This is a genomic window from Chitinophagales bacterium, from assembly GCA_017303415.1.
Taxonomy (GTDB): domain Bacteria; phylum Bacteroidota; class Bacteroidia; order Chitinophagales; family Chitinophagaceae; genus SpSt-398.
Window position 1 is genome coordinate 2,537,542 of sequence record JAFLBJ010000001.1, and the last position, 57,671, is coordinate 2,595,212.

Annotated in this window: 45 protein-coding genes (2 of these 45 only partly in view); 27 read left to right on the forward strand and 18 right to left on the reverse strand. The window is 46.5% G+C overall.

The window, feature by feature from the left end; all coding sequences use genetic code 11:
• Positions 1-1,398, reverse strand: partial view of an LPS-assembly protein LptD gene (locus J0M30_10960; protein MBN8668013.1) — the 5' portion only. The gene continues 1,386 nt to the left of window position 1, outside the view; the window shows 1,398 of its 2,784 coding nt (coding positions 1-1,398); the start codon lies at positions 1,396-1,398; its stop codon lies off the left edge, out of view.
• 114 nt (positions 1,399-1,512) lie between these two features.
• Between J0M30_10960 and J0M30_10965 the strand changes: the two genes are divergently transcribed.
• From J0M30_10965 to J0M30_11000, 8 genes are all read left to right on the forward strand, one after another.
• Positions 1,513-2,496 (forward strand): N-acetylmuramoyl-L-alanine amidase, encoded by a 984-nt coding sequence (locus J0M30_10965; protein MBN8668014.1) that lies wholly within the window; start codon positions 1,513-1,515, stop codon positions 2,494-2,496.
• 70 nt (positions 2,497-2,566) lie between these two features.
• A complete protein-coding gene (locus J0M30_10970; protein MBN8668015.1) occupies positions 2,567-3,559 on the forward strand; it encodes an MCE family protein in 993 nt (330 codons plus the stop codon).
• Positions 3,559-5,277 carry an OstA family protein gene (locus J0M30_10975; GenBank protein MBN8668016.1) on the forward strand — a complete coding sequence of 573 codons (1,719 nt, stop codon included), beginning with the start codon at positions 3,559-3,561 and terminating at the stop codon, positions 5,275-5,277. The genes J0M30_10970 and J0M30_10975 overlap by 1 nt, the downstream gene beginning before the upstream one ends.
• A gap of 65 nt (positions 5,278-5,342) precedes the next feature.
• Positions 5,343-5,804 carry a hypothetical protein gene (locus J0M30_10980; GenBank protein MBN8668017.1) on the forward strand — a complete coding sequence of 154 codons (462 nt, stop codon included), beginning with the start codon at positions 5,343-5,345 and terminating at the stop codon, positions 5,802-5,804.
• Between the two features lie 156 nt (positions 5,805-5,960).
• A complete protein-coding gene (locus J0M30_10985; GenBank protein ID MBN8668018.1) occupies positions 5,961-6,710 on the forward strand; it encodes a DeoR/GlpR transcriptional regulator in 750 nt (249 codons plus the stop codon).
• A 26-nt stretch (positions 6,711-6,736) separates the two neighbouring features.
• Positions 6,737-9,853 (forward strand): SusC/RagA family TonB-linked outer membrane protein, encoded by a 3,117-nt coding sequence (locus J0M30_10990; GenBank protein MBN8668019.1) that lies wholly within the window; start codon positions 6,737-6,739, stop codon positions 9,851-9,853.
• A 19-nt stretch (positions 9,854-9,872) separates the two neighbouring features.
• A complete protein-coding gene (locus tag J0M30_10995; GenBank protein MBN8668020.1) occupies positions 9,873-11,498 on the forward strand; it encodes a SusD/RagB family nutrient-binding outer membrane lipoprotein in 1,626 nt (541 codons plus the stop codon).
• A gap of 18 nt (positions 11,499-11,516) precedes the next feature.
• Complete coding sequence (locus J0M30_11000) at positions 11,517-12,254, forward strand: DUF4397 domain-containing protein (protein ID MBN8668021.1); 738 nt, start codon at positions 11,517-11,519, stop codon at positions 12,252-12,254.
• Between the two features lie 162 nt (positions 12,255-12,416).
• Here J0M30_11000 and J0M30_11005 read toward each other — a convergent pair whose 3' ends face one another.
• Positions 12,417-13,808 (reverse strand): spore maturation protein, encoded by a 1,392-nt coding sequence (locus J0M30_11005; GenBank protein MBN8668022.1) that lies wholly within the window; start codon positions 13,806-13,808, stop codon positions 12,417-12,419.
• Between the two features lie 218 nt (positions 13,809-14,026).
• Between J0M30_11005 and J0M30_11010 the strand changes: the two genes are divergently transcribed.
• Positions 14,027-15,241 carry a rhodanese-like domain-containing protein gene (locus tag J0M30_11010; GenBank protein MBN8668023.1) on the forward strand — a complete coding sequence of 405 codons (1,215 nt, stop codon included), beginning with the start codon at positions 14,027-14,029 and terminating at the stop codon, positions 15,239-15,241.
• A 100-nt stretch (positions 15,242-15,341) separates the two neighbouring features.
• Complete coding sequence (gene ychF, locus J0M30_11015) at positions 15,342-16,439, forward strand: redox-regulated ATPase YchF (protein ID MBN8668024.1); 1,098 nt, start codon at positions 15,342-15,344, stop codon at positions 16,437-16,439.
• Here the strand turns inward: ychF and J0M30_11020 are convergent, their stop codons facing one another.
• From J0M30_11020 to J0M30_11055, 8 genes are all read right to left on the reverse strand, one after another.
• Positions 16,440-19,889, reverse strand: coding sequence for a hypothetical protein (locus J0M30_11020; GenBank protein MBN8668025.1), 3,450 nt, complete (start codon positions 19,887-19,889; stop codon positions 16,440-16,442). It lies immediately after the preceding gene.
• Between the two features lie 214 nt (positions 19,890-20,103).
• Positions 20,104-22,263, reverse strand: a complete 2,160-nt coding sequence (locus J0M30_11025; GenBank protein MBN8668026.1) for a S9 family peptidase — start codon at positions 22,261-22,263, stop codon at positions 20,104-20,106.
• 122 nt (positions 22,264-22,385) lie between these two features.
• Positions 22,386-23,132 (reverse strand): succinate dehydrogenase/fumarate reductase iron-sulfur subunit, encoded by a 747-nt coding sequence (locus tag J0M30_11030; GenBank protein ID MBN8668027.1) that lies wholly within the window; start codon positions 23,130-23,132, stop codon positions 22,386-22,388.
• 82 nt (positions 23,133-23,214) lie between these two features.
• Positions 23,215-25,188, reverse strand: a complete 1,974-nt coding sequence (locus J0M30_11035) for a fumarate reductase/succinate dehydrogenase flavoprotein subunit (GenBank protein ID MBN8668028.1) — start codon at positions 25,186-25,188, stop codon at positions 23,215-23,217.
• A gap of 45 nt (positions 25,189-25,233) precedes the next feature.
• Positions 25,234-25,953, reverse strand: coding sequence for a succinate dehydrogenase cytochrome b subunit (locus J0M30_11040; protein MBN8668029.1), 720 nt, complete (start codon positions 25,951-25,953; stop codon positions 25,234-25,236).
• Between the two features lie 91 nt (positions 25,954-26,044).
• Positions 26,045-26,614, reverse strand: coding sequence for a hypothetical protein (locus J0M30_11045; GenBank protein ID MBN8668030.1), 570 nt, complete (start codon positions 26,612-26,614; stop codon positions 26,045-26,047).
• Positions 26,607-27,419 carry an N-acetylmuramic acid 6-phosphate etherase gene (locus J0M30_11050; GenBank protein MBN8668031.1) on the reverse strand — a complete coding sequence of 271 codons (813 nt, stop codon included), beginning with the start codon at positions 27,417-27,419 and terminating at the stop codon, positions 26,607-26,609. Before J0M30_11050 ends, J0M30_11045 begins: the two co-directional genes overlap by 8 nt.
• A 10-nt stretch (positions 27,420-27,429) precedes the next feature.
• On the reverse strand, positions 27,430-28,275 hold the full coding sequence (locus J0M30_11055; protein ID MBN8668032.1) for an N-acetylglucosamine kinase: 846 nt from the start codon (positions 28,273-28,275) through the stop codon (positions 27,430-27,432).
• A 100-nt stretch (positions 28,276-28,375) separates the two neighbouring features.
• Here J0M30_11055 and J0M30_11060 point away from each other — a divergent pair, with 100 nt between their 5' ends.
• Positions 28,376-29,959, forward strand: a complete 1,584-nt coding sequence (locus J0M30_11060; protein MBN8668033.1) for a PDZ domain-containing protein — start codon at positions 28,376-28,378, stop codon at positions 29,957-29,959.
• A gap of 281 nt (positions 29,960-30,240) precedes the next feature.
• Here J0M30_11060 and J0M30_11065 read toward each other — a convergent pair whose 3' ends face one another.
• Entirely contained in the window at positions 30,241-30,600 is a 360-nt protein-coding gene (locus tag J0M30_11065; protein ID MBN8668034.1) for a hypothetical protein, read from the reverse strand.
• A gap of 143 nt (positions 30,601-30,743) precedes the next feature.
• Between J0M30_11065 and J0M30_11070 the strand changes: the two genes are divergently transcribed.
• The 11 genes from J0M30_11070 to J0M30_11120 all read left to right on the forward strand — a co-directional run bounded on the left by J0M30_11070 (position 30,744) and on the right by J0M30_11120 (position 41,310).
• On the forward strand, positions 30,744-31,325 hold the full coding sequence (locus tag J0M30_11070) for an RNA polymerase sigma factor (protein ID MBN8668035.1): 582 nt from the start codon (positions 30,744-30,746) through the stop codon (positions 31,323-31,325).
• A gap of 17 nt (positions 31,326-31,342) precedes the next feature.
• Entirely contained in the window at positions 31,343-31,852 is a 510-nt protein-coding gene (locus tag J0M30_11075) for a hypothetical protein (GenBank protein MBN8668036.1), read from the forward strand.
• 95 nt (positions 31,853-31,947) lie between these two features.
• Positions 31,948-33,306, forward strand: a complete 1,359-nt coding sequence (locus J0M30_11080; protein MBN8668037.1) for a pyridoxal-phosphate dependent enzyme — start codon at positions 31,948-31,950, stop codon at positions 33,304-33,306.
• Positions 33,307-34,023: 717 nt separating this feature from the next.
• Positions 34,024-35,121: a hypothetical protein gene (locus tag J0M30_11085; GenBank protein MBN8668038.1), complete on the forward strand. Its 1,098-nt coding sequence runs from the start codon at positions 34,024-34,026 to the stop codon at positions 35,119-35,121.
• A gap of 41 nt (positions 35,122-35,162) precedes the next feature.
• Positions 35,163-36,230, forward strand: a complete 1,068-nt coding sequence (gene fbaA / locus J0M30_11090) for a class II fructose-bisphosphate aldolase (protein MBN8668039.1) — start codon at positions 35,163-35,165, stop codon at positions 36,228-36,230.
• A 194-nt stretch (positions 36,231-36,424) separates the two neighbouring features.
• Entirely contained in the window at positions 36,425-37,237 is an 813-nt protein-coding gene (locus J0M30_11095; protein ID MBN8668040.1) for a serine acetyltransferase, read from the forward strand.
• Between the two features lie 2 nt (positions 37,238-37,239).
• A complete protein-coding gene (cysM, locus tag J0M30_11100) occupies positions 37,240-38,115 on the forward strand; it encodes a cysteine synthase CysM (GenBank protein ID MBN8668041.1) in 876 nt (291 codons plus the stop codon).
• A 35-nt stretch (positions 38,116-38,150) separates the two neighbouring features.
• Positions 38,151-38,531 (forward strand): hypothetical protein, encoded by a 381-nt coding sequence (locus J0M30_11105; protein MBN8668042.1) that lies wholly within the window; start codon positions 38,151-38,153, stop codon positions 38,529-38,531.
• A 373-nt stretch (positions 38,532-38,904) separates the two neighbouring features.
• A complete protein-coding gene (locus J0M30_11110; protein ID MBN8668043.1) occupies positions 38,905-39,816 on the forward strand; it encodes an acetyl-CoA carboxylase carboxyltransferase subunit beta in 912 nt (303 codons plus the stop codon).
• A 33-nt stretch (positions 39,817-39,849) separates the two neighbouring features.
• A complete protein-coding gene (gene smpB, locus J0M30_11115; protein MBN8668044.1) occupies positions 39,850-40,284 on the forward strand; it encodes an SsrA-binding protein SmpB in 435 nt (144 codons plus the stop codon).
• 54 nt (positions 40,285-40,338) lie between these two features.
• Positions 40,339-41,310, forward strand: coding sequence for a hypothetical protein (locus tag J0M30_11120; protein ID MBN8668045.1), 972 nt, complete (start codon positions 40,339-40,341; stop codon positions 41,308-41,310).
• On the opposite strand, the gene J0M30_11125 is transcribed toward J0M30_11120, so the two are convergent.
• From J0M30_11125 to J0M30_11140, 4 genes are all read right to left on the reverse strand, one after another.
• Positions 41,243-43,750 (reverse strand): DNA gyrase/topoisomerase IV subunit A, encoded by a 2,508-nt coding sequence (locus tag J0M30_11125; GenBank protein MBN8668046.1) that lies wholly within the window; start codon positions 43,748-43,750, stop codon positions 41,243-41,245. The genes J0M30_11120 and J0M30_11125 overlap by 68 nt on opposite strands.
• Positions 43,751-43,892: 142 nt before the next feature.
• Positions 43,893-44,717 carry a DUF1835 domain-containing protein gene (locus J0M30_11130; GenBank protein MBN8668047.1) on the reverse strand — a complete coding sequence of 275 codons (825 nt, stop codon included), beginning with the start codon at positions 44,715-44,717 and terminating at the stop codon, positions 43,893-43,895.
• A gap of 6 nt (positions 44,718-44,723) precedes the next feature.
• Positions 44,724-45,470 (reverse strand): class I SAM-dependent methyltransferase, encoded by a 747-nt coding sequence (locus J0M30_11135; protein MBN8668048.1) that lies wholly within the window; start codon positions 45,468-45,470, stop codon positions 44,724-44,726.
• Between the two features lie 56 nt (positions 45,471-45,526).
• A complete protein-coding gene (locus J0M30_11140; GenBank protein ID MBN8668049.1) occupies positions 45,527-47,419 on the reverse strand; it encodes a type IIA DNA topoisomerase subunit B in 1,893 nt (630 codons plus the stop codon).
• A gap of 210 nt (positions 47,420-47,629) precedes the next feature.
• Here J0M30_11140 and J0M30_11145 point away from each other — a divergent pair, with 210 nt between their 5' ends.
• From J0M30_11145 to J0M30_11165, 5 genes are all read left to right on the forward strand, one after another.
• Positions 47,630-48,421 (forward strand): hypothetical protein, encoded by a 792-nt coding sequence (locus J0M30_11145; protein MBN8668050.1) that lies wholly within the window; start codon positions 47,630-47,632, stop codon positions 48,419-48,421.
• 375 nt (positions 48,422-48,796) lie between these two features.
• On the forward strand, positions 48,797-50,218 hold the full coding sequence (locus J0M30_11150) for a T9SS type A sorting domain-containing protein (GenBank protein ID MBN8668051.1): 1,422 nt from the start codon (positions 48,797-48,799) through the stop codon (positions 50,216-50,218).
• Between the two features lie 238 nt (positions 50,219-50,456).
• On the forward strand, positions 50,457-53,756 hold the full coding sequence (locus J0M30_11155; protein ID MBN8668052.1) for a proprotein convertase P-domain-containing protein: 3,300 nt from the start codon (positions 50,457-50,459) through the stop codon (positions 53,754-53,756).
• 77 nt (positions 53,757-53,833) lie between these two features.
• Complete coding sequence (locus J0M30_11160; GenBank protein MBN8668053.1) at positions 53,834-54,556, forward strand: pyridoxine 5'-phosphate synthase; 723 nt, start codon at positions 53,834-53,836, stop codon at positions 54,554-54,556.
• 36 nt (positions 54,557-54,592) lie between these two features.
• Positions 54,593-55,696 carry a DUF2911 domain-containing protein gene (locus tag J0M30_11165; protein MBN8668054.1) on the forward strand — a complete coding sequence of 368 codons (1,104 nt, stop codon included), beginning with the start codon at positions 54,593-54,595 and terminating at the stop codon, positions 55,694-55,696.
• A gap of 43 nt (positions 55,697-55,739) precedes the next feature.
• On the opposite strand, the gene J0M30_11170 is transcribed toward J0M30_11165, so the two are convergent.
• The 3 genes from J0M30_11170 to hisF form a co-directional block, all read right to left on the reverse strand.
• A complete protein-coding gene (locus J0M30_11170) occupies positions 55,740-56,837 on the reverse strand; it encodes an AhpC/TSA family protein (protein ID MBN8668055.1) in 1,098 nt (365 codons plus the stop codon).
• 8 nt (positions 56,838-56,845) lie between these two features.
• Positions 56,846-57,439, reverse strand: coding sequence for a bifunctional phosphoribosyl-AMP cyclohydrolase/phosphoribosyl-ATP diphosphatase HisIE (locus J0M30_11175; GenBank protein MBN8668056.1), 594 nt, complete (start codon positions 57,437-57,439; stop codon positions 56,846-56,848).
• 90 nt (positions 57,440-57,529) lie between these two features.
• Positions 57,530-57,671, reverse strand: partial view of an imidazole glycerol phosphate synthase subunit HisF gene (hisF, locus tag J0M30_11180; protein MBN8668057.1) — the end only. 650 nt of this gene lie beyond the right edge of the window; 142 of the gene's 792 nt are visible here — the last part of the coding sequence; the start codon falls outside the window, past its right edge; the stop codon is at positions 57,530-57,532.

Sequence of the window (57,671 nt, forward strand, 5' to 3'; positions counted from 1 at the left end):
GAGTTTCTTTTTTTGAAAGGGATAAAGGGTGCTGACCGTAAACCCTACATTGGGAATATTCAGGTTCACCAATCGGGTGCGGCTGTTCTGGTTATGGTTGGCACTCAGTGTCAGGTTATAGGGTTTGCCCGTCCAGGTTTTTGAATAGGCAATGGATGAACTCAATTGGTTCTGCAGGTTCAGATTGGGGCTATAGGCCACATATTGGTTATACTTGGTTGAACCGGCGGACACATTTCCGGAAAAAGTAGTACCCGGTCTGGCCCTTGAATCCACCGCATGATTCCAGGTTACAAAAAAGGTCTTTACCCGGTTGAAATCCGGATCCCCTTTAAAGTTGAATTTCGTATTCTGGTATTTCAAACTAAAGGCACCATTGTAGCGATATCTTTTGCGATAGGTTGGCCGAATATCAAACGACCACCCACCATAGGAATAGAGATTGGTACGTAGGGTGACATCAAAATAATCATTCAGCACCTTGTAATACCCCATCCCTTCCAATCCTAAACCAAATTGGTCATTCACCGTGAACTGGGGAGGAAGGAAGCCAGAATGACGTCCCCGGTTGAGTGGGAAGAAACCAAAAGGCAGATAAATGGGAATGGGCACCCGTTCAAACTCCGGATGAATAGGCCCCGAGATCGCAACTTTGCCTGTTACGAGTTTGATCCTGCTGTAGCGAAACCCAAAATGCGGTTCGTCATAGTTACAGGTTGACAAAACCCCATTGCTTGCATAGATGGTGTCTCCGATCTTTTTGGAGTTGGTTGCCTGGAGAAAAATCTCTTCCTGTTTGGTAAAAGTATTTTTGGTCAGCCCTTTTTGTGTTTTGAGATTGAATTGTATCTGATCACTCTGGAAATCCTGTTCACCCTGAACAAACCGGACCCTTTCCAATATCCGGCCTGCCGAGTCCCGGCTTCCCACGGCTGTTACCAATTGGGTCTCCTGGTCGAGCTCCAGCATGGGAGCTCCCAATTCGATATCCTTGAAATTCGTTTTGGTCTTTCCATAAAGAAATACTTTCCCCGTATCCACAAGTACCACCGCCGAATCCTCCGCCTCGTAATAGATCGGCGCATCAAGCGAATCACGGGATAATTTGTAGGAAATGGTATCGACCCTGGTGACAGTTATCGAATCTGGTTTTCCAGAGGGGACAGTATCCGTTGGAGCAATGGCAGAAATGGCGTTGTTCACAGCTGGTCTGGCCTCTGCGGGCTCTTGTGAAACAGGTACACTGGGAGAGTTGCGCAGGTTTTTTGGGGGTCCTTTTACCGGAATGGTATCCCGGTGTTTTGTTAAAGTGCTGTAAAAATCGCCTGGGCCTGCATAATAAGCGGCAGTTTTCCACGTCTGTGTAAAAAATAATACAGCAGTGAATAGGGCTGTCAAGCAGTAAATTGAACTAATTTTGCGCAGTCGATTCATACGGTAATTGGCAAAAATAAATGTTTAATACCTAAATGATTGTGAAGATTAAACTAACCCTTCCTTAAAAAACGTATGATGAAGAGAAATGTCCCTTTTTTCCTGGCGATACTGATCAGTTCCGCAGCTCTTTATTCCTTTGTAGAGCCCCCCTACCAGAAGAGTGTCAACACCATCATTGTTGACCCTGGTCATGGAGGTTTTGATTCAGGCGCCAAAGGCTCCTATTCCACGGAAGCGCAAATATGCCTGGAAGTGAGTATGAAACTGGGCAAAATGCTTGAAAAAGAGATCCCTGACCTGAAGGTTTTGTTCACCCGTACCACCAATGTTATGGCAGGGAATAAGGCTACAAAAAACGAAGGGCTTCGATACCGGGCCGATTTTGCCAACCAATCAGGCGCCGACCTTTTCATCTCCATCCACTGTAATTCTGCCCCCCGGATAAAACACAGTACACCGATCGGATACAAGTATGTTGGAAAGGGTAAGAAAAGACGGAAGGTCCGTACCTATCGTACGACCTATTCCCCCAATCCCGCGCATGGCACCGAGACCTTTGTATGGGCCGTTGATAAAAATGAGGCGAAACAAGATGCCCTGAAGGCTGAAGACATGTATGGGGAAGATGATTCCACCATTGTGGCCCCCGATGAAAATGACCCGGTGATCCGGGCGCTCCGATTACTTTATGCCAAGAAATTCTTTAAGAACAGCGTTACACTGGCGGATATGGTAGAAAAGGAATTTGTGTCCTCCGGCCGGTTTAGCCGTGGTGTGAAACAAAGAAATGAGGCTGGTATCTGGGTACTTCAGGCTACGGGTATGCCAAGTATATTGGTAGAATGTGGGTTTATGAGCCACAAGGAAGAAGAAGACTATCTCAACAGCGATAAAGGCCAGGAAGAAATCTGTGGCAGCATTACCAATGCAGTGAAGAATTATATCACCTGGCTGGAGAATCATCGCCAAAATGGCAATAATGGGGATGGAGGCACCCCTTCCAGCAAGTCCAAACCTGCTGCCGTAATGCCCAGGAATACGGTAAAAAAAGCAAGTTGACACCTGAAATGGCTGAGTTTTTACTAATTTGCCCCTCGATTAAGGGTTCAAGCCCTTTTAAATCAGGCAAATGAAAATAAGTAACGAATTTAAAGTTGGTATTCTCGTCATAGTCGGCCTTACCCTACTGATCATTGGATTTAACTTTCTGAAAGGGAAGGATGTCTTCAACCGGCAAACGAAACTCTACGCCGTTTTCTCTGACCTGGGTAGCCTTCAAAAATCAAACCCCGTAAAGATCAATGGTCTTGAAGTTGGTACGGTGTATGATTTCAAGGAGATGGACAAGGATCTCAGCGGGATCATCATAACGATCAATATGAACCGGGATGTGAATATCCCAACCAATTCCGTTGCCACCATTGAATCAGAATTACTCGGAACCGGTCTGATATCCATTACCAAAGGCGATGCTACCACCTACCTGAAATCGGGAGATACTTTGCACACCGACAAACAGGCCAGTCTGCTTTCGAGCGTTACAGCCCAGGTGACCCCTACCCTGACCAAAGTGCGCGAGTCGCTTGACTCGGTTAAAATGGTCATGAGTTCGGTGAATAAGATTTTTGATCCCAATACCAAAGGAAATATTCAAGCCATCATCGCCAATCTGATGGTCACTACCGCTTATTTACAAGACCTGCTGAATACCCAAACCGGTGCACTGGCCCAATCGCTGAATAACCTGAATTCGTTTACAGGAAACATGAAGAAGAACAATCAACAGATTGATTCCATCATGATCAATACCGCCAATGCCACCCGAAAATTTGCTGAACTCGATCTGGAAGGAACGCTTTCCACCTTGCAATCCACCCTCGATCAGTTAAAAGGGTCAATGGCCAAACTGGATAGTAAAGAAGGATCGCTGGGTCTGCTGCTTAATGACAAGCAGCTTTATGTGAACCTGAATAATACACTGGTGAGCCTGGAAACCTTGCTTGATGATGTACGTACTCATCCTAAACGGTACGTTAATGTTTCCGTCTTTGGCAAAAAGGATAAAAGCGGCCCCTTATCTTCGCCTACTCCCAAAGACTCTGTTATCATAGAAAAGAACTGATGACCCGAACGTTTACCCTCCTGTTTTTCTTCCTGCTGCTCACAGGGGGATTATTTGCCCAGGTATTACCCAGGACCACTACATTAACCCCTGCCGATACGGTGCGTCTCGTAGAGGTACTGGAAAGCAAAAAACTGGAATTTCTCCGCATCGATTCGATGACCGAATTACAGATCATGGTTGGCAATGTCAAACTCAGACAGGGTAACTCCACTTTCTGGTGCGACAGTTGTGTAAAGAATGAGAAGACAGGCATCTTTGAAGCCTTTGGGAGAGTTCACCTGAATGATAATGATACTACAGATGTTTACTCCGATTACTTGCTCTATAATATCAATACCCGGCTGGCCAACCTGCGAAAGAATGTAAAACTCACGGATGGCAAAGGAGTGCTGACCACCCAGGAACTGGACTATGATGTCAATACCAAGATCGGAACCTATAAGAATGGTGGAAGAGTGGTGAATGACAAAACTGTCGTCACCAGTAAAGAAGGTGTCTATTATTCCGATCTGCGGGATGTATATTTTAAAAAGAATGTAGAACTCAAAAACCCGGAGTTCTATGTCAAGACCGACTCGATTCTCTACAATACCGGCAATGAAACTGCAAGGTTCATTGCCCAGACCTTTATCCGGGATAGTAGTGGCCGGACGATTGATACCCGGGAAGGATATTATAACCTGAAAACAGGTAATGCCGAATTTGGCCGGCGGTCCGTTATCAATGATGGTGACCTGCAGGTGACGGGTGATATGATCTATAATAATGACAGCCTGGGGATAGTTCAGATCGAAGGAAATGGCATTGTCAGGGATACGGCGCAGGGAAGAACGGTCATTGCCAATAAGATCTTTGTGGATAAGAACAAGGACGCTTTTCTGGCCACCCAGAAACCGGTGATGATCATCAAAGAAGATCAGGACTCCATATTCATTACCGCCGATACGCTTTTCTCGGCCCGGCTGACCGATCTGTATGGGAAGGCAAAGAAAGATACCGTAGCGAAAGATTCCTTATCTGCCACGCCATCCGATTCCACCTCGACAACCCTTACTCCTGCTGATTCCCTGACTGCCCCACTCCGTGATACGATAGTGAAATTGGAGCCATTGCAACGCGACAGCCTCCAGGTAAACGATGATAAAGACAGTACCAACCGCTATTTTGAAGCCTTTCGAAATGTGCGGATATTCTCTGATTCCCTTCAGGCGGTTTGCGACAGTATGTTTTATTCCTTTAAAGACTCCACTTTCCGGTTATACGATAACCCTGTGGTATGGACCAATAAGAACCAGGTATTGGGTGATACCATTCTATTATTTACCCGAAACCGGAAGGCACATAAAATGGAGGTATTTAACAATGCCTTTTTAGCCGCGCAGCTTGACCCGGAGATATTCAACCAGATCCGGTCACGACGTGTCGATGCCTGGTTTACGGATGGCAGCATTGATTCTGCCCGGGCCCGTGGTGGTGCTGAAAGCATTTATTTTGTACAGGACCAGGACAGTGCCTATACCGGGGTCAACCAGTCGGAATGTGAATTGTATGATGTGTATTTTATCGAGCAGGAATTAAAACGCATCGTGGCGCGCAACAATGTTAAAGGCGTGTTATGGCCAATGAGGCAAAAATCACCCACCGAAATGCGTCTGATCGGCTTCCAGTGGCTGGAGGAGAAAAGGCCCAAGACCTGGTTCGAACTCTTCGAGTGATTTTGACATTTCATTTAAACTTAGTGGCATTATTTTTCGTTTAAAGAATTATATAAAAACCACCAATGAATAAAAAACTAGTTTTTCTTCTGGTTGCCTTTTTCGCAGCCACCATCGGACTAAAGGCCCAGGATTATAAGACCGGTTTGGGTGTACGCCTGAGCACGGCAGGAGCAGTAGTCAACAATGCGATCACCTTTAAATATTTTTTAAATGAAAAATCAGCGATCGAAGCTCAGTTCGCTTTTGGGGATCCTACAGCTCTGGGCGTTTTATATGAAGTTCACAAGCCCCTCAACAATACCGAGGGATTGAAATGGTTCTACGGAGGTGGTGGTTATATCGGCTTTTCCAAACCCGACCCGCTACTGGGGGCACAGGGTGTGGTAGGTCTGGATTATAAGTTTCCCAACCTCCCGTTGAACCTGAGCCTGGACTGGAAACCCGAATTAAATATAGCCCCGGATATCAATTTTGAGGCTTCGGCACTGGGGCTTAGCATCCGGTTTACGTTTAACTCCAGGTAAATACCTGGTACAGCATAACCTCCCCGCAATCCCGCGAAGACAGCTCACCACCTGTCTCCGCGGGATTTTTGTTTTACCAACCGTTTTCTGCTTTTTTCCACTTTTTGCCGGAATTTGCGGGAATTTGCCTATTTTTAGTTTGGAACTACACTGCTTATGCTGAAACGGGAACGCCACGCCTACATTCTCCATCAGGTGAATCTGCACAATAAAGTGCTGTCATCCAGTTTATGCGTGGACATCCAGGTATCAGAGGATACCATCAGACGCGATCTGCAGGAACTTTCCGACCAGGGCAAGGTGATCAAAGTACATGGAGGTGCCCTCTCCCCCTCATTCAACGAAGTTTATTATTCCCCCAGCCAGGTGTATTCCCGGTCAGAGAAAAAGGCCATTGCCCAAAAAGCGGTATCGCTGATTGAAGATGGCATGTTCATTCTGACGGGCGGGGGCAGCACTATATTGGAACTGGCCAGATGTCTTCCTCCGCAATTAAAGGCCACCTTTATTACAGGAAGCATACCGGCCGTATTGGAGTATATGCACCACCCCACCATTGAGGTGATCGTGATCGGTGACAAGATCTCCAAAAGTTCCAAGATTACTGTAGGCGGCGAGGCCGTGGACAAGATCCGTCAGATTAAAGCGGACCTCTGTTTCCTCGGTGTGAACGCCATTGATATTGGCCATGGCATTACCGACAATGACTGGGATGTGGTGCAACTGAAAAAAGCGATGATCGAATCATCGCGGAAGGTCGTATGCCTGACCATTGCTGAAAAGATCAATACTCTTCAACCCATACAAGTTTGCTCCATTGGGCAGATCGACACCATCATCACCGAATTACCCGCTGATGATCCTGCCCTGCAAGCATACCGGGAAGAAGGCATTGAAATACTGTAACTGCTATTTATTTTAAAAAACTCGCTATGAGAAAAATTCTGCATGCTCTAGTAGCCGTTCTGTTGTTGTGGGGTAATGCCCTCTATGCACAGCAAAAGAACATCTCCGGTGTGGTCACTTCCACCCAGGACAAGAACCCTATAGCCGGGGTGACCGTCAAGGTGAAAGGATCGAACACAGGAACCCAGACGGATGCGTCCGGGAAATTCACCATTGCCGCCAAACCCGGCGATGTGCTTCAATTCTCCTATGTTGGTTATGAATCCATCGAGGAAAAAGTAACCTCTTCCACGTCCACCATGTCCATTTCACTGACCAGCAAAGAGGTGGCCCTGGAAGAAGTGGTGGTAACCGCCATGGACATCAAACGGAATCCACGCGAGTTGGGTTATTCTGCACAAAGCCTGGGCGGTAAGGAAATTGCCGAAACCCAACGGGAAAACTTCCTGAATGGCTTACAGGGACGGGCTGCAGGTTTGACCATCACACCCTCCAGCGGTTCTGCGGGTGCATCTTCCTCCATTGTCTTGCGTGGGTTTAACTCCCTTTCCCTGAGCAATGAACCCCTGTTCGTTGTGGATGGTATCATCATGGACAACCAGACCGTGAATGAAACCTCCAATGGTGGTCAGGGTGTAGGATTGGCTTCCGACCGGCCCAACCGGAACAATGACTATACCAATCGGATCGCTGACCTGAACCCGAATGATATTGAAACGATCACCATCCTGAAAGGACCAGAGGCCACCGCGCTGTATGGCTCTCAAGCCAGTTCGGGCGCGATCGTGATCACCACCAAAAAGGCCAAGTCAAACAAACTGGCGGTGCAGTATGATAATAACTTCAAGTTTCAACGCATCACCCGTTTTCCTGAATTCATTGATAAATACACCAATGGTACCAACGGGTCCGAGTCCAATATCTTCCGGTATTTTGGTCCCGCTATTCCCGAAGGCACCAAGTTGTATGATAATATTCACAACTTCTTCCGCACAGGTAAGACACAAACACACAACCTTGGAGTTGATTTTGGGGTAAATAATTCAGTGTTTCGTTTCTCTGCCTCCTATCTCGACCAGGAAGGCGTAGTACCCAATAATGATTATAAGAAGATCAACCTGCGTCTTTCGAATACCACCCGGATCGGAAAAATGGTAGAGATCATTCCCTCTATCTCTTTTGTCCGCTCGGAGAATAAGAAGGTATTGCGGAGTGCTGGTGGTTATATGCTCAGTTTGCTGATTTGGCCAAATGAAAACGATATCCGCAATTTTGTAGATGCCAACGGTTCAAAATTGCCGTTATTCAATGCTAACGCGAACGCTGACTATGACAACCCGTTCTTTAATACAACATTCAATAAGAGTGAAGACGAAACAAACCGGTATACAGCCAGCCTGGGTATCAATATTACCCCCACAGATTGGTTAACACTTGCCGGCCGATTTGGGTACGATACCTACGAATCAGAAGGCTTTACACTATATCATCCCCAGTCATTTTTTATTGCCTCTTCCCTCAATGGTCAACTGGATAATTACTGGAGAAAATACAAAGGATATAATCACACAATTACCGCCACTGCGAAGAAGAAAATCGGTGATTTCAGTGGCCGTGTAATGGTGGGTACCATGTGGCAGGATTATGAAACACAGATGTTTGCCATTGTGGGAAACAAGTTGACCTCCCCTACTTCCACCGACTCTTCCAATACGGATCCGACAACACGTGTACGATTGCTCCGTAACAATTTTGGAGAGTTCAACCAACAGATCATACGTCAGATGGCTTATTTCGGCGAAGCCGCAATCAGTTATAAGAACATGATCTTCCTGAACTATACCCATCGTTTTGAAGAAGCTTCAACCCTACCCTCCAAAAACAGAAATTATAATTACCCTGGCGCCAGCCTCAGTATGATCATGTCAGATCTCCTTCCGGGGATCAAGAAAGGCGCCATCAGTTACTGGAAATTGCGCACGTCGCTTGCCAGTACGGCCCGTTTGAATTCGCCCTATTCCACCCAATCTGTCTTTGTGAACAATTTTGCTTCTGGTGGAGGTTATTCATATGGATTTAATAATAACAATCCTGACCTCGTTCCGGAGAAGCAAAAAACCTATGAAATTGGTACTGAGATCAAGCTTTTCAAGAGTAAGTTGGGGATTGACCTCGCCTTTTATAATACACTCAACGAAGACCAAATTCTTGAGAACTTCCGTTTAAGTTACGGGACAGGATATGTTTTGAATACCCAGAATGCCGGTAGTACCCGTAACCAGGGAGTTGAATTTACGTTGGATGCTTCTATCATCAATACAGGTGATTGGGGATGGAATATCCGCGTTAATTTCAACCGCATGTGGAATAAGGTAGTTAAACTGCCCAAAAACATTTCAGAGTTCTATCTGGCTGATACGTGGTTATATGGTAATGCCAGAGGAGGTATTGTATTGAACGGGCCTACCACCTCAATCACTGCCTATGGCTATTCAAGAAACAATGCGGGAGACATACTGATAAATCCCTTGAACGGGTTCCCCATTGTTGATGCTACCTTCCAAAAAAGAGGTGACCGCAACCCCGATTTTACTATGGGTACGATCAACAACTTCAGGTATAAAAACTGGCGCTTCAGTTTCCTCTGGGACTTGAAAGTGGGTGGTGATATTTTCAATGGAACTGAAATGTTCCTTACCGGTGTAGGTCGTAGTTTCCTGACAGCTGACCGCTTCACACCCCGCGTGATTGAAGGAGTACTGAATGATGGCAAACAAAATTCAGCCAATCCGACAAAAAACACCATTGCTGTTTTACCGGCTTATAATGATGCTTATTATACCAGCACGGGTGCGTGGCCTGAAGAAGCCTTTATCCAAAAGGATGTTAACTGGTTCCGTCTGCGTGATGTTTCCATCAGCTATAATTTCCCCAACACCATGATCAGCAAGATCAGAGGGTTGAAGAGTCTTGGTTTCTTCCTGACCGGGAACGACCTGATCCTCTTTACCAACTATAAAGGGGCCGATCCTGCAGTGAATGGCGTTTCAGCGGGTAGCCGTGGTGTAGGTGCCTTTGGATTTGATTATGGAACCCTGCCGACACCTGTCAGCTACAACTTTGGCATCAGGGCCGGATTCTAAACAATTAAAAAGAATTGAAATGAAAAATAGATTCAAAATTATACTGGCAACTCTTGGGACGTTGACCTTGGTGATTAGCGCCTGTACCAAGAAGATTGACGAAGCCTTCAACAACCCCAACGCACCTACCAAAGTTCCTGTGGAGACCCTTCTGCCAGGCATTATTGGGAATTTTGTTGGTAGTTCAGCCGCTGCCGGAAGTGCATACGGTATCGCTAATGATGGTTTATATGTTGGTCGTTATGTACAATACTGGGGAACAAATACAGCCGGTAATCAATACGATCAAATGGGAGGCGCGACTGGAGCAAGCGATGTTTTGGGATCGGTTTGGGCAATGCATTACTTTGGTATGGGACAAAACCTGAACAAGATGATTTTTTGGGGAAAAGAAGAGGAGAAATGGGATTATGTAGGGGTGGGTTATGCCATACGCGCCTGGAGCTGGCTTACCCTGACGGATATGTATGGTGAAGTCATTTTAAAAAGGGCCTATGATGTTGACCTGCTTACATTTGAGTACAGCACACAGGAAGAAGTATATGATTCTGTTCAAATCAACTGTCGCACCGCATTGGCCTATTTAGATCGTACGGATGGCCAAGCCAGCCAGGCCAACCTGGCAAAAGGTGATGCCTACTTTTTTAATGGTGATGTGCAGAAGTGGAAGAAATTTGTTTATGCTGTTTTGGCAAGAAGCTTTAATAGGTTGTCTAACAAATCGGTATACAACCCCGATTCCGTGATACACTATGCAAACCTGGCGATGAGCAGCAATGCGGATAATGCTATGGCCAAATTTGCCAATACGGGCATTACCGGAACTTCGAATTTCTATGGCCCGTACAGAAACAACGTTGGGGCCCTGCGGCAAACCGGATTCATTTGCGACTTATTAAATGGGAATAACCCCTCTTTCTCAGCTGTAGTAGATCCCCGGGCCTATTACCTTCTTCGTCAAAACACCAATGGAACTTTCCGTGGAGTGTTGATGAACAAAGGAACTTCGGGATTGGCAGCTGGTGACCAACCTCAAAATTTCTGGGGAGGCACTTTTGGTACCACCACGCCCCCAACCCTCGATACCGGTTGCCGATACATCTTTAAGAATGGGGCACCCTTCCCTGTAATCACCGCCTCAGAAGTTCAGTTCATGAAAGCGGAAGCCTTGTATCGAAAAGGAGATAAATCAGGCGCATTGGCTGCCTATACACTGGGTATTAGCCTGAGCCTGGATATGCTCACTGGTACATATAATGATGGAGTCCCTAGTGCCTACCAAATTACGCCGGCCATTAAAGCGGCATTCCTTGCTAATCCAGCTGTCGTGCCTTCTGCTGCCAACCTTAGATTGGCGCATATCATGCTGCAGAAGTACATTGCCTTGTATGGCTATGGTGCCATAGAAACCTGGACTGACATGAGGCGATTCCATTTTACAGATCAGGAAGGTGGTGTGCAAGTGTATACAAGCTTCACCCCACCATCGGGTACGGACCTCTTTATCAATAACAATGGAAAATGGGTTTACCGCGCCCGCCCACGCTACAATTCAGAGTACCTGTACAATGTGGCTGAATTGAACCGGATCGGGGCCCTGGCACTGGATTACAATACTAAAGAACAATGGTTCTCCCAACCTTAATCAACCAAAACTTAGGACATGAAACGAATGAATTTAAAATATAGTGGTCTGATCCTTCTGACGGGAGTGCTTGTGCTGGGCGCCTGTAAGAAAGAGTTCAACAAAGTGATCACCGACAACACGGATCCCGATAAGAGCTATTTCCGGCTTTATAATGCGGCATTAAGTACCACGCGTAATTATGTATATGTAAATAACATACAGGTTACAGGGGCAGCCGTGGCCTATGCGGGTCTGTTCCCTTCGACTGGATATTATACCTCCGTTGTTCCAGGTGGCAATCAGATCCTGATCAAGGACACATTAGGCACTTCCGCCCAAAACCCCATTTCCTTTAGTGCCGTATTTGAAAAAGGAAAAAGGTACACTGTGTTTACCTATGATACACTGGCAACGGTCAAGTATAAAATGGTATTTGATGATATCGTAGTACCAACAGATACCACCGCACGAGTGAGGTTTGCCAACATGATATTCTCCTCCGTGTCGATCCCCAATGTAGATATTTACTCTACGCGCCGTGCATCGAACGTGTTCTCGAATATCCCGTCCACAGGTGTTACACCCTTTATCCCCTATGCATCGCAAAATGACACTTTGTATGTAAGGGCAACGGGTACAACCACCAACCTGGCTACTTTGTCAAATTTCTTCCCCACACAGAAAAGAAGCTATACCGTTATTTTCCGTGGAAGATACCAGACTACAGGTACCACCGGTGTGGCCAGAACGCTTACCTCGTTCTCCAATTATTAGTCACATAAGCAGCAGTATAGAAGAAAGACCGTTCCGATTCCTCGGAGCGGTTTTTTCTTTGTGTTCTTCGTGCTTCTTTGTGTCCTTTGTGTCCTCCTACGCAAGAGTGGCGTAGGAGGACACGAAGGACACAAAGAAGCACGAAGGACACGAAGTAGAATACTAACCGAAGAATAGATAGGCAAGAAGGATGGACGTGATTATACCTGCCAGGTCGGCAAGCAGCATGGCCCCCACCGCATAGCGTGTATTTTTAACGCTGATAGATCCGAAATAAACCGCGATCACATAAAAGGTGGTATCAGAAGATCCTTGTAGCACACAGGCCAGGCGACCGGCAAAAGAATCGGCGCCAAATGTTTTCATTGTGTCCAGCATCATTCCCCGGGCACCACTGCCACTTAGGGGTTTGATCAGGGCAGTTGGTAACCCGTCTACAAAACGGGTATCTGTTCCCATAGCCGCAAAAAGATATTTGATCCCGTTGATCACCACATCAAAACTGCCACTGGTACGCAGCATGCTTATGGCTACCAGCATACCCACGATATAGGGAATGATCCGTACAGCGGTTTCAAAGCCGCCTTTGGCACCTTCTACAAAGGCATCAAACACATCGATCTTCTTATACACCCCTCCCAGTACGATCAATAGAAAAATCGCCAGGATGACCCCATTGCTCATGACCCCGGAAAAAGCCTGGGCCGACTTTCCTTCAAGGCTTGTTACATAGGTCACTAATAAGGCAATCAGGGCCGATATACCCAATATCCAGCCTAATACCACAGGTTGAAGGAGGTTGATTTTTTGTTTAAATGAAACGATAAATAAGGCTGCTATGGTAGCCACAAAGGTGGCTATCATGCAAGGGATAAAAATATCCGTTGGATTGGCTGCCCCCAGCCCCGACCGGAAGGCTATGATGGTTACCGGTATCAGCGTAAGCCCTGAAGCGTGGAGGGCCATGAACATGATCTGTGCATTCGAGGCGACGGCCTTATTAGGGTTCAATTCCTGCAGGCTTTCCATGGCCTTTAATCCAAAAGGTGTGGCGGCATTATCCAGGTTCAATAGATTGGCGGAAAAATTCATGAGCATATGCCCGGTGGCCGGATGGCCTTTGGGAATATCCGGAAATATCCGGGAGAAAAAAGGGCCAATGATCCGGGAAAGGAATCGAACACCCCCTGCTTTTTCGGCGATATTCAAAAAACCCATGAATAAGGCCAATATCCCCACCAGCGGGAGAATGATATCCATGACGGCATTCTTAGCCGTTTCAATGATGCCATCCACTTTCCGAACCAGTTTTTTCTGAATGGAAACATAGGTGAAAGAAGTAAGTCCGGGATGGTTGGAAAGAAGGGTATTAACCGAGTCAGTTTGATTGCCATCCGACAAGAGTACGGTAGCCCTTACCGGATCTGAGGTTTTATGGTACCCATACTCGCGCAGCAGATCCCCGTATTTCTCAGATAACCCCTGTTTGACAGGGTTTCCCAGAGCATAATAATAAACACTGTCATATTTATCTGAGGACTTGCCTACCACCATCCGGCTGAAGATCGTCTTATCTCCACCAGCCATACGGATTCCCGCTACAAGAATGGCGATGATGACAAAGGCAGACCATATCCTGCTTAATACCATAATTTCCCTTTAATGCCTGAAAATAAATCAAAAATCCGGTTCTGTCCCCTGAAACCTGCCTTTTGTCATTTTCGTGCAGCTGATAGGAAAAAAATGGCTACCTTTTTTAAAATTACAATCCCATGCGTCTGTTAATATGCCTGCTATTCATGGGTATGCTTGCTACTGCTGCTGCACAGCCCTATCGGTTTGACAATAAACTATTCACCAACATTTTTCCGGAAGACCTGTGTGATGCATTCACAAAGAACCCCGGCTATGTGATTATAGACGTGCGCAGTCCGGGTGAATATGCCGATACCTCAGGATTTGATGGGGCCAATATTGGTCGATTAAAAGGCGCCCTCAATATCCCTGTGGGCGAACTTCCCAAACGCTGGAAGGAATTGGATGCCTATAAAGACAAAGCTGTCTTTCTGTATTGCTCCCATAGCCAGCGAAGCCGCAGGGCCTCGAAATTTTTAAGCGATAGTGGTTTTAGCCGGGTATTCAATATCAATGGGGGTATGTCGCGTATACTTTCTGAAAAAAATAAAAAAGAGTATTGCCTGAATGATATCTATACATCCGGACTCCCCTATCGTTGGCTGACGGCAAAAACAGTGATGGAAAACAGCATTGAAAAAAATCCGTTCTTTATTATTGATACCCGGTCAGACTCTGCCTATAGGGGTATTGCTTCAGCAGAAGCCCTGAATCATTTAGGGAAGATAAAAGGCGCCACCCATATTCCAGCCGATCAGATCATGGGTTCACTTAAAAAGATACCGCAGGATAAACCACTTCTCCTGATCGATGCATTTGGAGAGGATGTGACCAAAACAGCCCGGCTTCTGGTGGAACAGGGTTATACTGAAGTGAATGTACTCTATGGCGGACTGGAAGATTGGATCGAGGCTGCTTTGTTCTATTCCATCCCTACCGTTATCCGGCATCAATCGAACTCTCCTTTCAAAATGGCAGGACCTGAACAGGCGGTTGCCCTTATCAACGACGACAATTCATTGATCATTGATATCCGTAAAACGGAGGTTTTTGAAAACAAATCACCCGATAGCTGGGAAAACATAGGTCACCTGAAGAAAGCCGTGAATGTGCCTGCCAAACAATGGGAAGACGGTCACCTGATGGCCGATAAAAAGAAACCGATACTGATCTATTCGATCTCTATGAATGATGAGGTATTTAAAACAGCCCTGTTGATTCGTAAACTGGGGTTCAAGAATATCTATATACTGCATGGTGGTCTGTGGGGATTCCGTAGAAATGCAAACAACCTGAAAGGGAAAATGAACTGGAACGATCTGGTGGTGGATGTACCAGAGGCGAACTATTAAAGAGCTTATTAATTTAACATTAAGGCCCCTGTCCCCACAGGGGCCTTTTCTGTGTCAAATTCATGCAAAGTCAGTAATTTTGCCGCCTGAAAAACAAAGCATGGCATTACAAGCAGGTATCGTAGGACTTCCCAATGTTGGTAAATCCACCCTATTTAACGCAGTGAGTAACAGCGCAAAAGCGCAGGCAAGCAATTACCGGTTCTGTACCATTGAACCCAATGTAGGCCTGGTGGATGTACCGGACGAAAGGCTGAATAAACTGGCTGAACTGGTGGTCCCTAACCGGATCGTACCTACGCAGATCGAGATCGTGGACATTGCCGGGCTGGTACGGGGGGCAAGTAAAGGAGAAGGCCTGGGTAATAAGTTCCTGGCCAATATTCGTGAGGTAGATGCCATCATCCAGGTCATCCGTTGTTTTGAAGATGAAAATATCCTGCGGGAAGAGGGACCCATCCATCCGGTTGGCGACAAGGAGATCATCGATACGGAGCTTCAATTAAAAGATCTGGAAAGTGTGGAGAAGAAGATCCAGAAGACCGAGAAGCAGGCGCGTATTGACCCCAAACTCAAAGCTGAATTGGAAGTGCTGATCCGCTGTAAGGATCATCTGGAGAAGGGTAAAAATATCCGTGAACTCGAGATTACCAAAGAAGAAAGGCCTGCCATTGCCGATCTCTTTTTGCTGACAGAGAAACCCGTTCTGTATGTGGCGAATGTGGATGAAGCCTCCATGCATACGGGCAATAAATTCTCCCAACAATTGATCGAAGCGGTAAAGAATGAAAAGGCCCAGGTCATCATCATGAATAATTCCATTGAGGCCCAGATCGCGGAAATGGAAGACATGGATGACCGTCAGCTCTTCATGGAAGAATACAAAATGACCGAGCCTGCGCTTAACCGGTTGATCCGCTCCACCTATAAACTCCTTGATCTCTATACCTATTTCACAGCCGGTGTACAGGAAGTGCGTGCCTGGACCATTCACGAAGGATGGAAAGCCCCACAGGCTGCGAGCGTGATCCATACAGATTTTGAAAAAGGGTTTATCAAAGCAGAGGTTATTTCCTATGCCGACTTTGTACAGTACGGATCAGAAGCTGCTTGCCGCGAAGCAGGTAAACTCAGGATCGAAGGAAAAGAGTATATAGTTAAGGATGGGGATGTGATGCATTTCCGGTTTAACGTATAACTAAAACAAGGCCCTTACTGTCGCCCTGCCCACATGGACCGTTCTGGCCGAACCGGGTTTTCGGCCTTCATATTGCAGGTTTAATTCCACATTATTCAATAACCGCTTGGTGTAGTCAAGTGTCCAAAGGAAATTTCGACCGGGTAATAACCCATCCAGCATGATATAACTCACTGTGGTATTGGTCGGATGATCGTATTTGATATTATTCACCGTCATCTTGGCCATGATGGCCGAGTTTTGAAGCACTGTGTATTTTGTCTCAAGAGTAATGGCATGGGAAATGGATACCTCTCCCCCATATACAGGATCATTCTCCTTCCGATCAAACCTGTACCCGGTCATGAACTTAAATTTGGTGCTTCTCAAAAAGGTCAGCCGTGGGTCCAGGGTGATCAGGTCAAGATCATAGTTTCGGTTGGCAAAACCAGGGGTAAACAACCCGTTCTCGCCTTTTTTACCCGCCAGGTCCAATTGGAATGAGGGACTGATATTCCATCGAAAACGGGTTCCCCATTCTTTCCTTCGGCGGCTTTCATATCCATAGGTCAATAGAGATTTATCATTCCGGATATTGGAAGTAAAATCAAGCACCCAGACAGAACTCTGCCGGTTAATGGAAAAGATATTGGTGAAAACAGATCCCAGGGTGATCAGCGAAGTATCCTGCAGGGATAATTTTACAGGGTTCAACTCATATCCACCTTTGGAGACGGATTTATTGGTAACCTGAAAACTGGAACGGAAATTCAATCGTGACAATAATTTTTTCATTCCCTTCAGATCCGATGTCTTGAACATCGCCCGTGGATTAAAACTGGCTTCGTAGTTGAATTGAATATAGTTGGCCTTGAGAAACTGATTGGTGGGGGTAAATATGCGGATGAATTTGGCCTGGTCGGTAAACTGCGCCAGTTCAAATTCATTCAATTGCTGGATACCATCATTGTTATAATCATTCCAGGTAAATTCACCTTGTCCGGCAGGTACTTCAAGATAGGTAAGATCACGGCGTTGCTCCTGCCCTGTTCCTAACTCATACAGTACATAGCCCGAGAAAAGGCCTTTGAACTCATTGTTGACTTCATACTTGACACGTCCCAGTACCGTTTCATCTTCTTTTTGAGGTGAAATGCTGTTGAGTACCTTTAATTTTCGATAGGTGGCATTAAAGGCGACCTGGTGTTTATCATTGGCCCTTAGCTCGGTACTGAGCGAAAAATTATAACTGCGATCGCCGCGTATGAATTCCTTCGCGGAAATGTATTTATCCGAACGGGAGAAGAAACTTAATCCATACCGGTTCTTTTTCTGTTCATCCGACCGCAGGTAAATGGTATAGGTATCAAAATAAAAACTCAAGGGGGTCAGTGTATCTGTCGCTTTGCTTTTCACGGTATTATTCTCCACCGCGTAGTTTACACCCAATCGCCAATCTTTGAGTTTGGTGAATTTTTTGCTGAGGTCAATTACCGGTCGCAGGTAGGCTCCCTGGCTATTATCCGCATTGAACTGAGTCAGCATGAACTGATTGTTGAAGGTCCAACCGCTCCAGTTCGCATTGTGTTGAATAGCCTGTTGCCAACCTGAATAGATATCCCCTCTCCGGTAATGCGAAAGACGGTAATCCAGACTATGGTTTTTATTGTCCTGCAATCGTGCCGATCCGCGAAATATTTGTTCATTGGCAGCGGTTACATTCAGGGGTAAACCAAAATCACGGGCAAATTCCACACTCCGCAGTCGCTCGAGGGGCTTGAATCGGCTCTGCACATATTCGTAATCAAATCCGGTGGCGAGTCTTAACCGTCCGGGACTGGCTGGCCTTAACTCCTTATTTGAATTGATCGTGAATTTCGCGGCAAATCCCTGGTCATCCCCACTGTGTACTTTTGAAAAAGTATTTGGATCATATCGGCTCATCGCCAACTCGGTTTTTAGCAAAGTGTTTTTGCTTAACTTATAATCCATCCCCAGACTGAATACCTGTTGTCGCTTGGGTGTGACCAACAGGATAACAGGGTCAAAGTTTCCTTGTTTTACACCCGATATCCGGTCAATATATTTGAACACTTTTCCATTGGCCCCGTTGAAGTCGGGGGCGTAATCTCCTTTACCCTGACCTACTTCTATAAAAGACAGATTGTATAAGGCCACTGAAGGATCTGTAGAATACCGGTAAAAAGAATCAAGCCCTGTCCCGTTGTTAAAATAAACTTTCTCATATAGAACCTTACCCGCATCAAAGGCGGTATCAAAGATGGCCGAGGGGTATAATGCATTTTGAATGGAATCACCCAGGGTACCCAGAAAAGCCTTTTGTTCGGTAGACAGTACCTGGTTGATGGATGAGTTGCGTGCATCACTGTTGTTAAATGCCCCGAAACGCAAGGTGAATTTCTCCCCAAAACCCAATTCCTGCGCCAGGTAAAGATTGGCATTCAGATAATTTCTGTCCGCATATTCAAATTCCACCTGAATACGGCTATCCTTGGTGATCATGCGTTTGGGGGTAAAGGTCACTTCAGCGGTGGAATAGTTCACAACATAATCCTGGTCTTCCCCCCTTTGCAATAATTGTCCATCAATGAACACTCTCTCTGTTCCAGCCAGCACAATGAAATAAAGTTCGTTGTTGGCACCGGTAAGCCGATATGGTCCCTGGTTCCCTTCGAGTCCCTGAAAAACATTACGGGTAAATTTTCCTTTGGCAATGGAGCCACTGACCAGTGTTTTTGAACGGGTCTTTGCACCGGGGGCAGATTGCGTCTGAAAGGAAATTCCCTGTAAGCGTTTATAAAAATTGAGGAAATAAGACTGATTTTGCCGGATATCGATATCTCCCAAATTGAGCTGCCAATTCTTTCTTTTGAATTGGAGGTATATCTGGTCAAATTCATTTAGCTGTTGTGTAGTTCCATCTGGTTGAATGGGAAGGTTATTATCGGTGATAGCTGCGCTGATCTCGATGCTATCCCCTAACATTCCATTCAAGGTGAGGTTCAGGTTGGAATTGACCACGGCATCCTGGCTGTTTCCAAAGGAAATGCCTCTGTCAAAGCTCCCGTTATATTGGATATTCCCAAAATCAAAGATCCCGCGTTCAGGGGTTTCAGGACCGTAACGGAATGTCTTTGGTTCGTAGTAAAACTTATAACTGATGCTGTCAAAATTCAGGCGTTGCGTAACCGGATTGATCTTTCCAGGAAATACCCGATAAGTAACTGTGATGGTTGGATCGGCAGGTCTTTTTTTCCAAACCAATAAGGCATTAATAGCATCGAGTGTATAGGTGTCGGGAGCAATGCGATCAATCGAAAAGGTGCCGGGGATAATGCTTAACGAATCAATCAGGAGTGTATCGGTTGGAGAAAGGGGTATAACTCTCTGGCGCAGATTGGACCTGGCCAGTACCGGTTTATCTTCCGGAACCTGTGCCTTGGTATCCAGTGCGAAGAGCCATAGGAATATTAGACCAAGTATCAGCCGTTTTCGATACAAAAGCAGCCATTTTTATACTAAGCGTAAAATTGAGGATTTTATTGCGTAAATCGTTCACATTCATGTGGTTTATTAATTCCTGGCGTCCCCTTGCGTCTTTGCGCCTTAGCGGTAAAGTTTAACCGCCAGGACGCAAAGGCACAAAGGGGCGCCAGGAGAATAACTATTTATTAATTCCCTCGAGGGAAAGAAGGAAGGCAAACTGAAGGGCGGTTTCCTTAAGGTCATCAAATCGACCGGAAGCTCCACCATGTCCCGCTTCCATATTGGTTTTCAACAACAAAATTCCATTTCCGGTCTTTTTGGCGCGCATTCTCGCCACCCATTTGGCAGGCTCAAAATATTGAACCTGAGAGTCATGAAGCCCTGTTGTCACCAGCATATTGGGATAGGCTTTTGCCTCCACATTGTCGTAGGGTGAATAGGATTTCATGTAGAAATATGATTCCTTATTGGCCGGGTTGCCCCATTCATCGTATTCGTTGGTGGTAAGGGGTATGCTGGGATCGGACATGGTGGTGACCACATCCACAAAGGGAACTCCTGCAATGATACCGTTCCAAAGTTCAGGGGCCATATTGGCGATAGCACCCATGAGTAAACCACCAGCACTGCCTCCTTCGGCATACAAATGTCCCTGGCCTGTATATTTTTCACTGATGAGGAATTTTCCTGCATCAATGAAGTCATTAAAGGTGTTTATCTTCTTCATCATCTTGCCATCCTCATACCACTGACGGCCCATTTCCTGTCCACCACGGATATGTGCAATGGCGAATACAAAACCCCGGTCAAGCAGGCTTAATCGGGCGCTGCTGAAATAGGCATCCGAACTACTGCCGTAAGAACCATATCCATTCAGGAGCAACGGAGAGGATCCATCTTTTTTAAACATACTGGTTTTATACACCAGGGACACTGGCACTTTTACCCCGTCGCGGGAAACAGCCATGATCCGTTCGGTTTTATAATCCGCTTTATTGAAATTACCCAATACCGGCTGTTCCTTTTTCAGGTCCTTTGCCTTTGTTTTCATGTTATAGTCAAACACTGAATTGGGAGTGGTCATGGACGTATAAGAATACCGCACCACTTCCGTATTGAATTCCGGATTGGAACTTGTATAGGCCGCATAAGCGGGTTCACCAAAATCAAGATAATGTTCAGCCCCTGTTGCTACATCACGGATCCGCATTTGCAGCAGACCTTCTTTCCGTTCTGTTATCACCCAATAGTTTTGGAAAAGGTCCACCCCTTCCAGCAATACATCATCGCGGTGTGGGATCACATCCTTCCAGTTCTCACTGGTGGTAGCCGTCACCGGTGTTTCCATCAGTTTGAAATTCTTGGCATTCATATTCGTGGTCACCAGAAATTTATCTCCCCAATGGTCAATCCCGTAAAGGACATCTTTCATCCGTGGCTGGAAAACTTTAAACGGCTGATCTGGTGTTTCCGCGTCAAGGATGCGGAACTCAGACGAAAGCGTTGCGCTGGAATAAATAACCAGGTAGCGGCGTGATTTGGTTTTATAAACGCCGATATAATTGGCGGGATCTTTTTCTTCATACACCACCACATCCGATGAAACGGGCGTTCCCAGCACGTGCTTCTTGATCCGTTTGGTCAGCAAGGTTACGGGATCATTTTCTCCATAGAAGAAAGTCTTATTGTCACTGGCCCAGGCACCAGAACCACTGGTACCAGTGATCTTTTCGGGATAGACCTCCCCTGTTTCCAGGTTCTTTACCTGCAGAACATATTGGCGGCGGGAGATGGTATCGAGACCAAAGATCATCAACTTATTATCCGGGCTGATATTGTAACCCGAGGCCGCGAAATAGCCATGGCCTTCGGCCAATTTATCGGCATCCAGCAGCATTTCTTCCGGCGCATCCAACGATCCTTTTTTGCGGCAATATTTGTAGTACTGCTTGCCTTCATCGGTCCGGCTGTAGTAGTAATATCCATTGTTCAGCACGGGCACTGATTCATCTTTCTCCTGGATACGGCCTTTCATCTCTGTAAAGAGATCTTCCCGAAGTTGTTTGGCACCGGCCATCATGGTGTCGAGGTATTTGTTCTCCTCTTCCAGGTATTTGACTACTTCGGCGCTTCGGGGGCCTTTCTTAAAGAAATCGTTCATCCAGTAATACTCGTCTATCCGGGTATCACCATGTGCCACCAGGGCCGTATCGATTTTTTCGGCTACAGGGGGTTTTATACCCTCGGGCCATTTATATGGTTCTCTTTTCACGGTGTCTTGATTATTACAAGCCAATAGAAATAGCAGGGCTGCGGGCAGAAGTTTGTAGGCAGGCATAATTTAAAAATTTGATGCCTGAATATACGAAAGTGATAAATATTGGCCGGAAAAATTGGATGACCGGAACGAAATACAGATTCCACGGATTTCGTGGAATCTGCGAGATCTGGCATTCATTCTTAGTCTGCTGTCAACCCAGCCATCAGGTATTCTGAATTCAACCGGGCGATATTGGCCAGGGAAATTTCCTTGGGGCAGACGGCCTCGCAGGCACCGGTATTGGTACAGGCACCAAATCCTTCTTTATCCATTTGGGCGATCATGTTCAGGGCCCTGTTCCGGCGTTCGGGCGACCCTTGGGGCAACATGGCCAGATGGGTCACTTTTGCGGACAGGAAGAGCATGGCCGAACTATTTTTACAGGCGGCTACGCAGGCACCACAACCGATACAGGCGGCTGCAGCAAAGGAGGCATCTGCTTTATCCTTCTCAATGGGAATGGCATTGGCATCTACCGCATTCCCCGTATTTACTGAAATAAAACCACCGGCCTGAATGATCCGGTCAAATGAACTACGGTCAACCACCAGGTCCTTGATCACAGTAAATGGATTGGCTCTCCAGGGTTCAACCACGATCGTTTCTCCATCCTGAAAAGCGCGCATGTGCAATTGACAGGTGGTGGTAGCATGCCATGGTCCATGGGGACGACCATTGATATACATGGAACACATTCCGCAAATACCCTCCCGACAATCATGATCAAAAGCGATCGGTTCCTTTCCTTCACGGATCAGACGTTCATTCAATACATCAAACATTTCAAGGAAGGACATTTCGGTCGAAATGTCTTTCACATCATAGGTCACAAATTCCCCGGATGTATTGCTGTTCTTCTGTTTCCAAACTTTGAGCGTGAGGTTGATATTTTTGTGTTCCATAGTCGAAATTCGGTTTTTATTACTAGGGGCTAAAAGCTATTAGCCTTTAGCTATTAGCTTTTTGGTATTATTTATAACTTCTTTGAGTGGGTTTCGCTACTTCAAAGTTCAGTTCTTCCGTATGTAATTGCCATTGGTGATCGCCTTTATATTCCCAGGCAGATACATACGAATATTGCTCGTCGTTGCGTTTGGCCTCTCCTTCCTCGGTCTGGCTTTCTTCGCGGAAATGTCCCCCACAGCTTTCATTTCTGTCGAGTGCATCCAGACACATCAGTTCGCCGAGTTCAATAAAATCGGCCACGCGGTTGGCCTTATCCAATTCGGTATTCATTTCATTGATCTCTCCGGGGATACGTACATCACTCCAGAATTCTTTTTTCAACTGTTGAATTTCCGCAATCGCTTGTTTTAATCCTTCGGCATTGCGGGCCATTCCGCATTTGTCCCACATGATCTTACCCAAACGCTTGTGGAAGCTCTCTACGGTTTGCGTTCCTTTGATATTCATAAGCGTTTCGATACGGTCACGCACCGATTTTTCTGCCTCCTCAAAGGCCGGGTGATTAGTCGGGATCGAGTTGGTGCGAATATCATCAGCCAGGTAATTACCCAATGTATAGGGGATCACAAAGTATCCGTCGGCCAGCCCCTGCATCAGGGCCGAAGCACCCAAACGGTTAGCTCCATGATCAGAAAAATTGGCTTCACCCAATGCATATAAACCGGGAATGGTTGTCATTAGTTCATAATCCACCCAAATTCCTCCCATGGTATAGTGTACGGCGGGATAGATCCGCATCGGCACTTCGTAGGGGTTTTCGCCGGTGATCTTCTCGTACATATCAAAGAGGTTACCATATTTTTCTTTGACCACTTCTTTCCCCATTTTAATGATGGTGGCTTCGTCGGCATTGGCAAGGCCTTGTTTACCCGCTTCAATGCGACCATACCGTTTGATGGCATCTGCATAATCCAGGTAAACGGCTTGTTTGGAGGTACCCACACCAAAGCCTGCATCACATCTTTCCTTCGCAGCGCGGGAGGCCACATCACGCGGAACCAGGTTACCAAACGCAGGATATCTTCTCTCCAGGTAATAATCTCTTTCCTCTTCGGGTATCTGCCCCGGATGACGGTTATCTCCTTGTTTTTTGGGTACCCAGATACGGCCATCGTTCCGGAGCGATTCTGACATCAGTGTCAGTTTGCTCTGGTGATCACCCGACACGGGGATACAGGTGGGATGTATTTGGGTAAAGCAGGGGTTTCCAAAATAGGCCCCTTTCTTATGTGCTTTCCAAATGGCGGTCACATTGCTACCCATGGCATTGGTAGAAAGATAGAATACGTTACCATAGCCGCCGGAGCACAACAATACGGCATGACCGAAATGGCGTTCGAGCTGACCTGATACGAGGTCGCGGGCAATGATCCCCCGGGCTTTGCCATCAATAAGTACCACCTCCAGCATTTCGTGGCGATTGTACATTTCTACGTTACCCAGAGAGACTTGTCTTTCGAGGGCCTGATAGGCGCCGATCAACAATTGCTGCCCTGTTTGTCCGGCAGCATAAAAGGTCCTTTGTACCTGTGTACCACCAAAGGAGCGGTTGCTCAACAGGCCACCATATTCACGGGCAAAGGGTACACCCTGCGCCACGCATTGATCAATGATATTGGTACTTACTTCGGCCAGGCGGTGTACATTGGCCTCACGGGCGCGGTAGTCACCTCCTTTTACCGTATCATAAAAAAGACGGAAGACACTGTCTCCGTCATTCTGGTAATTTTTGGCAGCGTTGATCCCGCCTTGTGCAGCGATCGAGTGGGCACGACGGGGACTGTCCTGAAAACAAAACGCTTTTACTTTATAACCTAATTCGCCAAGAGCGGCGGCGGCTGATGCACCGGCCAGTCCGGTACCGATAACGATCACTTCCAGTTTGCGTTTGTTCGCGGGGTTGACCAGCTTCACATGTCCTTTGTAATCCGACCACTTCTGTTCTAAAGGTCCTGCGGGTATTTTTGAATTAAGCATAATCCGGTTTGAAGATTTGACTATGTGATGATTTTGGATTCAGGATCAAAGGGCCTTTCCTACCCAGCCCAGTTTCATACTGATGGGCATGAGGGCAAAGACCAATGAAATGAGGATGGAATAACCCACCCCGGCAGCACGGATCAGCCCCATGTATCGGGAATTTGATACCCCCAGGGTGCGGAAGGCACTCTGGAAACCATGCAGCAGGTGATAGGCCAGCGATACGCAAGCCAGCACATACACAATCACGACCCACCACTCGGAAAAGGTTACCTGCATCAGGGTGAACATATCATGCGATACTCGTCCATTAGATAATGTAACTGGCAATTCCAGACCAGCATGGGTAAACCGGGAAGGGATCCAGAAATGCCACCAATGCAAAAGGAGGAATAAGAAGAGAATGGTACCCAGCAGTCCCATGGAACGGCTGTACCATTTGCTTCCCCGGTTACTGAGGTTTACGGCATATCCTTGTTTACGTTTGCTTCTGTTCGATTTCTCCAAGGCAAAACCCTGGAAAATATGAACAAGAAAACCGGCGATCAGCACCACTTCCATCAGGCGGATGACAACCGTTTTGCCCATGAAATCGGCGGCACGGTTGAACATATCCCCATCATCGGTGGGATCCACTACATCCTTAAAAATGCAGGCATTGATGCCGGCATGGACCACTAAAAATGTAATGAGGAAGAGTCCCGTTACAGCCATCACTATCTTCTTGCCAATCGAGGAGGTAAATATTACAGACCAGTTCATAATCCAGATAAATTGAGGTAGGAACTTAGATACGGCTGCAAAAATAACGACCGAGGCTCAATATTGTTAAGAAATATAAAAAAAAGAAGCCTTAGGAAAGGGATAACCTTGAACGAAGTTCCCCATCTATCTTTCGGAAGAGATGAAAAGGTTTGTAGACACGCCAGTCCGGTATCTCCATCATTTCCACAAAACGGTCGAGGCGGGCCTTTCGAAAATCGTATTGGGTAGCCTCAGGCATATTAAGTACGGCCACCCAACCCTGTTGGTCGGCAGATTCCTCCCACCATTCCTGGTAATAGTCCGGGTCGCCAGAATGGAAATTGAGCACATTCTCTGTTACCAGGATAAATTTTCGGATACCCTGGTCATTAAAGGCATCAATCACATCCCGTTTAAGGGTCATGATATCATTTTCAATGGCATCATTCCACTCCCCGATCAATTCGATCACGGCATACTGTTCGGTATAGTCGGCTATCAACACTTTAAGATAAAGTGTACGGCTGCCAAACTCATCCCATTGAGGATGGATATAGTAATTATAAACAGTTTGGGAAAATTCAAACTCGGAGTAAAGGCGTCCATAAAAGGGCGAGCGATCATCTTCTTCGCTGGTATAAATGTGTCGCCAATTGTAAAATGGTTCAATATCATGCATAGCTTTCCACCGCTTTTCGGACACTGCCATGTTTTAGCAGCAATTCCTTCGCTTGTTCGTAATCTTTCAATTGCAAACGTTCCATCACCATTTTTGTTCCCCTGTCCACCAATTTTTCATTGCTCAATTGCATGTTGACCATCTTATTATCTTCTACCCTGCCCAATTGGATCATGATGGTGGTAGAGATCATATTCAGGACCAGTTTTTGGGAGGTTCCGCTTTTCATCCGGGTACTACCGGTAACGAATTCAGGCCCTACTTCCACCACTACCGGAAAATCGGCTGTGGCTTCGAGTGGTGAACCGGGGTTGTTGGTAATGCAACCCGTAAGTATCCCTCTTTTCCTGCATTCTTCCAGGGCCCCGATCACATACGGGGTGGTTCCACTGGCTGCGATCCCGATCACAAAATCTTTTTCATTCACCGCATGGTGGAGCAGGTCATTCCACCCTTCTTCGCGGCTGTCCTCTGCAAATTCTACAGCCATCGTAATAGCCTTTTCACCCCCGGCGATTACGGCGATCACCAGTCCGTAAGGCACCCCATAGGTAGGCGGACATTCAGAAGCATCTACAACTCCCAGGCGACCCGATGTTCCCGCCCCAACATAAAAGAGCCGGCCTCCGGCCAGCATACGGTCAGCAGCCGCTTCCACCAGTTTTTCAATGGCTGGAATGGCCCTGGCCACCGCGGCAGGTACGGTCTGATCCTCCTGGTTGATATTCGTAAGTATCTCCCCTACCGTCATTTTTTCCAGGTGACGATAAGGGCTTGGTTGCTCCGTGATCTTTTCAAAAGACATAACCGATCTGTTATCTGTAATAATCAATAAGTCCCTCCATGGGGTTTTTCATCACTTTCCCCAGTTCAAATTCATACGTACGGCAAAGTTCTGTCAAAACATCCTTAAATCCATAAGCCACCCCTCCCACAAAATGCACCGGGTAACGCCAGATTTCTGGATATTTATTCAGATGGGCATAAAAGAAATCATTCAATCCGTCTTCAATGATGTTCTCCACCATATAATGCCCCCGGTTTTCAGCCAGAAAAACGGCAAAACCCGCCAGATACCGGTTGGGGAATGGTTTTTTATAGACATGATCCAGTATTTCCATCCGGTTGGTGGCATACTTGATATTGAAGCGGTAGGTAAGTTCTTCATCAAAGGTTTCGTAGAGATAATATTGCACTACTTTTTTACCCAGGTAGGCCCCACTGCCTTCGTCGCCCAATACATAGCCCAGTCCCGGGCGGTTACGCACCATTTTCTTTCCATCAAAAAAACAGGAATTAGAGCCGGTACCCAGTATACAGGCTACCCCTTTTTCATCGCCACAAAGCGCCCGTGCCGCGGCCATCATATCGTGGTCGGCATGGGCTTTGGCACCAGGAAAGACCTTTCGCAAAACTTTTTTTATGAGGCGGACATTATCCGGATTGGCGAGACCGGTACCATAATAAAAAATATCGTCCGGCATTTGCTTCTTAAGCTTGGGCACCAATTCTTTTAACAATACATTTTCTATCTCTTGTGGCGACAGGAAATAAGGGCTAATGCCCTGGGTAATGATCGTTCGCTTCTTCTTTCCCTCCAGCAGGCACCATTCTGTCTTGGTAGCCCCGCTATCAGCGACCAATTTTATCGTCTCTGGCATGAACTTCGCAATTATTGTGTTGTTTTAAGGACTGGGGAGTTGACCTGGGTTCGGCTCAAATCAGTTATTTTGCAAACAATTTACAAAGAAAGGCAAGACGATGAGGAATAAAAAATTACAGGTGTGGTTACCCCTCCTGTTCGCTGTAGTGCTGATAGGGGGAATGTATTTTGGCTTTCGCCTCCGCGAAACCACCCCCTCCGTGAGTGGATTTCTGAAACGGGACAAACGTTCCTCCCTTCAGGAGATCATGGATGTGGTAAAAACGAACTATGTGGATACGGTTCGTACCGATTCGATGCAATACGATGCCATCCAGGAAATGATCAACCACCTGGACCCCCACTCGGTCTATATCCCTTCCAGCAACCTGCAACAGGTGAATGAAGAAATTGCCGGAAATTTTGAGGGTATCGGAATCGAGTTCAATATCTTTTTTGATACTATTCATGTCCTGTATGTCCTTCCCGGAGGGCCCAGCGACAAAGCAGGGCTTCATGTGGGTGACCGGATCCTACGCATTGACAGTACCGAGGTAGCTGGAAAAAATATGTTGGGTGACCAGGTTAGAAAAATGGTCAGAGGCGAAGGGGGCACTTCGGTCAAAGTACAGGTATTACGCGGCAACAATAAGCAAGAGATGACCATCACCCGCGGAAGGATACCGGTGCCGGCTGTGGACGCCGCGTATTTATTGGCCGATTCAGTTGGTTATATCAAACTCAATAAATTCTCAGAATCCTCCTATCGGGAGTTTATGCAGGCACTGGAGTCTCTTCAGAAAAAAGGGCTCAAAAAACTCGTTTTTGACCTTCGGGACAATGGAGGTGGATTGCTGGACCAGGCAGTGAACATTGTGGATGAATTCCTCGATGGCGAAAAACTGATCGTTTATACGGAAGGGACGCATTCCAAACGACGCGACTATAAATGCCGTCGAAACGGATTATTTGAGACAGGAGAACTTGTTATCCTGATCAATGAATTGTCGGCCAGTGCGAGTGAGGTAGTAGCAGGTGCCTTACAAGACTGGGACCGGGCAAAGATCATAGGCCGTCGTTCCTTTGGAAAAGGATTGGTACAGGAACAATTTCCTTTGAGTGATGGCTCGGCTCTTCGCCTCACCATCGCCCGCTATTATACCCCGGCTGGTCGGAGCATTCAACGGCCCTATGAAAATGGACGGAAAGAATACATTGAGGAAATCTGGGAAAGATATGGCAATGGGGAAATGCTAAGTGCTGACAGCAATAAGATCGCCAATGGCAAGACCTATAAAACCATTGTAAAGAAAAGACCGGTATATGGTGGCGGGGGAATCATGCCTGATCTTTTTGTAGCCATTGATACAAGTCATATTGCCGGGAATGTGGCGGATTTTCTCTATGATATCCAGTTTAGCAGTTTTGTTTACAATTACTATATCCAGAACCGCCAGCAGATCGATCAGTTTCCTTCACCGGAGGCTTTTCGGAAAGGATTTAAAACACCCAATCAGCTTTGGAAAGACCTCGTAATTGAGGCGGCAAAAGACACTCTTGATCTGAATAAAGTGACCGCGCATGATAAGGAGGCGGTGCTTAAACGCTTTACGGCCAGTCTCGCCCGCTATAAGTGGAGAAATACCGGATTTTATGAAGTGATAAATGGTACGGATCCGGTGGTGAAGGCAGCAATGAAGTGAGGTGAGAGTTTCGTGAGGCGTGAGGCGTGAGGCGTGAGACGTGAGGCGTGAGACGTGAGGCGTGAGACGTGAGACGTGAGGCGTGAGACGTGAGGCGTGAGACGTGAATAGTGAATAGTGAATGGTGAATAGGTTTTTGATATTGATAATATTGGCAATCAATTATAAGTTTACCAGATTCACTATTCACCATTCACCATTCACCATTCACCATTCACTATTCACTATTCACTATTCACCATTCACCTCTCACGCCTCACGAAACTCACGCCTCACGAATTTCACGCTTCACGCCCCCCTTTATCCAACAACTCTTTCTTCTCGATCCGATACGAAGCTACCAGTCCGGCGCCACCACCGATGGCGATCAGGGCAAAGTATAATCCGGCGGGTTCAACTTCATAAGGCAATGTATAGGTATCCAGCAGATAGGCGATGAGGAGACCAACACCGGCACCCAGGAAAAGCAAACCATTTTTCAGGTTGCGATAGGGGGCGGGACGGTTAGCGAACTCTTTGGGATTCAATCCCTTCTCGATCATTGCCATATTCTCGCGGCTTTTCAGATAGACGATCCCAAACACCATTGCAAATGCTCCCAGAGGAATCAGGATGGGGATCAACATTTCAGCGCCATGCATAATTGTAAGTTTTGAATTTAATAAATTGTGTTGCTTTTGGGAATATGACTACGGGTGAAGATCGGAGGTTACAGCTTTTTTTAGAAATTATAGATTTCACTAAACTGTAACCCAAGCACCTTAAACAGCGTCTAAACTAACAGATGACCACCGGACTTAATGATAATGAGCTCATTAGCAGGGTACTGCAGGGAGATCAGGCCGCATTTGCCGACCTGGTGGAGCAGTATAAAGGATATGTTTTCACCCTGGTGCTGCGTTTTATCAAGAGTCGGGAGGAAGCGGAGGAAATAGCTCAGGATATATTTATAAAGGCCTACCGAAACCTGGCTGACTTTCGGGGGGCATCTAAATTCAGCACCTGGCTGTACACCATCGTCAACACCACCTGCATCACCCACCTGAGAAAGAAGAAACTGGAGATCCATTCGCTGGATAATGAACATGTATTTGAAAGGGCAGACAATATTGATTCGGGATTTAGCGCTAATCAGGTAGAACATAAATCGAAACTGGACATGGTGACCCGGGCCATCAAAATGTTGAGTCCCGACGATGCCGAAGTGATCACCCTGTTCTACAAAGCGGAACAAAGTTTGGAAGAGATCGGACAGATCATGGGTTTGGAGCCCAATACTGTTAAAGTACGATTGCACCGGGCAAGACAAAGACTGAAAGAGAAAATGGAAACACATTTTGCACAAGAAATAAGTGACCTTCATTAATTATAAATAAAGCGTGTATGGAACCGAAGGAAATCATGGAACAGCAACTCTGGGAATACATTGATGGTATCTCATCTCCGGCCGAAAAAAGCCAGATCGAGCAACTTATCGCCTCCCAGCAGGAATGGAAGGAGAAATATCAGGAACTGCTGGAAACCCAGCAATGGATCCGATCTGTGGAAATAGAAGAACCCTCCCTGCGGTTTACTAAAAACGTCATGGAGGAAATCGCCAGGCATCAGATCGCCCCGGCAGCAGGCAAGTATATCAATAAAAAGATCATCTGGGGTATTGCAGCCTTTTTTATCACCCTGATACTGGCCTTTACAATTTATGCCATTGCCCAGATCGACTGGACAGACCCGGGTAGCTCAAACCTGTCCGTGGGAATGGATAAGGTAGACCTGAGCAAGATCTTTAATAATACTTTCGTCAACGTGTTCATGATGGCTAACGCGATACTGGGACTTATGCTCCTCGACCGCTACCTGGCCAATCAACGAGATAAAAAACATAAAGAAGCTTAATGTTCATTGCATTAAGTCCGGTAGGCCCTTTCTGTTCGCAGGGAGGGCCTTTTTTTTTGTAATCCCTACCTTTGCCCCTACCCAACGATGCACCCATGAATATTAAGAACAACATTCTCGAAACGATTGGCAATACTCCCTTGATCCGTTTGAACAAGATTACCCGCGATCTCCCTTGTCTGGTGGCGGCCAAAGTCGATTATTTTAATCCGGGTAATTCCATCAAAGACCGGATGGCGCTGAAGATGGTAGAAGTGGCAGAAAAAGAAGGTAAACTCAAACCCGGTGGCACCATCATTGAATGTACCTCGGGAAATACCGGAATGGGCCTGGCCCTGGCTGCGGTGGTCAAAGGCTATAAGTGCATTTTCGCTACCACCGATAAGCAATCCAAGGAAAAAGTAGATATCCTGAAAGCCGTAGGTGCCGAAGTGATCGTGTGCCCGACCAATGTAGAACCCGATGACCCGCAAAGCTATTATTCAGTTGCCCGCCGCTTGCACCAGGAGATTCCCAATTCTTTTTTCTGTAATCAATACGATAATCTGGCCAACCGGTTGGCCCACTATGAAAGTACGGGCCCGGAGATCTGGGAGCAAACGGATGGAAAGATCACTCACCTGGTGGTTACGGCCGGTACCGGAGGAACCGTGACCGGAACGGCTCAATTCCTGAAGGAGAAAAATCCCAATATCCAGATTTGGGCCATTGATGTCTACGGTTCCCTGCTTACCAAATACTTCCGGACAGGGGTTGCCGATATGAAAGAAGTACACCCTTATTTTTCTGAAGGCTTTGGAGAGGACTTCGTCCCCGAGAATTATGACATGAGTGTGATCGACCACTTTGAACAGGTAACGGACAAGGATGGAGCTATTATGGCCCGTAAACTGGCCCGTGAAGAAGGTATATTCTGTGGCTATTCCGCAGGCAGTTGTGTTCAGGGGCTGATACAATTAAAAGACCGGTTGAAAAAGGACGATCTCGTGGTCTGTATCTTCCATGACCACGGCAGCCGCTATGTGGGCAAGGTTTACAATGACCAATGGATGATCGAAAGGGGCTTTTTAGATGTAAAGACCTTTAAGGATATCATCAGCTCGCGTGGCTCCAAAAAACTCATCACCCTCACCCCCGAACAAACCGTAGCCGAAGCAGTTGCTTTGATGAAGAAATATGATATTGAACATATCCCGGTCATGAACGAAGCACAACTGGTAGGCGCGATCAGCGAAAGTGGTTTGTTTCAAAAATTATTTGATAACCCCGATCTGCGAAAAGAAAAAGTAGCCTCCTTCCTTGAAGCGCCCTACCCGCTGGTTGACTTCTCCACGCCCGTGGAGCGACTAAGCGGAATGATCAATAAAGGCAATGGAGCAGTGTTGGCTAGGGATGAAGCCGGCCATTTTCATATTGTCACCAAGTATGATTTGCTACAGGCGTTGACGAAGTAGGGCGGAGGACAGATGACGGAGGACGGATGACGGAGGACAGATGACGGAGGTTGCTGTGCGAGACCTCTGGTCTCGCACGATTATCTTGTCGCCTCTGGCGACGCGATTAAAGACAAATACCATCTTAATAATATGCAGTTTTTTGTCGCCAGAGGCGACGGGAGAACGGTGCGAGACCAGAGGTCTCGCACAGCAACCTCCGCCATCCAACATCCAACATCCTTCATCTGTCATCTGTCCTCAGTCATCTGTCATCCGTCCTCCGTCATCTGTCATCTGTCATCTGTCATCAGTCATCTCCCCCCCCCCATCGTAATCTTACGTTCCCCAGCCAAGCAGTTCTACCTAATCCGCATGTTGTTTCTATCGTTAAAAAAATTAGAAATTTTGCTCTATGCGGTTAATCTCATCCGATATACTTTTGTGTCAGAAGTTGATTGATAGAAATATCGATCTCAATCCAAATCCAAAAAAACCAGCGTTAAACGAACCATCCAACATCCTTTTAAAAAACCAGAGAAAAATCCAATATCAGTCAACTTCTTTTTTTCTCTATCCTTTGAAGACCTACCGATCCGATCCTGAAGAACCACATTGACAGTCCCGTTTTATCCAATCCTTTGAAGACATCCAGATCCTGGAAAACCGAATTCAATCGTTGAGGCCCAAAAAAAGAATTCTCCTTTACTTTCCTTAATTTCCCTCCCGGTGCATTTCATGGACAATACGAGCAACCGGGAGGGAAAGGAAAGTGACAAACCATCCCGAAAGAAACCGATGTACCCGGTTTCGGCGAACCTGCGCTCTTACCTGAAAAATGTCGGCCGGGATATCAAACTACCCGTCAGCTATCGTGATCTTCATCAATTCACCTTTTCAGTTCCCTTACGGGATAAATTTGGCAAAGAGACCCTTTGGGAAAAGACCCTATATGATAGTCGGGAATGGGACTATATCCGGAAGGGTTTACTGGACATTTATGCCATTTTAAAGACCGAGGGCGACCTTCGTTTTACCAAACACCTCGATGTAGCCCGGATTGACTATTGCACCTTTGGGAATTCAAACCCCTTCCGCATCCGGATCGTCAATAAGTACAACGACAACTACGATCATTACTACATTAAAATTGCCGATGCGTCGCGTATTTATGGACTGGAACTGGAACATCTCCTCTCCCCCAACCGGATGCATTTTTTTACCCACCAGGATACCATGGTGGAAGAACATATTGCCGGCATTCCCGGGGATGTCTTTATCCGGGATATGATGAATGACGCCTCCACAAATAAAATCAGGCTGGCCAAGGAATTTGTCAAATTTAACGAACGTTGTTTCGTACGACTTTTGGGCGATATGCGGAGTTACAATTTTATCATAGATATTACGCCTGATATCGAGGATTATCAATACCGTATCCGGGCCATCGATTTTGACCAGCAATGCTACGAAGGCCGGAAGAACCTCTATCTCCCCCAATTTTTTAAAGAGAATTACCCCCTTGTGGAGCTGACCTTGCGCCACCTTAATAACGATTCGATCCAACAGTACCAGACCGAAGAAAGGACAATGATGGCTTTTCGGTTAACCTCCTCCCGTTACCGTCTGATGGACCTGCTGCAGATCATGGGCAAGGACGAACTTTCCACCCCTGTAAAGACGGAGCAATTAAAAACAGAGTTGAATGCCTATTTTGGAAACACCTATTATTCCAAGGCCAAAACCATGGGTCAGGTCGTAAAGACACATATGAAACAGACCCTGCGTAAAAACCTGCTTCTTCTGCAGAAGCAATCGGGCAGGTTCAATGATTAAAGTCACAAATGCGTTATCTTCGCCACGCAAAAACATAGACAATGAGCAAATACAAAGCCGGCGTGTTGTTTGGTGAAGAACTCGAAGCACTCCTCAATGACGCCAAAGCCAACCAATTCGCCCTTCCTGCCGTAAATACTACCGGCACAAACTCCATCAATGCCACCCTTGAAACGGCGGCCAAAGTCAATTCACCTGTTATCATTCAATTCTCAAACGGTGGTGCACAATTCATCGCCGGCAAGGGAATGCCCAACGATAAATTGCAAGGCAATATTCAGGGAGCGATCTCCGGCGCCCTGCATATTCATAATGTTGCCAAATATTACGGAGTACCTGTTGTACTGCACACCGATCATGCCGCCAAAAAATGGCTGCCCTGGATCAGTGGATTGATCGATGCGGGTGAAGCCTTTTATAAAGAAAAAGGGCAACCTCTCTTCAGCAGCCACATGCTTGACCTCAGTGAAGAACCATTGGAGGAAAATGTATCCACATCCGTTGAGTTTTTCAAACGCATGAAACCCCTGGGCATGGCCATTGAGATCGAACTGGGTGTGACCGGTGGAGAAGAGGACGGGGTGGATAACAGCGATGTGGAAAATGATAAACTTTACACCCAACCTGCGCACGTAGCGTATGCCTACACAGAATTAGGTAAAGTGGGTAATCTGTTCACCATTGCCGCTGCCTTTGGTAATGTACATGGTGTATATAAACCCGGTAACGTTGAGCTTCGTCCGGTGATCCTGCACAATAGCCAGGTGTATATTGAAAAAGAACTTAAGACAGGGCCTAAACCCGTCTACTTTGTATTCCATGGTGGAAGTGGCAGCCCGCAGCATCAGATCCGTGAAGCCATCGGTTATGGCGCCATTAAGATGAATATTGACACCGACCTTCAGTGGGCTTTCTGGGAAGGGATCTTGGGTTATTATCAGAAAAATGAAGCCTACCTTCAAGGTCAGCTGGGTAATCCCGAAGGCGAGGATAAACCCAACAAAAAATATTATGATCCACGTGTTTGGTTGCGCAAAGGGGAAGAGTCCTTTATCAAAAGGCTTGAAACCGCTTTTGTGGACCTCAACTGTATCAACCGGAATGCGTGAGGGATGTGAGGCGTGAGGCGTGAGGCGTGGGGAGTGAGGCGTGAGACGTGAGACGTGAATAGTGAATAGTGAATGTTCAATTGTTTGACTTTTAACATTTAACTTACAACTTAAAACTTATTTTCACTATTCACTATTCACTATTCACCATTCACGCCTCACGTTTCACGTCTCACGACTGACGCCTCACGACTATGAAAAAGACCTTCTACTCCACCCTGTTGCAACAGCACCAATCCATGGAAGCTGTCCCCTCTAACCAGGCGATCGGTAGTTTTGTGGATGACCTGATCGGGTTAATGTTTCCAGAAAAGACCGAACAGGATATTCAGGGATTGGAGGATATTGAAAAAGGTTTTCTTGACCTGGAGGCCGGATTGATTCGGCTATTTGAATCCACACGTGCCTGCAAGCAATGTGACAATGCAGAGAAAGCTGCACAATTCTTTGAGGTAGTTCCAGAACTTTACAGACTGCTTAATACCGATATTGAAGCGCTTTTGAGTGGTGACCCGGCAGCCAGAAGCCGGTTTGAGATCATTCGTGCTTACCCGGGGTTTTTAGCGGTCGCCTTTTATCGTATTGCTCACGCTTTGTATCAATTGGATATTCCTTTTCTTCCCCGCATCATTACCGAGATCGCTCATTCAAGAACGGGTATTGATATTCACCCGGCAGCCCAGGTTGGAGAGTATTTTTTTATTGATCATGGCACCGGAACGGTGATTGGAGAAACTACCCGCATAGGTAACCATGTAAAGCTCTATCAGGGCGTGACCCTGGGTGCATTAAGTGTAGATAAAGAAATGGCCGATACCAAACGGCACCCGACAGTAGAAGATCATGTCATTATTTATTCCGGCGCTACCATACTAGGCGGACAAACCGTGATCGGGCATCATAGTGTTATCGGAGGAAATGTTTGGCTAACCAAGAGTGTTCCTCCCCGGTCAACGGTTTACCACCGGGCCCAGATCGACGTGGTTGAACAACCCAAATCCTTATAAATATGGCGAGCATCATTGACCTGGTGGGTGGAACACCAATGGTTGAATTGAAAAAATTGAACCCCAACCCTGCTGTACGCATATTTGCGAAACTGGAAGGAAACAATCCGGGCGGAAGTGTAAAAGATCGACCCGCCCTGAATATGATCCGTTCGGCCATTGAACGGGGAGAGATAAAAGCGGGAAGTAAATTGATCGAAGCAACCAGTGGCAATACGGGTATAGCCCTCGCGATGATTGCACGTTTATATGATCTCGAGATAGAATTGGTGATGCCCTCTTCATCCACAAGGGAAAGAACACTTACCATGGAAGCCTACGGCGCACATGTCACCCTGCTGGATTCCATTGAAGCATGCCGTGATTATGCGGACGCAACAGCCGCATCCGGCAAGGCATTTATACTGAACCAGTTTGCCAATCCAGATAATTATCTGGCGCATTATAAAACAACAGGGCCGGAAATTTGGAAGGATACCGGAGGAAAGATCACCCATTTTGTCAGTTCCATGGGGACAACTGGCACAATTATGGGATGTTCCAGGTATCTGAAAGAACAGAACGAGAAAATACAGATCGTAGGTTGCCAGCCAACGGAAGAATCTTCAATTCCAGGTATTCGCCGTTGGCCAAAAGAATACCTGCCAAAGATTTTTGAACCCGAACGCGTTGACCGTGTGATGGATGTTTCCCAGGAGGAAGCGACTCAAATGGCACGCAAATTAGCAAAGCAGGAAGCCATCTTTTCGGGTATGAGCAGTGGTGGAGCTGCTGCCGCCTCGATCCGTTTGGCAAATGAATTAACGGAAGGGTGTATTGTTTTTATCGCGTGCGACAGAGGCGACCGATATTTAAGTAGTGAACTTTTTGGAGGCTAGGCAACCTCATCGTTCCACATTCCGTTCCAATATTTATGAAAACGAAAATCATCATCACCATCCTGGCATGTGCCAGTCTGCTTTATTCCTGTTCCAAAGGCGGCGATAGTTCCGGCGGCGGATCAGGCAGTGGAAACGGAAACGGTAACCCTCCCGATCCTTGTGACGGTGTAGCCGCTTCATTCTCGGCCAACGTAATGCCTATCATTCAATCTTCCTGTGCCTTGAGCGGATGCCATATCACAGGCAGCTTTAATGGCCCTGGCCAATTGACCAATTATACAGAAGTCTTCAACGCAAGAGCCCAGATACGCTCGGCTGTGAATAGCGGTATTATGCCCAAAACCGGTAGTCTTACTGCTGCGCAAAAGGCCAGTATCATTTGCTGGATCGATAAGGGAGCTGCGAATAACTAGCGAGGGACGTGAGTTTCGTGAGGCGTGAGACGTGAGTTTCGTGAGACGTGAGACGTGAGTTTCGTCAGAGGTGAATAGAGAATAGTGAATGGTCAACAGTTTGACTATTAACTTTTATCTTACAAGTTAAAACTTATTTTCACTATTCACTATTCACTATTCACTATTCACCATTCACCCTTCACCCTTCACCATTCACATCTCACGCCTCACGTCTCACGTCTCACGCCTCACGTCTCACGTCTCACGTCTCACGCCTCACGTCTCCCGCCTCACGCCTCACGCCTCACCTCCCACGTCTCCCGCCTCCCGCCTACCCCCCAGCCCAAAATCCCCCACATTCCCTATATTTGTTGCCACAATTTGAAAGGTTATGGCAAAACAGGTAGAAGATTTTGACGCCAGCCTGGCGGGGGAAGAAGGAAAAGAGAGTAACCGGACCAGTTGGTTCAGACGGATCAGAAAAGGTATCCTTACTTCGACAGAAGATAAAAAGGAGACCCCGGAAGGTCTTTGGACCAAATGCCCCCATTGTAATCATATCTGCACGGCCTCCGATCTCAAAGACAATTATTTTGTTTGCCCCAAATGCTCCTATCATCACCGGATCGGGAGTGAAGAATATTATTCCCAGATTTTTGACGATGGGCAATACACCGAATTGTTTGAAAATATCCGCTCCAAAGACTTCCTCGGATTCACTGACCTGAAACCTTACAACAAGCGTCTGGAAGAGACCTGGAGTAAGACTGACCTGAAGGATTCGATGCGGGTAGCGGTTGGCCGTATCAATGGACATGAGGCGGTTGTAGCCTGTATGGATTTTGAATTTATTGGTGGAAGCCTGGGCAGTGTGATGGGTGAAAAATTTGCACGAGCCGTTGATCATTGCATTCAACACCATCTCCCCTATGTGGTCATCAGCAAAAGTGGTGGTGCCCGTATGATGGAAAGTGCATTTTCCCTGATGCAGTTGGCCAAAACAAGCGGCAAACTTTCACAACTTTCCGATGCCGGTCTTCCCTATATCTCTTTGCTCACTGACCCGACCTTTGGTGGAATTTCCGCCAGCTTTGGTATGCTGGGTGACCTGAATATCGCCGAACCCGGTGCATTGATCGGATTCGCCGGTCCCAGGGTCATCAAAGAAACCATTAAAAAAGACCTTCCGGATGGCTTTCAACGAAGCGAATTCCTGCTGGAGCATGGGTTCCTCGATTTTATTGTCAACCGGAAAGAACTGAAGGAAAAACTGGCGACTGTTTTCCTGATGTTCCGAAATTAAAGGGCCCTTTTCCCCTTGCCTATTACCTCCCTCATGGAATTAAAGAACCGACAGGCCTTCTACGAATATTTTATTGACGACAAGTACGTTGCCGGTATGGTATTGACGGGCACGGAGGTCAAATCATTGCGGGCTGGCAGGGCGAGTTTCAACGACAGTTATTGCCTCTTGCATAAAGGGGAGGTCTGGATACGGTCACTCCATATAGCCGAATACTCCCACGGTACAGTCAACAACCATGACCCCCTTCGGGAAAGAAAGCTCCTGCTTCAGAAAAGGGAGATCCGTAAGATCGAAGCCAAACTGAAGGAAAAAGGTTATACCCTGGTACCCCTCCGGATCTATTTCAATGAAAAAAACCTTGTTAAGATCGAGATCGGGCTTGGAAGAGGGAAAAAACTCCATGATAAGCGCGACACGATCAAAAAAAGAGAGGCCGACCGGGAAATGAAACGGTACAGTGGGTAATAAACCCCCTAAACCACCGTTTTAAAGGTGCACGATTTTTGCAGTTTCCCCTTGATGAAAAAATGGATCCTCATTTTCCTTATCCTGTCGCTGGCAGGCTCCCCATCGCACGCTCAATCCGTGGAAGGATATTGGTATGGGAATGCCAATGTAAAAGTGAACAGCTCCGCAAATAATTATCTTGTAGAACTTATCCTGAAACAGAACGGAAACAACATCACGGGCGTATTAAGCTATTATTTCAAGAACACATTTCGTAGCTTTTCCGTTAAAGGAACATATAACCCTTATTCCCGGTTACTTTTTATAAAAGAAATACCCCTCTCCTACTATGGCTCCATGGCCAATATGGATGTGGATTGTATCATGGATATGGCTGCTAAACTCCGGGTCGCTAAGGCTGGTTCCAACCTGATCGGTTCTTTTGAAAGTCTGCCCCAATTCAAATATACCTGCCCCCGGGTGGAGTTCTCCCTTAACCTGAACCGGGACATTTCAAACCAGGATTCAGTCATTCATGCAATTCGTACCATGAAGGAAACATTTCAGGTATGGAAGCCCGATGAAGCAGATACACTGGTGGCGGTTAAAATCCAACCCCGAAAAGTGATCAATTATTTTATCGACAACCAATTTAAACAAAGGGAAAAGGAATATGTCCAGGAGATCATCGCGCAGTCTGATACCGTTCAGGTAGACTTCTATGACAATGGAGAAATTGACGGGGATTCGATTTCTGTTTTCCTGAATAACCAGGTTATCGCTTTTGGGCAACGTTTGAGTACCCGTTCCATACATTTTGATATCCCCCTCGATCAATCTCGCGAATTCAACGAGATCAGCATGTTTGCAGAGAACCTGGGTGTGATCGCCCCTAATACCGCCCTCATGATCGTTACAGACGGAACCAAAAGGTATGAGATCCGACTTTCAAGTACACTGGAGAAATCTGCCACGATCAAAATAGTTCGCCCTGGGTCTCGTCCTTCTTCTTCTTCTCCCACTCCATCTCCACGCTCTTACTGAAGTCAAGCAATTTATTCCCAACGGCTTTCCAACCCATGACCTCGACCACCTTATCAATTTTAAACTTCCCTTTTCGTACCTGTGCTCCCCGTCCCTGTTGTACCGCCAATACAGGTTCAGCTTCCGTTGTTACGGCTTCGAGGTAATTGCCTTTCCCTTCTTTGATAAAGAGGAATTTGCTCTTCAAGGTAGAGGTTTCAATACGGAACCTTTTGACATTGTACTGTTTTTTCTCATTGTCCACATAGATCGCAGAAACAATACAATCCGGATTGAATTTTTCAATCAGCAAAATATTCTCTGTATCAAAACGCTGCGTCAATTCCTGATCGGTGATCTCATAGTTACCGTCACGGAAAATGACCAGTATACGGTCATCGGCTTCAAACATACCGAGGTACATCCCCTTCTCATCAGCATTTAACCGGCCAAACTTATCGTCATACCACATTTTCTTCCCGGCAAGTGTAGCTTTTCCGGCTTCTTTAAATTTAACCGACTTGATGGGGTATTTGGTTACCGTATTTCCCAGGCTGCTGCGGCCTTTGATGGCCAGCTCTTCAAAATAAAAATCAAACTCTTTGATACGGGCCTTGCTTCCGGGAGTAAGCAATACTTTTACCACTTCCGCTTCTCCATTGGGGTTAATAGAGAGGTATTGTACCTTGCTTTTCTCACTTCCTTTTGTCAGGTCGTATTCCTTGTCGCGGGTTACACCGGTTACATTGAAGCGTTTGGCAAAACTCACACCTGTCTTCCCATCTGAGTAGATCATGTTGTAGGTGGTACGCTCATCATTTTTCTGAAATACCGCGGCATGCAGGATATCCTTTCCGATAAAGGCTTTATCCTGCACTTTCACCACTTTCATCACCCCGTTCTTCGCAATGACGATGATGTCATCCAGGTCAGAACACTCGCACACAAATTCATCTTTTCGCAAGGCAGTTCCAATAAAACCCTCTTCCCGGTTCATGTAAAGACGCGTATTAGCGATCAGTACCTGTTTAGCTTCGATCACTTCAAACTGCTTGATCTCAGTTTTTCTTTCCCTACCCTTCCCGTATTTGGTTAACAGGTTCTCAAAATACGCTACCGCAAAATCGACGAGATTGGCCAGATCAAATTTTACCTGTTTGATCTCGGCTTCCAGTTTTTTGATCTGGTCATTCAGTTCATCAATATCCAACCGGTAGATACGCCGAACGGGTTTCTCGGTCAGTTTGAGAATATCCTCACGGGTAACATCCCTCTTCAATTGTTTGCGGAAAGGAACAAAGGCTTTATCAATGGCTTCGATCACCTTATCCCAGGTATCATGCTTTTTCTCTAATTCCTTGTATATCTTCTCTTCAAAGAATATTTTTTCCAGTGAGGTATAATGCCACTTTTCCTGTAATTCAGCCAGCTTGATTTTCAACTCCTGTTCCAGCAGATCCTTTGTTTTGTCCACTGACAACCGGAGCAGATCCTGAACTCCCAGGAATTGCGGTTTTTGGTCAACGATCACACAGGCATTGGGCGAAATGGACACTTCACAATCGGTGAACTTGTACAAGGCATCTATCGTGATATCGGGAGAAATACCCGGGGCCAGATCAACCTGAATTTCCACATCGGCCGCGGTGTTGTCTGTTACTTTTCTGATTTTGATCTTTCCCTGGTCATTGGCCTTGACGATAGAGTCCATCAATTGCGTGGTCGTTACGCCATAGGGAACACTCTTTATAAGTAGGGTTTTCTTATCGGATTCTTCAATGTGGGCACGCACTTTAATTCTTCCGCCGCGTTTTCCCTGGTTATAATCTGTCACATCGATCATGCCACCGGTTTGAAAATCGGGTACCAGGTCAAACCGTTTCCCGCGCAGGTATTTGATCGAAGCCTCAATCAACTCGCAAAAGTTATGCGGCATGATTTTGGTCGACAATCCCACCGCAATTCCATCAGCCCCTTGTGCCAGCAACAGTGGGAATTTCATTGGAAGAGCAACGGGCTCATTTTTTCGGCCATCATAACTTAATTGCCATTGGGTGGTTTTTGGATTAAAGGCCACTTCCAACGCAAATTTGGAGAGGCGTGCTTCGATATACCGGGCTGCAGCGGCATCATCACCAGTACGCACATCGCCCCAGTTACCCTGCGTATCAATGAGCAGGTCCTTCTGGCCCAAATTGACCAATGCATCTCCAATACTTGCATCGCCATGCGGGTGATATTGCATGGCTTGCCCAATGATATTGGCCACTTTATTGAAACGGCCATCATCCATTTCCTTCATGGCATGAAGGATGCGTCGCTGTACAGGTTTCAGTCCATCCTCCACCGCAGGCACAGCTCGTTCCAAGATCACATAGGAGGCATACTCCAGGAACCAGCTTTTGTATTGGCCATGTATCCCTGATTCGTTGCCTGTGATGTCGGGTTTTGTATTTTTCACGAGGGGGGGGGTGTTTTAAATTGTTTATTATTTTAGATCGTGAAACGTGAGACGTGATTCGTGAGAGGTGACTCACGCCTCACGTCTCACGTCTCACATCTCACGTCTCACGTCTCACGCCTCACGCTTCACGCCTCACGCTTCACGCCTCAGGGCTTTCGCCCGGTAATCGCATATCAAACTCCTTCCAGTTTTTTCCTGCCTCGCCGGTCACTTCGATCTTACCGGCGGCAATGAGTTGTTTGATCCGCCATTCGATGATCACATCACCTGTTTTGACCTTCATACGGTTGAGCGTATTGCTCACCACACGCCAAGCTTTTTGCCACTCTTTGGTCAGGTTCTTCATGATCTCGCTGTCAAAAAAATCTTCACCTTTGCCGGCGATCTTTTTTCCTCCTTCAAGGATACGGACAACTGCATTTTCTTCCACCAGTTTTCGCCATTCATCCGGGTCCACTTCAAATTCGGATAGTGTAACAGGCCGGGCGAGTTTTCGCGCTTTCAAAAATTCACGGGCAGGAATCTCGCTTAACCAGGAGGGATAAAAAATATGTCCTTTCTCATTGATAAAGGGCAGGTTATTCAGGTAAAGCACCATGACCCTTCCCTGAAAAGCGCTCAGCTGTGGAATCAACCAGTAATAACCACAAACATCATGCTGATTCTGTCCCATCCAGATCCATATCTGTTCATTAGGATCTTCTTTCATTTTGGCAGTCAGCGCGGCAACTGTTTCCCGGTCATCAAAACGTCCCGAATCATCCCACTGGTAATGGGAATAAGAAATTTTATCCATCCACCAATCAAAACGTGCCTGCCAACCTTCTTCGGTATCCAGCGCCATTAAGGGGCCTACTGCATAATCATCACGTACCAGCACTACTTCTCCGGCCAGACTTTCTTCCAGTTCCATAACCTGTTTCATCAGGTCCAGTTCCCCTTCATTAAAAACTATATGGATCATTCTTCTTTATTTAACTTGAATCAAATAATAAACACAGGTCGTTACAAAATTCCGAAACCAGGGTATGCCGCGTACTATAGCGTTTTGTTTTCGGGCCTTCCAGCCAAACTTGTACCGATAGATCGGGTTCACCAGGTAAGGTATATGATGGATGACCTTGTATCCCGTTTTTTGAACAATTCGCTCAAATCGTTCAATCGAGATACCTGTTTCCTTTATCTCCAGTAGATGCTCCCAGGGTTCCCCATTGCTTTTTAAAATCCATTTATACACGGAGGTCGGGAGTAAATGGTACCAGGGTAAACTGGCCAGCCATTTCTTGTGACAGATCTGCTGGTGACCACCAAAAGGCATTTGCCAGGGAGGGAACCCAAAGAAAACTACGCCCCCGGGGTTTAAGAAATTCTTCATCCAACCGATCAGTTTTTCCTGATCATGGATATGTTCGATCACATCTTTAAGGACGATGATATCAAACCCACCCTGGAATTCGGTAGCCAGATCAACCTGGTAGATATCTTTCGATATAAAACGGATCTTTCCCGCTTCGATCTCTGTTTGCAAAAACTCACGTGCCAGCACCAGACGAGGTTCATCCAGCTCCACTCCAATTCCGATACAGCCTTTATCGACAAATGCCTTTAATACCCCCCCTTCAGCACAACCGATCTCGAGTACACGCATCCCGGGTTTAATGGGAAAGGCGGCTTCAATAAAGGGAATTACATAGCTGGCTGCATTTTCAGCCTGCATGTCAAAATATCGTTTCTTATCGGAATGGAATTCAAACAAAGGGTTCCTGTTTTAGGTTAGTTCTCTACCGGGGCGTCCATTTCAACCCGCAAATTACCGATAATGAATTCCTGGCGATCGGGTGTATTCTTTCCCATGTAATAATCCAGCAGGTGTTGAATATGGTCTCCTGCATCCAGGCGCATCAATTGTTTTCGCATACCGGGTCCGATGAATTGGGCAAATTCATCCGGACTGATCTCTCCCAATCCTTTGAAACGGGTGATCTCCGGCTTTCCCCCCAATTTCTGAACAGCAGCCTGTTTCTCCGTTTCATCATAACAATAGATCGTCTCCTGTTTATTTCTGACCCGGAACAAAGGAGTCTCCAACACATAGACCTTTTCATGTTTGACCAGGTCGGGAAAGAATTGAAGGAAAAAGGTCATTAACAATAAGCGTATATGCATTCCATCCACATCGGCATCGGTGGCAATAACGATATTATTGAACCGAAGACCTTCCATGCCTTCCTCAATATTCAAGGCATGTTGCAGGAGATTGAACTCTTCATTTTCGTAGACCACTTTTTTGGTCATGCCAAAACAGTTCAGGGGTTTACCCCGTAAACTAAATACGGCCTGGGTTTCCACCTGTCTGGCCTTGGTAATGGAGCCACTGGCACTATCCCCTTCCGTGATAAAGATGGTGCTTTCGCGTGTGCGGAGAAAATACTCTTCCTTCCCTTTTGAAGGCAACTCATCATTCAGGTGAAAGCGACAATCCCGCAGTTTGCGGTTATGCATATTGGCCTTCTTGGCTCTTTCATTGGCCAACTTCTTGATACCGGCCAGTTCCTTTCTTTCCTTTTCGCTTTGTTCGATACGCTTCTTTAAGGCCTCTGCCGTGGAAGGGTTTTTATGCAGGAAATTATCCAGTTCCTTTGATAAAAAATCACCCACGAACTGCCGCATGCTTGGGCCGCCCTCGTCTACATTTACCGAACCCAGTTTGGTTTTTGTTTGGGATTCAAAAACGGGTTCTACAACACGCACCGAAATGGCGGCGACGATACTCCCGCGGATATCGGACGCGTCATAATCCTTTTTATAAAAATCGCGGATGGTTTTAACGTAGGCTTCGCGGAAGGCTTGTTGGTGAGTACCCCCTTGCGTAGTATGCTGGCCATTGACAAAACTGTAAATATCCTCGCCGTAATCGTTGTTGTGGGTAAGCGCCAACTCAATATCATCTCCCCGGAGATGGATAATGGGATAGCGGATCTCATCGGCATTGGTTTTACGTTCCAGCAGATCCAACAATCCATTCTTACTTACATAGGTTTTGCCATTTAGGACAATCTTCAACCCTGCATTCAGAAAACAGTAATTCCATACCTGGTTCTCCAGGTATTCATGGAAATATTTATAGTTCTTGAAAACGGTCTCGTCGGGTATGAAATGAACCAGGGTACCATTTGATTCATCCGTTTTTGCCTCCTTATGTTCTTTGGTCAATACCCCTCTTTCAAATTCGGCGGTCTTTTCTTTTCCTTCCCGAAAGGCGGTCACCTTAAAATAGGAACTCAGGGCATTCACGGCCTTGGTACCCACTCCATTCAGTCCCACGCTTTTTTGAAAAACCTTGCTGTCGTATTTGGCACCGGTGTTGATTTTGCTTACCACATCCACCACCTTTCCAAGAGGAATACCCCTTCCGTAATCACGAATGGTGACCCCTCCTTTTTCCACGGTGATCTCCACCGTTTTCCCGTAACCCATTGTGTATTCATCAATGCAGTTATCCAGAACTTCTTTCAACAGCACATAGATCCCGTCATCCGGGCTGTTGCCGTCTCCCAGCTTACCGATATACATACCGGGCCTGAGCCGGATATGCTCGCGCCAGTCCAGGCTCTTGATACTGTCTTCCGTGTATTCAAACAGGTGGGATTCTTTCTCTTTGGCCATGATCACAATCGATTTTTCGTCTGATAATCAATACTATATAATCCTCAAGCTCACAAATATACCAAAACCGGAACAGGTCTTCCGACCCCTAGTTTTTCACACTTGGGGATAAACAAGGGTATCCTTTTCAGGCATTTATGCGATAATACCCTCCAGACGGTATTGGACTCTGACTGTCTTGGCTCTACCTTCGAAACAAATAATCATAATATGAAAAAGTATGTGTTCTCCATGCTTCTGTTTTTACTTTTAGGCGGACTGGCTGTTTCTGCCCAATCCACCAAGAAGCTTTCGAAGGTGATCGAATTAAAGATGCCCGAATCGGAAGGCACCAATGGTGCGGGGGTGGCATGGAATCCAAAGAATAAACGATATTATGCCGGGTTTGCCGGTAATGAGGTGTTTGGCTTGGCCGTATTTAAGGAGTCAGGTGAAATGGCATGGGGAGACGGGCTTGAAACCATGGTGGACCTGCGGGGCCTCTGGTATAATAACGGGGCCATTGAGGGTAATTGTTATAATGAAGGAGGTTGGTTCCGGTACACCCTGGATGATAATGGAGAGCCATTCACCTATGAGGTAATTCTTCCCGGATACCATCAACCCACTGAACAAAGTGCCGGCGCCTTTGATGAAAAGAAAGGCCTGGTTTATTTTCTGGGCGAAAATGGGAATGTGATCCCCTATAAATTTGAAGGTGGGGTTGTTCAGGACGAGATCACCCTGCTCATGGGCCAGAGCACCAAAAATGGTTATGGCAGTCCCCGGGATGAGTATAACATGACCACTGTATTATATATAGGGGAAAAGAAAGCCGAGTTTGCCCTGTTGAACGTGGAAACCCGTACCCTGGAATATTACAACAAGAAAACGGGCCTGATCACCAAAAAAGCCAGTTTTCCAAGCGATACGTACCTGCCATCCAGGTTGAACCTGGCTTATGCCAACGGCATTGTATTCGTATTTGACGTGGATCAACGAATCTGGATGGGCTTTAAATAGCAGCTTATTTTATTACCGAACCAGGGTCCCGCGTCTTCGGCGCGGGACCTTTTTATTTTCCTCCCCTTTTTTTCCCTATATGCGATAAAAAAGTCTTTTGTACCTCAACCACTTAGACCAGACCGTAATCCTTCTAAGTAGTATCTCGTAGAATTACTATTGCAAATACGTAGTTTCTGATACTATTTTTACCTCGTATTTGATCCGAACCTTATGATGAATGACAGTCCTGCACACGTAGATTTCACATCGCAACTTCACCTCATCATTTACCGGATCAGATCGTAAAAGAACGAAAAACTGGCTTAGCACCAGATGAACCTTTTCCAATTGTCCGTAGAAAGATCAGTTTGATTCATTCGTAAACCCTAAAAGATGAAACTGAAAACTACCCTGAGGAGTGAAAATTCGCTTGTCATTATGCTGATGGCCCTTTGTGCCCTCTCCTTCCAACCCGCTTCGGCGCAGATCTCTGTGGTTTGTACTGATCCCGACAACATCATTTATGGCTTAACTGGTAGCGGTGAGATCCGTGAGATCAATGTCAATTCCGGTGCCTCCGGAACTGTGATAAAAAATACCACTTACTCCGGTAATGCAGTCAATAAAGCCAATGGGATGGGTTATAACTACGTAGATGGAAAATTCTACTACTTCAAACGTAACGTAGGCAGTACGCCCAACGAGTTTGTATCCTTTCATCCCGCAACCGGTATAGTAAGCCTTCTGGCTACTACCACTTGTACAGCAGAAGTACACACAGGTTGTGTGAGCTCTTCCGGTACTGGTTATTATACCATTGATACAGATGGGAACCTGAATTATTATAACATTATCACGAATAGCTGGACCTTTATTACATCTACTATTGTTGACCAGAATGGAAATGACGTAGATGCCATTATCCGTTCACAGAACGCTGGTGACATGTGCATTGATGGATGGGGCAACATTTGGTTAGTAACTTCCAGCAACAGCAATTATGGTCTTTACCGATTCCCGGCCAACCTTCCAACCTCGCCTGTTGCCAGCTTTACAGTAACACAGGTGATTGATCCTTCATCCTCTACTCCTACAGGACAGAGTTTTGCCGGTATTGCCTTTAACCCGACCGGTCAGATCTATATGGCGACCAAAAGTGGTAACCGTTTGTATCGCCTCGAAAATAACCTGGCGCTGACCTTTGTAGGTACACTGGGAACGAGTGACCTTGGAAATGACCTTACCTCCTGCAGTTTCCCTTATAAGATCCTGCCGGTATTATGGAAAGAATTTTCTGCTACATTGGCCAGGAACAACCAGATCTCCCTGAAATGGGAAGTATATGAGCAAAACAATCAGGGCTATTATGTGGAACAAAGTCTGGATGGGGTAAGCTGGAACAGCCTTGGTTTTATATCTGCCGAAAACAACCCGAACGACCTGAGTGAATATAGCTTTACCACGGTGGGTACTGGTAACGGTAACATCTATTTCCGCTTACGTACCACAGATAAAACCGGTCGTAATGGTTTCTCCGATGTGCGGATGGTCACCATGCCCAAATCATCCAACCAATTGATCGCTGTATGGCCCAACCCGGCCCGTGAAAATATTCAGGTGTCTAACCTGGCCGAAGAAGGAACACCTTTCCAAAAGGCCCGTTTATTTGACCTGAATGGCCAGATCCTGATCGAGAAGCAACTCCAACCCGGTTTGAACACGATCAGCCTGAGCACCCTGAAAACAGGAACCTATGTCCTGTCCATGATCGCCACCAATGGGAATATCCAAACACAAAAAATTATAAAGCAATAAGCCTCTTCTATCTGCCGTCCAAAACCCTAATCCGTAACCTTGAACAAAGTACCCCGCCTCCCGGCGGGGTATTTATTTATCCCAAAACAGACCCGAATAAGGCTTGTTATTTGGCCTGTAACATCATCATTATCAGGGTAAAAAATAAATATTATCAGTTTAAAAATAATACCTAAATTCATGGCTCGTTTGGGGAGACTGCCCCAACGTATATATTATACCAAAAACTACCCGGCGTATGAGAAAGCTTTACTTAGCTCTATTTTTTGCTATTTTATCCATTGTCTCCATCCAGTCGCTGGCTCAGGTCAGTGCTTACTCTTATTCACAATCAAACGGAACTTACACTGCCATTACAGGTGGAACTGTTTTAGGAAACACTTCCAGTGATGACGAGCGTTTTGTTGACCCCGCCTCGCCATTAGGTGGTACAACAACAACAGGTGTTGGTTTTCCTATTGGATTTACCTTTAAGTACAATGGTACTGACTATGACCGTTTAGCGGTCAACAATAATGGTTGGATCTCCCTTGGTATTTCTTCACTCACACCCGCTGTAGACATCACAAGTACGAGTTCCTATACGCCTCTTGCCTCTACTTCCACCCATACAAATGCCAATTTACGGGCACGCATTGGTGGTATGGGTCGTGACCTGCAAGGACAAACCGGTTCGAGCATTCGGTTGGAAACAATTGGAACCGCTCCAAACCGTCAATGTGTTGTTCAGTTTACCAATTACAAACGATTTGGAACAGCAGGTACCGGTGATAATTTCAATTTTCAGATCATTCTGAATGAAACCACCAATACCGTACAGGTTGTATTTGGCACGATGGTATTTAATACCACCACAACCACATCCTCCATTTGCCATGTTGGTCTGGGTGGAAATGCCAGTACAGATTTTAACAACCGCCAGACCACGGCCCCCCATAACTGGAATGCAACAACGGCGGGTACAACCAATACACAAGGTTGTCAAAATGCCACTTCAACCATTGCGGTTACAGCGCCTGCTTCCGGGCTTACCATGACCTGGACAGCACCCGCTTGTCAATCACCCTCTGGAATAGTTGCTTCTGCCATAACATTGACTTCTGCAACCATTAGCTGGACAGCAAGTGGTACTGCCACTTCATATGATTGGGAAATCCGTACCTCAGGTGCCTGTGGTTCCGGCGCGCCGATCCAAAGCGGTAACTCAGCTACCACTTCAGTTAACCTGACGGGGTTGAATCCTAGTACAACGTATACCTTCTGTATCAGTTCATCCTGTGCAGGGCCCACATCCAGCGCCTGGATATCCTCTACATTTACTACGCTGTGTGCACCAGTCAATGTTCCCTATCTGGTGAATTTTGATGGGGTGACCACTCCTGCCTTACCAGTGTGTACAGCAGTGCAAGATGTGAATGGTGGAACCACCTGGGCTACGGTTGCTGCTCCAACAGGATATACTGGAAATATTCTTCGCTATGGATTTTCGTCCACTTTACCCGGTGATGATTGGTTTTATACCAATGCTGTTCACCTGGTAGCCGGCACAACCTACAAGCTTAAATTACGTTACGGCAACAACAGCTCAAGCTTCTCAGAAGCCATGGAAGTAAAATATGGCACTGTTGCCTCCCCTGCTGGAATGACCACCAGCCTGCTGAATTATCCTGTGATCACAGGTAATTCACCCACCAATGATTCTACCTTGTTTGTTCCATCTGCCACAGGTGACTATTATTTTGGCTTCCACAGCTATTCAGATGTGGACCAGTGGAACCTGTATCTGGATGATATTTCAATAACTGAATTGCCCGCTGCCGATATTGGTGCCATTGCCATCAATACGCCAACGGTGTATTGTCCCGATCCTGCCGCCAGCAACCTGGAGGCCGTGATACAAAATTTTGGAGCTTCTACGATTGACTTTGCTTCCAATCCGGCTACAATCACAGTCAATGTAGGAGGAGCCGGTTCAGGTACCCTCACCGGTACATTGAATACAGGCACCCTGGCAGTAGGTAGTACCGCTACCATCAGCCTTACACCGGCCTTCTCTTTTGCTGCCAGCGGTAATTACACTTTCGAAGTAATTGCAACAGCAGTTGGAGATGGTAATTCATCCAATAGCACATTTAATGGTTCCAAATTTATCAACTCAGTTCCTGTGGTCAACCTCGGCGCTGATGTTGACCAGTGTACCAATACAGGTATTGTGCTTAGTGCCAATACACAGCCTGCCGGAAGTTCCTATGTATGGAATACCGGTGCTACTACGCCTACCTTGACAGCAACAGCAACCGGCCAGTATTATCTGACCGTAACAAGCCCGTTGATCAATGGCCCCGGCACTAAAACCTTTACCACGAACACCCCGGTTGGCATCTTCGACCTGCAAACCGTGAACTCCACACAGGCAGTATCCGGATTGACACGGACCACTATGTCAGCCACAAGCATCAACCAGGTTTGTATCAATATTACACATACCTGGAACTCGGATATGGATATCCAACTGGTATCTCCTTCCGGAACGATCATGGACCTGTCGATTGGTAATGGCGGTTCTGGTGATAACTACACCAATACCTGCTTCTCCCCTTCGGCCTCTGTTCCCATTTTCTCGGGTACTTCGCCTTTCACCGGAACCTTCTTACCAGAAGAACCTTTCACCGTATTCAACGGCCAAAACCCGAATGGTAACTGGTCATTGCGTGTGACTGACTTCTTTAATGGTGATCAGGGTACGATCAATAGCTGGTTCATTGTATTCAATGATTCTATCCCAACACCAGGCACAGGTTGTTCGGCTGCTGATACCATCAATGCAACGGTTCGTCCTGTTCCGCTTGTTGACCTTGGACCTGATGCGATCGTTTGTGCCGGTGGTACCAAAACACTTAACCCCGGAACTCAGCCTACTGGTTCTACCTTCCTTTGGAACACCAATGCTACTACCTCTACCTTAGTGGCTGCTTCCACCGGATTGTACTGGGTTGAAGTAACCAATAGCCAGGCTTGTTCGAAACGCGATTCGATCAATGTAACTGTGATCGCGCCAATCGTTACCACACTCAACCTGCCATTTGATACCTTGTATGTCAACTCTCCGATCACTGCATTAAGTGGTGGTTCACCGGCTGGCACAGGTGGTGTCTACTCAGGTGTGGGTATCAGTGGAACCTCTATTAACCCGGCTGCCTTCCCGCAAGGAAACCACCAGGTGACCTATACCTTTACCGACGCTAATGGTTGCGTAGGTACGGCTTCGGATGTATTCACCGTAGTGGCCAACACCGCCAACAAGGTCAATCTCTACCCGAACCCAAGCACGGGAGGTAATTTCCGCATGGTGGTTGCCACCGACTTTGTGGGTGCCTTTGTAACCGCATATGATCAAACAGGTCACAAAATGGGTTCCTGGACCCTGGGTGGAAAATTGAACGATTATTCGCTGGATTGGCCGGCTGGTCGTTACACCCTGATCATCCGCAACAGCGCAGGTGTGGAAGTACAGAAACAACTGATCATCGTCAAATAATTATCCCATAACCAACTACCCCCTTCGAGACGGTCTCCTCCATGGAGACCGTCTTTTTTTATTTCTATCTTTGCCGGATGACAAAACTGTCTGTCAACATCAACAAATTTGCCACCCTGCGGAATAGCCGTGGAGGAAATAACCCCGATGTGGTAAAAGCAGCCATCGATGCGGAACGTTTTGGCGCTGATGGAGTAACCGTTCATCCCCGTCCGGATGAACGCCATATCCGGTATGCCGATGTTCGGCAGATCCGAAAGATCATCACTACTGAATTCAATATTGAAGGAAATTGCCGGGAGCCCCGTTTTATTGAGCTGGTACTGGAAACAAAACCCCATCAAGTTACCCTCGTACCCGATGCAGAAGGTCAGCTGACCAGCGATCATGGATGGGACACCATCACCCACCGGGAATATTTACAGACCACCATCAAGTTATTTAAAGACGCCGGAATTCGTGTTTCCATTTTTGTAGACCCTGTACTGGATATTGTAGAAGGCGCAGCTGCTACCGGCACCGATCGGATCGAACTTTATACGGAAGCCTATGCCCGGGAATTTGCCGCAGGGCACAAAGAAAAAGCCATTGCTCCCTATGTTGCCGCCGCTCATAAAGCCATTGCCTTAGGCCTTGGGATCAATGCCGGTCATGATCTTGACCTGCATAACCTGGGCTACTTCAGCCAGGGTTTACCCGGTCTGGATGAGGTCAGCATCGGTCATGCCCTTGTCTGCGATGCCCTATACCTTGGGTATGAGAACAGCATCCAATTATATAAACGGCAACTGCAACGCTGACCGATCCCATTAAATTTGGGTAAAATCAGCAGCATTATGAAAAAACTCCTTCTGGCAGCAGGCCTGCTTTTGACGGTTGGCTTGTCTGCACAATTGACCACCCCTCCCAGTGGCGGAAATAAAAGAGCCATGGTTGGCGAACAGATCGGTCTCACTCAGGTAAATATCCATTATGATCGTCCCGGTGTAAAAGGAAGGGAAGGTCAGATCTATGGAACCGGAATCGTTCATTCTGGTTTTATCGATCAGCAATTTGGGCCTTCCAAATCAGCGCCCTGGCGGGCTGGTGCAAATGAAAATACCACCATCGAATTTTCCACCGATGTTACCATTGAAGGGAAACAGCTCCCTGCCGGGAAATATGGACTTTTCGTTGCCTATGATCCCAATGCCTGTACCGTGATCTTCTCCAAAAATTCCATTTCCTGGGGTAGCTATTTTTATAACCCGGAGGAAGATGCACTTCGGGTCACCGTAAAACCCGTTGCCCTGGATCGTTCCGTTGAATGGTTGAAGTATGAATTCACCAATCAAACAGATAATTCAGCCACGATCGCCTTGCAGTGGGAAAAATTATCCATCCCCTTTAAGGTGGAAACCGACCTCGTCAAAAATCAGTTAACCATTTTCCGGAATGAACTCCGCAACAGACTGGGTTTTACCTGGCAGAGTTGGAACCAGGCCGCAGCCTGGTGCGCTCAGCGCAAGACCAACCTGGATGAAGCCTTGCTTTGGGCCGATACAGCCACCAGCGCCATCTTTGGAGGTAATATGGTATTCCAGACACATGTCACAAAAGCCAATGTCCTAAAAGCCATGGGCAGAAATGAAGAAGCGGATGCCGTGCTGAAAAGCGCCATGCCACTCGGTAGCGTGATCGATCTGCATCAATACGGCCGGCAATTACTTGCGCAGAAAAAAACAACCGAAGCGCTGGAAATATTTAAAATGAATTATGCCAAAAATCCTGATCAATTTACCACGCTGGTTGGATTGGCGCGGGGATACTCAGGAGTTGGCGATTTCAAGAATGCGTTGAAATACATGACCAAAGCCCTGCCGCTGGCACCCGATGACCAGAACAAAAAATCAGTGGGTGATATGATTGATAAATTAAAGAATAAGCAGGATGTGAATTGAGCTAATAGCTAACAGCTATTAGCTATTAGCTATTAGCTTATTGCTAATTACAACCAAGTAACTCGCAAAGTTTCGATTCCAGTTCGGGTCCCCGGAGATTTTTGGCAATGATGATGCCATTAGGGTCCACGAGAAAATTATAGGGTATGCTTGAAACACGATAAAGCAAGGCCGCTTCATTTTCCCAGAATTTCAAATCACTTACATGGGTCCAGGTCAGATTATCTTTTTTGATCGCCTGGATCCATGCATTTTTTTGACCGGGTCGGTCGAGGGAAACCCCAAATACAGTAAATTTTTTATCCTTGAAGCGCTGATAATTGGCTACAACGTTGGGATTTTCCATCCGGCAGGGTCCGCACCAACTGGCCCAAAAATCGACCAGCACATACTTTCCTTTGAAAGAGGACAGAGAAACACCAACACCGGAGGTATCCGGCTGTGTAAAATCTACCGCCGTGGTACCGATGGCGCCAATTTTATTATAGTCAATGTATTTTTTAAGCTGCTGCCCGGTTTGAGAAAGTCTGACTTTCTCGTCCACCCGCTCAAATCGTTTTTCAAGTAATACCGGATCATCGTAAAATTGAGAGGTAACAGATAACATAAAGGGTGCAACAAATGAACCCCGGTGAATATCCAGGTATGCATCAATGGCTGTCTGTATCTGCGGTTGTAAGGCATTGTAAACAGTAATCAGGGAATCTCTTTTCAGCCCTTCCGGCAGCGAATTGATCGTGGAAGCGACATTATTTACCTGAGCTACCAGCGGGTTGAATACTTCTTTAAAGGCTACAAAATCCTGGTGTACAGAGGAGCCTTTGATCGAAAGGTTAGCGAGATCCTCCTTTTTGCCGGTAACGGTGATCGGACTATTCTCCAGAAAAAGGTATTGGGGCTTTTCCTTTCCAATGACCAGTAAATAGATCTCGGGTTCTGTTACCACACCTTTCAACTGAAACTTATAATCCTTTACTGAATCAGTTGCCAGTATGTCCTTTGTTTCCGTATGCATCAAATTCACAACGGTACCATTGGTGAGTCCGATGATACTGCCTGAAACCTGAAACCCTTCCGTTTTTTGGCCGGAAGCGATCCAGACAATGGATAGTGTGTGGAGTAAAAAAATAAATTTCTTCATGTTCATTTTCATTTGTGTCTGGATTTGAGCACCTCTATAACATCGTCCAGTTTTTTCCCTTTGGCCTGGAGTAAAATTAAATAATGGAACAATAAATCGGCAGCTTCGTTCAAAAACAGGTCATCTCTTCCGTCCTTAGCCTCGATCACGAGTTCCACTGCCTCCTCTCCCACTTTCTGGGCTATTTTATTGATGCCCTTTCCAAACAGCTGATGTACATACGATTTTTCATTGGTTCCGGATCGGCGCAGGGCAATGATATCCTCCAGATAGTGTAGAAAATCGCTAAAATGGTTGCGTTCATTCCAGCAGGTATCGGCCCCCGTATGGCACACAGGCCCCGTAGGCGCGGCCTTAATAAGCAGGGTATCCTGGTCGCAATCTACCATTACTTCCTTTACATGCAAGTGGTTACCACTTTCCTCTCCTTTGGTCCACAGCCTGTTCTTACTCCGACTGAAAAAAGTAACCAGACCCTGCTGCATGGTCATGTCCAGGGCTTCCTGGTTCATGAAACCAAGCATCAGCACCTTGAGTGTCTGATGATCCTGTACGATCACTGGTGCGAGGCCATCTTTGAATTTATTAAAATCGACTTTCATGATTGGAAGTACAAATTTATGGGGGATTATTGGTTACACAGATTTTAGGTATTGGGTTATCCCGGAAAGCACTGCATACACGGAATGCATTTAGCGGATGGGGATGCCTTTGAATTTCAGGTGTTTTTTAAGGTTGGGGATCGATATTTCTTTGAAATGGAAGATGCTGGCAGCCAGGGCAGCATCCGCCTGAGCGATTTGGAAAACATCCACAAAATGATCCAGGGCGCCC

Coding starts and splice junctions, on each gene's coding strand:
- J0M30_10965 (MBN8668014.1), top strand. CDS start 1,513: ATGAAGAGAAATGTCCCTTTTTTCCTGGCGATACTGATCAGTTCCGCA.
- J0M30_10970 (MBN8668015.1), top strand. CDS start 2,567: ATGAAAATAAGTAACGAATTTAAAGTTGGTATTCTCGTCATAGTCGGC.
- J0M30_10975 (MBN8668016.1), top strand. CDS start 3,559: ATGACCCGAACGTTTACCCTCCTGTTTTTCTTCCTGCTGCTCACAGGG.
- J0M30_10980 (MBN8668017.1), top strand. CDS start 5,343: ATGAATAAAAAACTAGTTTTTCTTCTGGTTGCCTTTTTCGCAGCCACC.
- J0M30_10985 (MBN8668018.1), top strand. CDS start 5,961: ATGCTGAAACGGGAACGCCACGCCTACATTCTCCATCAGGTGAATCTG.
- J0M30_10990 (MBN8668019.1), top strand. CDS start 6,737: ATGAGAAAAATTCTGCATGCTCTAGTAGCCGTTCTGTTGTTGTGGGGT.
- J0M30_10995 (MBN8668020.1), top strand. CDS start 9,873: ATGAAAAATAGATTCAAAATTATACTGGCAACTCTTGGGACGTTGACC.
- J0M30_11000 (MBN8668021.1), top strand. CDS start 11,517: ATGAAACGAATGAATTTAAAATATAGTGGTCTGATCCTTCTGACGGGA.
- J0M30_11005 (MBN8668022.1), bottom strand. CDS start 13,808: ATGGTGGTAGGCAAGTCCTCAGATAAATATGACAGTGTTTATTATTAT.
- J0M30_11010 (MBN8668023.1), top strand. CDS start 14,027: ATGCGTCTGTTAATATGCCTGCTATTCATGGGTATGCTTGCTACTGCT.
- ychF (MBN8668024.1), top strand. CDS start 15,342: ATGGCATTACAAGCAGGTATCGTAGGACTTCCCAATGTTGGTAAATCC.
- J0M30_11025 (MBN8668026.1), bottom strand. CDS start 22,263: ATGCCTGCCTACAAACTTCTGCCCGCAGCCCTGCTATTTCTATTGGCT.
- J0M30_11035 (MBN8668028.1), bottom strand. CDS start 25,188: ATGCTTAATTCAAAAATACCCGCAGGACCTTTAGAACAGAAGTGGTCG.
- J0M30_11040 (MBN8668029.1), bottom strand. CDS start 25,953: ATGAACTGGTCTGTAATATTTACCTCCTCGATTGGCAAGAAGATAGTG.
- J0M30_11045 (MBN8668030.1), bottom strand. CDS start 26,614: ATGCATGATATTGAACCATTTTACAATTGGCGACACATTTATACCAGC.
- J0M30_11050 (MBN8668031.1), bottom strand. CDS start 27,419: ATGTCTTTTGAAAAGATCACGGAGCAACCAAGCCCTTATCGTCACCTG.
- J0M30_11055 (MBN8668032.1), bottom strand. CDS start 28,275: ATGCCAGAGACGATAAAATTGGTCGCTGATAGCGGGGCTACCAAGACA.
- J0M30_11060 (MBN8668033.1), top strand. CDS start 28,376: ATGAGGAATAAAAAATTACAGGTGTGGTTACCCCTCCTGTTCGCTGTA.
- J0M30_11065 (MBN8668034.1), bottom strand. CDS start 30,600: ATGCATGGCGCTGAAATGTTGATCCCCATCCTGATTCCTCTGGGAGCA.
- J0M30_11070 (MBN8668035.1), top strand. CDS start 30,744: ATGACCACCGGACTTAATGATAATGAGCTCATTAGCAGGGTACTGCAG.
- J0M30_11075 (MBN8668036.1), top strand. CDS start 31,343: ATGGAACCGAAGGAAATCATGGAACAGCAACTCTGGGAATACATTGAT.
- J0M30_11080 (MBN8668037.1), top strand. CDS start 31,948: ATGAATATTAAGAACAACATTCTCGAAACGATTGGCAATACTCCCTTG.
- J0M30_11085 (MBN8668038.1), top strand. CDS start 34,024: ATGGACAATACGAGCAACCGGGAGGGAAAGGAAAGTGACAAACCATCC.
- fbaA (MBN8668039.1), top strand. CDS start 35,163: ATGAGCAAATACAAAGCCGGCGTGTTGTTTGGTGAAGAACTCGAAGCA.
- J0M30_11095 (MBN8668040.1), top strand. CDS start 36,425: ATGAAAAAGACCTTCTACTCCACCCTGTTGCAACAGCACCAATCCATG.
- cysM (MBN8668041.1), top strand. CDS start 37,240: ATGGCGAGCATCATTGACCTGGTGGGTGGAACACCAATGGTTGAATTG.
- J0M30_11105 (MBN8668042.1), top strand. CDS start 38,151: ATGAAAACGAAAATCATCATCACCATCCTGGCATGTGCCAGTCTGCTT.
- J0M30_11110 (MBN8668043.1), top strand. CDS start 38,905: ATGGCAAAACAGGTAGAAGATTTTGACGCCAGCCTGGCGGGGGAAGAA.
- smpB (MBN8668044.1), top strand. CDS start 39,850: ATGGAATTAAAGAACCGACAGGCCTTCTACGAATATTTTATTGACGAC.
- J0M30_11120 (MBN8668045.1), top strand. CDS start 40,339: ATGAAAAAATGGATCCTCATTTTCCTTATCCTGTCGCTGGCAGGCTCC.
- J0M30_11130 (MBN8668047.1), bottom strand. CDS start 44,717: ATGATCCATATAGTTTTTAATGAAGGGGAACTGGACCTGATGAAACAG.
- J0M30_11135 (MBN8668048.1), bottom strand. CDS start 45,470: ATGCAGGCTGAAAATGCAGCCAGCTATGTAATTCCCTTTATTGAAGCC.
- J0M30_11140 (MBN8668049.1), bottom strand. CDS start 47,419: ATGGCCAAAGAGAAAGAATCCCACCTGTTTGAATACACGGAAGACAGT.
- J0M30_11145 (MBN8668050.1), top strand. CDS start 47,630: ATGAAAAAGTATGTGTTCTCCATGCTTCTGTTTTTACTTTTAGGCGGA.
- J0M30_11150 (MBN8668051.1), top strand. CDS start 48,797: ATGAAACTGAAAACTACCCTGAGGAGTGAAAATTCGCTTGTCATTATG.
- J0M30_11155 (MBN8668052.1), top strand. CDS start 50,457: ATGAGAAAGCTTTACTTAGCTCTATTTTTTGCTATTTTATCCATTGTC.
- J0M30_11160 (MBN8668053.1), top strand. CDS start 53,834: ATGACAAAACTGTCTGTCAACATCAACAAATTTGCCACCCTGCGGAAT.
- J0M30_11165 (MBN8668054.1), top strand. CDS start 54,593: ATGAAAAAACTCCTTCTGGCAGCAGGCCTGCTTTTGACGGTTGGCTTG.
- J0M30_11170 (MBN8668055.1), bottom strand. CDS start 56,837: ATGAAGAAATTTATTTTTTTACTCCACACACTATCCATTGTCTGGATC.
- J0M30_11175 (MBN8668056.1), bottom strand. CDS start 57,439: ATGAAAGTCGATTTTAATAAATTCAAAGATGGCCTCGCACCAGTGATC.